Source organism: Phenylobacterium sp. T106 (assembly GCF_057219735.1).
Genome location: NZ_JBXVWA010000013.1, coordinates 1 through 55,421 on the forward strand (window position 1 = coordinate 1; position 55,421 = coordinate 55,421).

The following is a 55,421-nucleotide window of genomic DNA, read 5'->3' on the forward strand; positions in this document are numbered from 1 at the left end:
GGCTCGATCTTCGCCCACTGCTCGTCGCTGAACCAGAATTCGTTGCTCATGATCCACCTCCGCAGAGCTTGAATCACGATTTGGCAAACACCATCAACAAGCTGATCGAGTTTTCACCCTAGGGGCACGAGGATGGCGGAGAGGGCTCCGGCGTCCCGACCTGGAGACCGGCATGGAGAACTTCTTCTACAGCTTCTGGTGGCTGATCTTCCCGATCGGCTTCTTCATCTTCGGGGCCTGGGACAGGTGGCTGGCCTACAAGCGCAGCCAGGCGCGACTGGACCTCATCCGCAGCTACGCAAGCCAGGGCCGGGACCCGCCGCCGGAACTCCTGCGGGCCCTGCACGACGAGGAGGCGCTCGACGACGAGGATTCCGCCTATGGTCCGTACGACCGCTACGGCCGTCCTCGTCACCGCGCGCTGCGCCGCTACTGGCGGCACCGTCCTTACTGGCAGTGGCGGACAGCCATCATCACGGGCGCGGTGGCCGCCGGCTTCTGGATCGCGTCCGAGTACGCCGAACTTCCGGGCCTGGACTGGCCCTTCCAGCTCGTGGCGATCATCATGACGTGTGTCGCCATCGGGCACGCCGCGGCGGCGATACTGTCGATGGTGTTCCGCGGGCGATGAGCCCAGGCGACATCGATCGCGCGCTCGTCGAGGCGGCCCAGGCCGGCTCCACCGCCGCCTTCTCGCGACTGGTGGATCGCCATCAGAAGGCGGTCCGCGCGTTCCTGCGCCGGACGTGCGGCGACTGGGCGACGGCCGACGACCTGGCGCAGGAGACGTTCCTGGCGGCGTGGTCGCGGATGGACCGTCTCGAGGCCGGCGCCTCGGTCTGCGCATGGTTCTGCGGCATCGGCTACAACAAACACCTGACCGCGCTGCGCAGCCGTGGCCGGGAACGCGCCCGCGAAAACGCCTACGAGGCCGACCGCCCCGCCGCCGTCGCGTCGATGAGTGAGGAACGGGTGGCGGCGGAGCGGGCGCTAGCGACCTTGCCGGCCGACCAGCGCGCCTGCGTCGCGCTGTGCCTGGCCGCCGACTTCAGCCACGCGGAAGCGGCCGAGGCGTTGAACCTGCCGCTCGGGACGGTGAAGTCGCATGTCGCCCGAGGCCGCGCGCGGCTCCTCGAAGTGCTAGGAGAGTCAGAATGACCGACGATCGCCTGAGAGCCCTCTTCGCCGCCGACGAGCCGCCGGCCTTCGACCCGGCCTTCTCTGCCGCCGTGATCGAGAAGCTCGCGCGCCGCCGCTTCCTTGTCGACCTGGCGAGACTGTCCGGCGCGGCCGCGCTGGGAGGGCTCATCCTCTGGGCGGTCTGGCCGAGCCTGGAGCCCCTTGTGTCCCATCTGGGAGAGGGCATGGCCCCTGTGGCGGCCTGCGCGACGCTCGCGGCTGCGGTGATCCTCAGCCTCGAAGGACGCGTAACACCCCGTCTGCGTTGAAACATGACCAACGTTTCATGTGGCCTTCTGCATCCAGGCGGCCGGGTCTAGGTCTCTCACCATCAGAAGGGGACGCTTCCCCCGCATCGAGATTTGGAGAGGACAAGACCTGAGATGGAAATCCTGATCCCCCTGACGTTCTTCGCCATGATCGCCGCGCTCGTCATCGCGCCGCGCTACTTCAAGAGTGTCGAGCGCCAGAAGATGGCCGACACGCTTCGGGTCGCCATCGAGAAGGGCCAGCCGCTGCCCACCGAAGTGATCGACGCGATGTCCAACAATGTCAGCGCGCCGCAGCTGCCGTCGGCGGCCCGGGACCTGCGCACCGGCATCATCTGGATGGGGGTCGGCGTGGGCTTCGCCGCCCTGGGCGCGGCCGTCAGCTTCGAAGAGCCCGACGCGCTCTATCCGCTGTTGGGCATCTCCGCGTTTCCCACCTTCATCGGCCTCGCCTTCATCGTGCTCGGCTTGCTGAACCGGCCGAAGTCCTGACGCGACGCATCGGGAGATCACGCCCATGCCGGGCACGAGCACCAGTTTCGCCAGCCTGCATGACGTGGAGCTCTGCTCCTACGCCGCGGCCGGCGAGCGGCGCGCCTTCGGAGAGCTGGTGCGTCGACACGGCTCCGCCGTGCGGCAACTGCTGCGCCGGATGGGGGCGCAGGCCGCCGAGGCGGACGACGTGGCGCAGGACGCTTTTCTGGCCGCCTTCGAGCGGATCGCCGAATTCCGGGGAGAGGGCACATTCGCGGGCTGGGTGAAGCGGATCGCAGCCCGGCAGTACCTGCGCCGCCTCCAGCGCGAGAAGCGGCTCGCCGCCATTGCGGCGGAGGAAGGCGGCGAGGACGCGGAGACGCCCGGCCGGCTCGGCGGGACCGACGCCGACCATCGCATGGACCTCGAGGAGGCCCTGAAGGGTCTCGCGCCCGCGGAGCGCCTGTGCGTCTCCATGTGTTACGGGGCCGGCCTGAGCCACGGGGAAGCCGCGGAGGCCTTGAACCTGCCCTTGGGAACGGTCAAATCGCATGTCAAACGTGGTCTGGATAAGCTCCGGGCGCGGCTTACGCCGGTCCCGGGCGTTGAGTTGGAGGGGAGGCGGAGCAATGGCTGAGCTCGACTTCGAACGCCGCCTCGAACGGCTGTTCTCGCAGAGTCCCGAGATGCCGGACGCGGCCGCGTTCGCCGAGCGGATCGAGCGGAAGCTGGACCGCGGGTGGAACCTGCGCCGGTGGATGATCGGGGCCGCGGGCCTCTCCGGCGGCGTGGTGGGCGCCAGCCAGCTCGTGATGTCCAACCTCTTCCAGCGCGTCGAGAGCGCCGAGGAATCGGCCCGGGTCCTCTCGCAGGGCCTTGCGCGCGTCACGCCGACCACCGACATGGTGTCCGCGCTCTCGGGCGGCTATGGCGTGTGGATCGCGGTCGGTCTTGCGGTCCTGACCATGGGCGTCTTCGCCGCGAGGTTGGTCGAGGAGTTCTAGTTTTGTCGTCCCATCGTGAGTCGTCCGTCCGGCGCCTGTCCGCGCCGGATATCGCCGCCCGCAAGGGCGGTCTCCCGATCGTATGTCTGACGGCCTACACGGCCCCGATGGCCGAGATCCTCGATCCCCATTGCGATCTCCTGCTGGTGGGCGACAGCGTCGGCATGGTGGTCCACGGGCTGCCGAACACCGTGGGCGTGACGCTGGAGATGATGAGCCTGCACGGAAAGGCCGTGATGCGCGGCTCCCGTCGCGCCATGGTCGTCGTCGACATGCCGTTCGGCAGCTACGAGGGCAGCGCCGAGGAGGCCTTCGCCAACGCCTCGCGCCTGATGAAGGAGACGGGCGCGTCGGCGGTGAAGGTCGAGGCGGGCGAGACGATCGTCCAGAACATCGAGTACCTGGTGAAGCGCGGCGTGCCGGTCATGGGCCATGTGGGCCTGCGCCCCCAGGCCGTGCTGGTGGACGGCGGCTTCAAGGCCAAGGGCAAGCTGGACCACGAGCGCCGTCGGATCCTGGACGAGGCGCGCGCCACCGCCGAGGCGGGGGCGTTCGCGGTTGTGGTCGAGGGCGTCGCCGAGGGCCTCGCCCGGGAGATCACCGAGGCGATCAGCGTCCCCACCATCGGGATCGGCGCCTCGGCCGGCTGCGATGGCCAGATCCTGGTCACCGACGACATGCTGGGCCTCTTCGACTGGACGCCGAAGTTCGTGCGCCGCTACGGCGACCTGCGCGGGCAGATCGACAAGGCCGTCGCGGCCTACGCGGAGGACGTGCGCCAGCGCCGCTTCCCCGGGCCCGCCGAGATCTACTTCGCCAAGGCGGGATAGCCGCAGGCCGCGCCCCATGGCCGCAGACTCCTCCCGGGCGGGCCTTGAGGCGCAGGGCGCAGCGCTATAGGTTCCGCGCTCGTTTCAGCGACAGGCGTACGCCGCGGAGCCCCCTTAGGTGACGGATCTATTCGAAGAGGTCGAAGAGCAGCTTCGCTCCGACCGCTACAAGCAGCTCGCGCGCAAGCTGCTGCCATGGATGCTCGGGATCGCCGCCGCCGCCCTGATCGCCGTGCTCGGCTACTGGGGCTGGGACACCTGGCGCACGCGCCAGACCGACCAGGCGTCGGAACAGTACGCCAAGGCCATGGACGCCTACGTCGGCGGCGACCGCGAGGGCGCCAAGCGGATCTGGACCGAGGTCTCGAAGTCGAACGCCGCCGGCTACAAGGCCATGGCGCTCATGCACCTGGCGGCGGAAGCGCAGCGCGCCAACGACGACGCCGCAGCCGTGCGGCTCCTCGACCAGGCCGCGGAAGCCGCGCCCGACGCCGTTCTGGCCGACGCGGCCCGCCTCAAATCCGCCTTCGCTTTGCTCGACACCGCCCCGCTGAAGGACTTGGAGGGGCGCTTGAAGCCGCTGATGGAAGACGGACGTCCGTATCGGACCCAGGCGCGCGAGGCCCTGGCCTTCGCCAAGCTCAAGGCCGGCGACACCGCCGGCGCGCGCGGGGACTTCCTCCTGATCTCCCAGTCCCTGGACGCCGGTCAGGGCGCTCAGGCCCGCGCCTCGGCCGCCATCGGCCTGATCGACGCGGGTTCGGCCAAGGCGGTGCCGTCGGTGGTCCGCGCCGCCCAGGCCTTGCCGCCGCCCATGATGGTGCAGCCCGGCGCGGTCGTGCCGCCGCCCGGCGGCGTCCCCGTTCCGCAAGACCAAGGTCCCGCCCCGCAATGAAGCGCCGCAGTCCCTTCCTGGCCGCCGTCCTGGTCGCGGCGCTCGGCGCGTCCGCCTGCTCGACGGTCAGCCGGCTGAACCCGTTCGACAACGACGACGACAAGCCGACCGAGACGGCGAGCGAAGGGCAGCGCATCTCGATCATCCCCGCCGACCAGCGGCTGGAGCCGGCCGAGGCCCTCAAGGGCGTCGACTTCCTGCTGCCCACGCCGGTGCGGATGGAGTCCTGGCCGGTGCCCGGCGGCAACCTCGAGCAGGCGGTGGGCGCGGTGGACGCGGCCGCGAACCTGTCGGTCGCCTGGCGTCGGAGCTTCGGGCAGGGGACGAAGCGCGGCCGGTACGTCACGGCGCCTCCGGTCGCCGCCGACGGCAAGGTGTTCGTCATGGACGCCGAGGGCCGCGTGGCCGCGGTGGACGCGAGGTCCGGCTCGACCCTCTGGCGCACGGGCACGAACCCCGGCGACAACAAGCGCGACAAGCTCGCGTTCGGCGGCGGCATGGCCTACGCGGACGGCAAGCTCTACGTGGCCTCGGGCTACCGCGAGGTGCTGCAGATGGACGCCCAGACCGGCGCCATCGGCTGGCGCACCCGGACGAGCGAGTCGATCCACGGCGCGCCGACCGTGGCGGGCGGCCGCGTCTTCGCCATCGCCCTGGACAACACGCTCCTGACCTTCGACGCGGCCACCGGGGCGGCGTCGTGGACCTATCAGGCGCTGTCGGAGTCCGCGCGCATCCTCTCGGCCTCCAGCCCGGCCGTATCCGGCGACACGGTCGTGGCGGCCTTCGGGTCGGGTGAACTGGTCGCGCTGCGCGCGTCCAACGGCAACGACCTCTGGAACGAGGCGCTCAGCCGCGCCAGCCGGACGAGCGCCTTGTCCGAGATTCGCGACATCCCGGGCCGGCCCGCGATCTACCAGGGCGACGTCTTCGCCGTGAGCCACTCGGGCGTGTTCGCCGCCACCGATCTGCGCACCGGTCAGGCCCGCTGGAGCCTGCCCGTGGTGGGCGTGACCGCGCCATGGCCGGCCGGCGACGTGGTCTATGTGGTCTCGAAGAACGGCGAGGTGATCTGCGCGGCCCGCGAGACGGGACAGATCTACTGGATCCGCCCGCTCAACGAGGGCTTCAAGGCCAAGAAGAAGGGCGGCGTCTTCGGCATCGGCGGCCAGCGCACCACGCGGCCCATCTGGTCCGGCCCGTTGCTCGCGGGCGACCGGCTGCTGATCGTGGGCCAGACCGGCGAGCTGGTGGCGCTGAACGCCAAGACCGGCGAGATCGTGAAGCGCCTGGACATGAAGGGCGCCTCCTATCTCAGCCCGATCGCCATGGGCGACACCGTTTATGTGGTCACCCAGGAGGCGGACCTGATCGCGATCCGCTGATCAGGTAAGCTCGCGGCCATGGCGCTGAAACTCGCGATCGTCGGCCGCCCGAATGTGGGCAAGTCCACGCTGTTCAACCGGCTGGCGGGCAAGAAGCTCGCCATCGTCGACGACCGGCCGGGGGTCACCCGCGACCGGCGTTTCGGCACCGGCCGGCTGGGCGACCTCGACCTCGAGCTGATCGACACCGCGGGCTTCGAGGACGTCACGGACGAGAGCCTGGAAGCGCGCATGCGCGCCCAGACCGAGCGGGCCGTGGACGAGGCCGACCTCGCGCTGTTCGTCATCGACGCCCGTGAGGGCGTGACGCCGGGCGACGAGATCTTCGCCGAGGTCCTGCGGCGCAAGGGCAAGCCGGTCGTGCTGGCCGCCAACAAGTCCGAGAGCAAGGCTTCCGAAGCGGGCGTGCTCGAAGCCTTCGGCCTCGGCTTCGGCGAGCCGGTGCCGATCTCGGCCGAGCATGGCGAAGGCATGGCCGACCTGTTCGCCGCCGTCGCCGCGCATGCCCCGGACGAGGACGCGGACGAGGCCGACGGCCCGGGCAAGCCCATCAACATCGCCATCGTCGGCCGCCCGAACGCCGGCAAGTCGACGCTGGTCAATGCTCTCATTGGCGAGGACCGGCTGCTGACCGGCCCCGAAGCCGGCATCACCCGGGACGCCATCCCCGTCGACTGGGACTGGGACGGCCGGGCGATCAGGCTGGTGGATACGGCCGGCCTGCGGCGCAAGGCCAAGGTCCAGGAGCGGCTCGAGAAGCTGTCCACCGGCGATTCCATCCGCGCGATCACCTTCGCCGAGGTCGTGATCCTGGTGATGGACGCCACCCATCCGCTCGAGATCCAGGACCTCCAGATCGCGGACCTGGTCGAGCGCGAGGGCCGGGCGCTGGTGTTTGTCCTCGCCAAATGGGACCTGATCGAGGACCCGGCGGCGCGGCTCGCCTATCTCCAGGAGGAGGTGGCCCGGCTGCTGCCCCAGGTGCGCGGCTCGCCCATGGTGGCGCTGTCGGCGGAAACCGGGCGCGGCCTGGACCGGCTGATGCCGGCGGTGTTCAAGGCGCATGCCGACTGGTCGACCAAGGTGAAGACCCGCGACCTCAACGACTGGCTGCAGATGGCGATCAGCCGCCACCCGCCGCCCGCCGTGAACGGCAGGCGGGTCAAGCCGAAGTACATGGCCCAGACCAAGGCCCGGCCGCCGACCTTCGTCATGTTCGCGAGCCGGGCCGACCAGCTTCCGGACCACTATCGGCGCTATCTCATCAACAGCCTGCGCGAGAGTTTCGACCTGCCCGGCGTCCCGCTCAGGCTGACGGTGCGTTCGAACAAGAACCCCTACGCGGAGGGCGAGGCGAAGGGCGGTCCGGGCCCCGCCAAGACCGCGCCGACGTCGGCGAAGTCGGGCCTGGTGGCGAAGCGTCGCAAGGAAGCCGCCGACAAGGCGCGGGAGGGCGCCGCCGCGGGGCCGTCGGCGCGTCCCAAGAAGGTGAAGAAGCCCAAGACCGGAACGCCCGCCGGCCGGGCGGCCAAGCTCGCGCGGCCCGGCGTCAAGCCGAAGCGAGCGTCCCGGCCCGCTTCCAGTCCGCGAAAGAAACGCTAGCCGTCGGAAGGCCCAGGTCCGCCTGGGCCAGTTCGACGATGAGCGGGCCGATCTCGGCGGGGTCGGGCAGGCCGGCCGGATCCTCTCCGGGATAGGCCTCGGCCCGCATCCGGGTCCGCATCGCGCCGGGATCGAGCAGCACCGCCCGCACGGGCGTGTTCTCCAGTTCGTCCGCCCATGTCCGGACGAGGTTTTCCATGCCGGCCTTGGTGGCGCCGTAGGGCCCCCAGAACGCCTTCGGGTGGGACGCGCGGCTGGACGTCAGGAAGATGGCGCGGGGCGCGGCGGCGGCCCGCAGCAGCGGCTCGCATGACCGGATCAGCCGCGCCGGGGCCGTGAGGTTCACGGCGACCAGCCGCTCCCAGTGCTTCGGCTCGATGTGCGACACCGGCGTCAGCGACCCCAGGAGGGCTGCGGCGTGCACCAGGACGTCGAGCCGGCCGAAGCGCTGGTGGATCGCGAAGCCCAGCTGGTCGAGGCCGTCGGCCTCGCCGATGTCCATGGGGACCAGGGTCGCGCCTTGGCCGGTTGCGGTCCGGATCTCGTCGTCCAGCGTCTCCAGGGCGCCCTGCGTGCGGGCCACGGCGACCACATGGGCGCCGGCGGCCGCAAGGGCGAGCGCGGCGGCGCGGCCGATCCCGCGGCTGGCGCCGGTGACGAGGGCGACGCGATCGGTAAGCGGCAGATCAGTCATGGCGGCGGGTCTCTAGACGCTTTCGGCCGCCGTGTCAGGTCGCCGGGCATAACGCTGGGCGATCGCGGCGCAGGCCATGAGCTGGATCTGGTGGAAGACCAGCAGCGGGATCATCGCCACGCCCGCGGCGGCAGGCGTCAGCAGGGCGGCGGCGATCGGCGCGCCGCTGGCGAGCGACTTTTTCGATCCGCAGAAGACGATGGCGATCTCGTCCTCGGTCGAGAAGCCGAGCGCGCGGGCGGCGAACAGGGTCAGCGCCAGCGCCGCCGCGAGCAGGACCGTGCAGAGGACCACGAGCCGGGCGAGGTCCATCGCGCCGAGCCGCTCCCAGACGCCGCTCACCACCGCGCCGGAAAAGGCCACATAGACGATCAGGATGATGGTGCTGCGGTCGAGCTTGCCGAGCGTCGCGTTGTGACGGGCGACGAACCCCCCGATCCAGGGCCTCAGCAGCTGGCCGGCGACAAAGGGGGCCAGAAGCTGCAGGACGATGGCCCAGAAGGAGCCGGGATTGATGGCCCCGCCCGCGTGCAGCAGCAGGCTGGCGAGGAGGGGCGCGAGGAAGACGCCCAGCATGTTCGACGCGGAGGCGGCGGCCACGGCGGCCGGCACGTTGCCGCGCGCCACGCTCACGAACGCGATGGAGCTCTGGATCGTCGAGGGCAGGCAGCCCAGCAGGATCAGGCCAGTCGCGATCTCGGGCGGGGTGATCCAGGCGGGGAGGGCGGCCAGTCCCACGGTGAGCAGCGGGAAGAGGGCGAAGGTCGCCGCGAGGATGGTCAGGTGGAGCCGCCAGTGCGTCAGGCCGCGGATCACGGCCTCCCGCGACAGCCGGGCGCCATGGAGGAAGAACACCAGGGCGATCAGGATCTTGCTGACCCAGCTCAGACCGACCGCGAAGTCTCCCCGCGCGGGCAGGACGGACGCCACCACGGCGGCCAGCAGGATCAGGATGAGGTACCAGTCGGGCTTCAGGCGGGTGCGCCACCCGCCCGCGGCGGACGCCGTCACGCGTCGACCAGGAAGGAGAGCTGGCGCTCGACCAACTCGTTGCGGCCTTCCGCGATCTCCTTGTCGAGCAGCCGGGTGGGGTACTCGCCGGTGAAGTAGTGGTCGGTGAACTGCGGCTGGGCGTTGTTGCGGACCGTGTCCATGGCCCCGTACAGCCCCTCGACGGAGAGGTAGCCCATGGAGTCCACGCCCAGGATGCGGGCGATCTCGTCGACGCTGTGGTTGGCCGCCAGCAGCTTGCCGCGATCGGGCATGTCGATGCCGTAGTAGTCCGGCCACTTGATCGGCGGCGAGGCCGAGCGGAGGTGGACCTCCTTCGCGCCGGCTTCGCGCACCATGCGGACGACCCGCACGGAGTTCGTGCCGCGCACGATGGAATCGTCGACCAGCAGCACCTTCTTGCCGGCGAGCACGGCGCGATTGGGCGCCAGCTTCATGCGGACGCCGAGCTCGCGCTCGCCCTGGGTGGGCTGGATGAAGGTGCGGCCGACGTAGTGGTTGCGGATGATGCCCATCTCGAAGGGCTTGCCGGCTTCCTGCGCGAAGCCGAGCGCGGCGGGAACGCCGGAATCCGGCACCGGGACCACCACGTCGACGTCGATGCCGGCCAGGGTCTCCTGCGCCAGGCGGCGGCCCATGCGCTTGCGAACCTCGTAGATGGAGCGCCCGTTCACGACCGAGTCCGGCCGGGCGAAATAGACGTACTCGAAGATGCAGGGGCGGGCCTGCTGCGCCGGGAAGGGCCGGAAGCTGCGCAGGCCCTTCTCGTCGACCACCACCATCTCGCCGTGCTCGACGTCGCGGACAAAGCGCGCGCCGATCATGTCCAGGGCGCAGGTCTCGGAGGCGAACACCGCCTTGCCGTTGAGGTCGCCCAGCACGAGCGGGCGGATGCCCAGCGGGTCACGGACGCCGACGAGCTTCTTGTTGGTCATGGCCACGAGCGCGTAACCGCCCTCGAGCTGCTGCAGCGCCTCGGTGAAGCGGTCCAGGAACTTGGGCCGGCGGGAGCGCGCGATGAGGTGGAGGATCGCCTCCGAATCCGACGTGGACTGGAAGATCGAGCCTTCCGACACGAGCTGTTCGCGCAGGGTCAGGAAGTTCGTCAGGTTGCCGTTGTGCGCCAGGGCGATCCCGCCCGCCTCGAGATCGGCGAACATGGGCTGCACGTTGCGCAGGAAGCTGCCGCCCGCCGTGGAGTAGCGCGTGTGGCCGATGGCCTGGCGACCTGGGAGACGCCGGTCGAGGTCGCCGCCCCCGAAGGCGTCGCCGACGTAGCCCATGTGTCGCTCGGTGTGGAACCGGTGTCCGTCGAAGCTGGCGATGCCGCAGGCTTCCTGCCCCCGGTGCTGCAGGGCGTGGAGGCCCAGGGCGGTGATGCCGGACGCCTCGGCGGTGTCGTAGATGCCGAAGACGCCGCATTCCAGCCGCGGGGTGTCGTCGTCCGGGTCGCGCATCGGCGGTGACCAACGCTCATGCTGCTGGCTCATCGGGATCGCTCCGGGCGGTCGGGGACTGCGGGTTCGCGGGCCTCGTACCCCTCTGTCGTCGTATTGTCACCTGAGACCGCGCGGTCGAAGGCGGGTTTCAGGCGGCCTGCGACATCGAGCCCCTTCGGCGCCAGCTCGTCGAGCAGGCGGCCCATGTTGGCCGCAAGCGGCCAGGTCTGCGCCTGGGTGATCCAGCGCGGTCGCAGGTCCTCCGGGGTGGCGGCGTTGAACATCAGGTAGAGGGCGCCCAGGACGATGAGGCCGCGGCCGAGCCCGATGAGCAGGCCCAGCGAGCGGTCGAGGAAGCCGAGCATCTGGGTCTTCTGGACGCTCCGCGCGAGGCCCGCGCCGATCAGCCGCAGGGCGATGAAGGCGGCCGCGAAGACCAGCACCAGCGTGGCGATCGTCCCGAGCCAGTCCGGCTGAACCACCTCCCGGACCATGGGCCCGAAGGCCGGCAGCCCGAAGACCGCGAGCCCCGCGGCCAGCACCAACGCCAGCAGGGCGAACACCTCGCGCACCGCGCCGCGCACGAAGCCGACGGCCGCGGAGACGCCCAGGAGGGCCAGGACAAGGAGATCGAGCTGCGTCACGTGGGGTCCAGAGCGCCATCATGGATGCGCTGTATGGCGTCGGCGAGGCGCGAGGCGCCGGTGACGGGAATGCCGGGCTTGTCGAGGCCCGTCGGGCCAAGCGCCCGGCGGAAGCCCAGCTTGGCCGCCTCCTTCAGGCGCGCATCCATGCGGCTGACGGGGCGCACCTCGCCCGAGAGGCTGATCTCGCCGAAGACGACGCAGTCCTGGGGCAGGGCGACATCGAATGCGGACGATGCGAGCGCGGCAGCGGCGGCGAGGTCCGCCGCGGGCTCCGAGATGCGCAGGCCGCCGGCGACGTTCAGGTAGACGTCGCGGTCGCCGAACGAGAGCCCGCAGCGGGCCTCGAGAACCGCGAGGATCATGGCGAGGCGGCCGGAATCCCATCCCACGACGGCGCGCCGGGGCGTGCCGTACGCAGACGGCGCGACCAGCGCCTGGATCTCGACCAGCACGGGGCGCGAGCCTTCGATGCCCGCGAAGACCGCGGCGCCGGCGGCGCGCTCTCCTGAGGTGTCCAGGAACAGCGCCGAGGGGTTCTTGACCTCGGAGAGCCCGGCGTCGCCCATCTCGAAGACGCCGATCTCATCGGTCGCGCCGAAGCGGTTCTTGGCGCCGCGCAGGATGCGGAAGGGGTAGCCCCGCTCGCCTTCGAAGGCGAAGACGGCGTCGACCATGTGCTCGACCACGCGCGGCCCTGCGATGGCCCCCTCCTTGGTCACGTGGCCGACGAGAATGACGGCGAGCCCGCGCTTCTTGGCGAGGCGCACCAGTTCGCCGGCCGCCGCGCGCACCTGGGTGACCGAGCCTGGCCCCGCCTCGTGCGCGTCGCTCCACATGGTCTGGATGGAATCGATGACGACCAGGTCGAAGGGCTCGGACTTGAGCCCGTCCAGGATGCTGCGGAGCGCGGTTTCGGCCGCGAGCTTCACCGGGGCGTCGGCGAGGCCCATCCGCTGGGCGCGGCTGCGCACCTGCTCGATGGCCTCCTCGCCCGAGATATAGGCGCAGCGCGCGCCGCGTCGGGCGGCGCTGGCCGCCACCTGCAGCAGCAGGGTCGATTTGCCGACACCCGGATCGCCGCCCACCAGGATGGCTGAGCCCGGCACCACGCCGCCGCCACAGACGCGGTCCCACTCGTCGACCCCGGTCGCGATCCGCGGCGGGGCAGGGGTCTCGGCGTCCAGACCCTCGAAGGCGAGAGGCGCCTTGCGGGTGGCCTTGGTAGCCTTCAGCGCCCCGGGCGGACGGCTGGTGAGTTCCTCGACGAGGGTGTTCCAGGCGCCGCAGGCCGGGCACTGCCCGGTCCAGCGGGTCTGCACGGCCCCGCAGGACTGACAGGCGTAGACGGCGCCGTCGCGGGCCATGGAATCCCTTGGGCCTGATGCTGATTCGAATGTGCGAGTCTAACCGACCCTGGCCCAACGGTCTGTCGCGGGCGAAGGTTCGCGCCCGGGGCTCCTGGCGCCGCCGCCAGATGTGGTAGGCATCGCGCCGGTCCGGCGTTGGAGAGGCGTACATGACGCCGCGCGGTGCGGAGATGGTGGCGCGCGGGCTGGGCATCCTGGTCCGACCGGGGCGGACGTGGGCCAGGATCGCGGCCGACCCTTCTGCGCCGCGGGCCCTGCTGCTCGGCTATGCCGCGCCGCTTGCGCTCGTACCCGGCGCATGCGGAGTCGCGGGCGGCCTCATCTTCGGCTTCGGCATCGCCGACGTCGGCGTCCGTATGAGTCCGACGGGCATCGTTCTCAGCGCAGCGGCCGGCTACGTGGCCACGCTCGCCGCGGTCGTCATCCTTTCCGGGCTCGTTGCCCTGATCGCACCCCGCTTCGGCGGCGAGGGAGGCTGGCCGGAGGCGACGAACCTGGTCGTCTATGCCGCGACCGCGAGCTGGCTGGGAGGCCTCGCCCGGCTCGTCCCCGGCCTCGAGCTGCCGGTGGCCATCCTGGCGGGGCTCTACAGCCTGTATGCTCTCCATCTGGGCCTCCCCAGGCTGATGCGGATACCGCAGGACCGGGCGCTGACGGCCTTCGCGGTGATCCTGATCTTCACCCTGGCGCTGGCGTTCGCGAGGGCGATGCTGGCGGACTGGGCGGCGGAAGCCGGCGGCCCCCTCGCGGTCCCCTACGCGCCGCGGTAGATGCGCTCGGCGCGCGTGCTCAGCCGCACCAGGATCTCGTGCGCGACGGTGCCGGCGGCCTGGGCCAGGTCGTCGAGGCGCGCGTTCTCGCCGAGTATCTCGACCGGCTCTCCCGATGCAGGCGCGTCGTCCAGCTCGATGATCGAGAGATCCATGTTGACGGCGAGCAGGCGGCGCGGGCGGCCCCCAGCCCACACGTGGGCCTTGCCCGCCGCCGATCGCACGATGCCATCCGCATATCCGGCGCCCAGGATGCCGACCCGCATCGCCCGGTCGGCCGTGAACACCTCGCCGTAGCTGAGCCTGTCGCCCGCCTGGAGGCTCCGCACGTCGAGCAACGGCGCCGTGAGCGTGGCCACGGCCTTGACCCGGGGGTCCGGCCGTCCCTCGGGACCGCCGCCGTAGAGGCTGATCCCGCCGCGGACCACGTCGTACCGATAGTCGGGTCCCAGGAACGCGCCCGCAGACGCGCCGAGGCTCGCCTTGGCCGCCGGGAACAGGGCGCGCGCCGCCCGGAAGAGCTCGAGTTGGGCCGCGTTCCGGGCGTCGCGAGGCTCGCTGGCCGACCCCAGGTGGCTCATCACCAGGTCGACCTCGACCGCGCCCGCGAGCTTGCGGGCGTCGTCCAGGGTGAGCCCCTGTCGGTGCATGCCGGTATCGACCTGGATGGCGAGGGATCCCGCGAAGCCGGCCGCGGCGGCGACCTGGGCAGGCGTCGCGAGGACCGGCGTCAGGCCCGCGGCGCTCAAACGGCCGGCCGAGCCCGGCAGCAGGCCGTCGAGCACATAGATCGTGGCGTTGCGCCCCAGGGCTGAGCGCAGCGCCTCGCCTTCGGCGAGCCTGGCGACGAAGAAGCGCGTGACGCCCTCGGCCAGCAGGCGCCGTGCGATGGGCGTCGCGCCGAGGCCGTAGCCGTCCGCCTTCACCACGGCTGCGACCTCCGCGCCCGCGGCCTCGGCGGCCAGGACCGCGCGGTTGTGGGCGAGCGCGTCGAGGTCGATGACGAGCTGGGCGCGGTCCAGCGCGGTCATGAGCGGCTAGTGGGGGTCGTACCGGCTGGCGTCACGGGCGAGGTTGCCGAACTTGGTGAGGTCCTCGTTGAAGCTCAGCCGCACGGTGCCGATCGGGCCGTGGCGCTGTTTGCCGATGATGACTTCGGCAAGGCCCTTCACCTGATCCATCTGCTCCTGCCACTTGAAGTGCTCCTCGGTGCCTTCCCGCGGCTCCATGCGGCTGAGGTAGTAGCTCTCGCGGTAGATGAACATCACCATGTCGGCGTCCTGCTCGATCGAGCCGGATTCGCGCAGGTCCGAGAGCTGCGGTTTCTTGTCCTCGCGGTTCTCCACCTGGCGGCTGAGCTGCGAGAGCGCGATGACGGGGATCGCCAGCTCCTTGGCCAGCGCCTTCAGGCCCTGGGTGATCATCGAGATCTCCTGCACCCGGTTGTCGGGGCCGCCCGAGCCCGTGGTGATGAGCTGCAGGTAGTCGACGATCAGGAGATCCAGGCCGGTCATGCGCTTCAGCCGCCGGGCCCGCGCCGTCAGCTTGGCGAGCGTGATGCCGCCGGTGTCGTCGATGTAGAACGGGGCCTCCTGGATCTCCAGGGCGGCGTCGCGGACGCGGCCGAACTCCATGGCGTCGATCTCGCCCTTGCGGAGGCGGTCGCCCGACACGCCGGACACCTCGGCGAGTAGGCGCAGCGCCAGCTGCTCGGCCGACATTTCCAGCGAGAAGAAGGCGACGACGCCGCCGCGCACGGTCTTCTTCGACCCGTCCGGCTGCGGTTCCCAGGCGTAGTTGCGCGCGACGTCGAAGCCGATGTTGCAGGCCAGCGACGACTTTCCCATCGAGGGCCGCGCGGCCAGGATCACGAGGTCGGACGGGTGCAGGCCGCCGATCTTCTGGTCGAGGTCGATGAGGCCTGTCGAAAGCCCGGCCAGGCCGCCGTCGCGGCTGTGCGCCTCGGCGGCCATCGCCAGGGCGCCCTGCAGGGCGTCGGAGAAGTTGACGAACCCCGACGAGACGCCGCCGGTCTCGGCCAGCTGGTACAGCTGCTGCTCCGCCGCCTCGATCTGGTCCCGGGCGTCGAGCTCGGCGTCGCCCTGCTGGGCGGTGGTCGTGATCTCGCCCCCGATGCGGATCAGGTCGCGGCGCAGCGCCAGGTCGTAGATGGCGTTGGCGTAGTCGGGCGCGTTGGCGGCCGGTGGCGCGCGGTCCACGAGGTCCGCCAGGTACCGGACGCCGCCCAGCTCCTGGAACGCGGGGTCGGACGCGAACTGCTCGGCGAGCAGGATCGGCTCGGCCAGCGCGCCCTTGCGGATGTTGGTCTCGACCGCGGCGAACAGGCGCTGGTGGAAGGGTTCGTAGAAATGCCGGGCCTGCAGGTGGTCGCCCAGCCGCTCGAACGCGGCGTTGTCGTACAGGAGCGCGCCGAGCAAGGCCTGCTCGGCTTCCACGTTGGAGGGCGCCCGCGCCACGGCGACGTCGTTCGAAGGAGAGGGTGGGCGAAGGTCGAGCGCCGGGACGATGGCCATGCGTGACGGATACATGAAGGTCGCGCCTCCAGGGACTGCGGCAGGCGTCCGCTTCACCCTTCCTCCACACACATTTACGGCCTGTGGAAAAGCTGGGCTGTGACGTCCTGCCGCAGGTGCGGACGGGAACCGGCACCGTCCTGCGGCGCCGCGTCAGAATCGGACGTAGATCGGCCTCGGCGGGGGCGCACTCGCCGCTCGGCTCCGACGCCGGCGCCAAAGAAAAGCGGCGCGGGGCAGGCCCCGCGCCGCGATGTCTTCGACGATCCGAAGGGCTTTACCCCTCCGCGCCGGCGAACTCCTGGGCCAGCTGGCCCGCGCCGCCCTCGAGGAGGTCGGCCGCGGCCTGTTCGGCGGCGATGCGCTCTTCCTCGAACTGCGAGGAGATCACGTTCTCGCCGCGCGCCTGGCGCTCGGCTTCGTCCTGGCTGCGCGCGATGTTCAGGGTGACGGTGACCGTCACTTCCGAATGCAGGCGCACCTTCACCTCGTGCAGGCCGAGCGTCTTGATCGGCTTGTCCAGCACGACCATCGAGCGCTCGATCTTGCCGCCTTCGGCGTTGACCGCGTCGGCCACGTCGCGACCGGCGACCGAGCCGTACAGCTGGCCGCTTTCGCCCGCCTGGCGGATCATCACGTAGGACGTCCCGTCGAGCTTCTCACCGGCCTTGCCGGCGGCGTCCTTGGCCTTGGCGTTGCGGGCCTCGATCTCGGCGCGCTGGGCTTCGAAGACCTTCAGGTTCGCCGCATTGGCGCGAAGCGCCTTCTGGCGGGGCAGCAGGAAGTTGCGGGCGTAGCCGTCCTTGACGTTCACGACGTCGCCGAGCGTGCCCCAGCCTTCCAGCCGTTCGAGCAGAATGACTTTCATCTGTGCGGCTCCCTTACTTCACGACGTAGGGGAGCAGCGCCAGGAAGCGGGCGCGCTTGATGGCCTTGGCCAGCTCACGCTGCTTCTTGGCGGACACCGCGGTGATCCGCGACGGCACGATCTTGCCGCGCTCGGAAACGTAGCGCTGCAGGAGCTTGACGTCCTTGTAGTCGATCTTCGGGGCGTTGGCGCCGGAGAACGGGCACACCTTGCGGCGGCGGAAGAACGGGCGGCGCGCGCCGCCTGCGGAGGCGCCGGCGGCCGGGGCCGGGGCGGCGGAGGTTTCGTCAGTCATCCGAGATCCTCCCTTTCCTAGAATTGCGGGACGTCGTCGCGGCGTTCGCGGTCGCGATCGCGGCGGGCGAGGATCGGCGAGAGCTCCAGGTCGAGCTCTTCGACGCGCACGGTCATGTAGCGCAGCACGTCTTCGTTGATCGACAGCTGGCGTTCCATCTCCTTCACCACGTCGGCCGGAGCGTCGATGGCGAGCAGGGAATAGTGACCCTTGCGGTTCTTCTTGATCCGATAGGTGAGGTTGCGCAGGCCCCAGTACTCGATCTTGGCGACGTTGCCGCCGCCTTCCTCGATGAGGTGCTTCAGCTGATCGTTGAGGGCTTCGGCCTGCTGCGGCGAGATATCCTGCCGCGAAATGACGACGTGCTCGTAGAGCGCCATAGGTTCCTTCTTCCGCTATGGAAGGCGGCGCGGCCGGCGGCGGAAGCCCGCCGGTCACGATGGATCCTGGCCGCGAACGATTTCGCGAGGACCGCCCTCCGTGAAGGGCGCGCGATTACGTGAAATCCCTCACGAGGGCAAGGATTTTCCAGTCCGGCGGCCAGGCTCCGGCCGCGCGCCTACCTGCGCTTGGCGTTGAACGCCTTCACCGCGTTCAGCGTCTGGGTGACGTGCTCGGACGGGTCCAGCTTGGAGTAGGCGTGCAGCACCTGACCGTTCGGCGCGATCACATAGGATGTCCGGTCGGACCAGTCCGGCTTCATCGTCAGCACGGCGTCGTACTGCTTGGCGATCTTCGCGCCCGGATCGGCGGCGACGGCGAACTTGCCGCCGCAGGTCTCGGTGTCCTTGGAGAACTCCGCCAGGCGGTTCACCGCGCCTGCGGTGACGCCGATGACCGTCGCTCTCTGCGCCTTGAACTGGTCGGCGGCCTGCGAGAACAGGTGCGCCTCGAGATTGCAGCCCTTCGTGTACGCCGAGGGGAAGAAGTAGAGCACCACCGGTCCCTTCTTCAGCGCTTCGGCGAGCGAGAGCTGGATGGCGTCGCCCGCCAGGAACCCCGGAGCCGTGAACATTGGCGCCTTGTCGCCCGGCTTCAGAGCGGCGGCGGCGGGCGTCGCCAGCGCGGTGGCGACGGCGGCGGCGATGGCGATGCGCTTCATGGTGTCGGTCTACCTCGTCGGGGGGTGGGACGCTGGGAGTTGAATACCTGCGGTCGTCTGAACGCAAGGGGCCTCAATTGTAGTCGACGGTCACCGTCAACACTCCGGAATACGTGCCGACCGGCGTGGTTGGATTAAGCGTGAAGCTGCCGCCGACGGTGAAGCTGTATGTTCCCGCCGCGCCGAGCGCGCCGCTGAGGTTGCGCGTGGCGGGCGCGGTGTCCGTCAGCACGACGCCGAGGTCGGCCGGTCCCGAAAGGGTCAGGTTCGAGGGCACGGAGATCGAGACCTGCTGGCCTCCCTCGCCGGCGATGGTGAATGCGCCCCGCGTGGGGGCGGGCGTCGGATAGGCGAACGCGTTGCCCCCGCCGGTCATCGTCCGGGCGCCGGAGGTCGCGTTGAGGGTGATGGTGTTGGTTCCCGTCGTCGGGCGCTGGATGCGGCCGAATCCGAGATTGGATGTGCTGGACACCGAGACCGACCGGAGCGCGCGCACGCGGCCCTTGTCGGTATCGCCGGCGATCATCTGGTCGGTGGCGTTCACCACGTACACGTAGAAGGCGTTCTCGCCGTTGCCGCTCGGAAGACCCGACTCGTCGCCGGCGACGGGGAAGTCGGCCCCGACGAAGAAGTTGCGGGCGCTGTTGTTGCCGAGGGGCGCCAGTTCCAGGGTGATCGGCATCACGCCGCTCGGCGGCGCCACGATGCTGGCGGTCCCGTTGGCGACATAGAAGGTCGAGAAGGCGCGGGCGCGGCCCGTGAGGGCGCCGATCGTGCCGATGCGGATTCTAACGGTCCTGGTGGTGCAGTCGGTGTCGGCGGCGCGGGAGGGACGGCACGTGACGTTCACCTGGGCGCGCGCGCTCGCCGTGGAGATCCGCCGTCCGGCGCCGCTGGCGACGCTCACGGCGCCGCTGCCTGCGTCGATCCGGAACACCGTGTCGCCGGTCGCGGCGGCGGCGACCGTGCCGATGTCCATAGGGCCGGTGATGTTCAGCGTGTAGTTGGCCGCGACCGAGGCGGCAGGGCCTCCCAGGGCCATGATGACGGCCAGGCCCCCTGCGGCCGGCGCTCGCCGCCTCCGTCTCATTGCGCTGCCCCTGCCTTCGCCACGACGGTTTCTGCGGGGGCCGGATCGAAGCGCACCTGCACCGTGACGTCCGGGGCGTAGTCGCCATTGCCGGCGATCGTGACGTCAGGCTGTTCCAGCAGGCGCATCCGCAGCCTCCCGGCCTGGTTCGGATCGAGTTGCAGACGATAGGTCCCCACGGGCGCGGCGTCGAAGACGGCCGAGCCATCGAACTCCGTCACGGCCTCGACGATGTGACCGTCGGCGCGCACCAGCCGAAGGCGGACCGAGGCGAGGCCGACGCGCTGGCCGTCGTCGCGCAGCAGTTCCACCTTCACCGCCACGCCGCCGGTCGGGCGAAGCGGATAGTCCACGCGGGTCACGCCCCCGGGGCGCGGGCGAAGCATGATCTTCGTGGGCGGCGCCGCCACGGACGGGTTGTCGATTCCGTTGAGGTCGACGTCGAGCGAGGCGGTGGGTCCTCCACCCAGCCCGGTCACGAAGAGGCGGCCGTCCGCGCCGGTGACGAGGCCGCGCTGGCCCGCCCCGTCCAGCCCGACCTTGGGCGCGGGCGCCTCGCCGGCCTGGCGTATCCCGTCGCCGTTGTCGTCGATGAAGGCGTTGAAGAGCACCGAGCCGCCGGCGCCGGGTCCGCTGCGCATCAGTTCGTAGCTCCGCCGCGCCGGATCGTACCCGAGGCCGAAGTTCCACTGCCCGGCGAGCCGATAGTCGTGGTTGGCGTTGTCGTACTCTCCCGTGATGGCGAAGTCGCCGTAGCGGGTGGCGAAGATGGACGACAGCACCAGGTTCCACCGGTCAAGGTCGTCCAGGGGCTGTCCGAGACCGAACCGCACCGACCAGGCGTCGGTAAGCCGGCGGTCCACGGTGACCGCGAGGAAACGGGCCCGGAAGTCCGGCAGGACGTCGTAGTCGAACGTCGTGCGGATCTGCCACTTGTAGTTCCGGAACGTGGACGCGGCGATGTAGCCTCGCAGCGTCTCCGCCACCGGCGCGGGACGGTAGGCCTGGCGCGTGTACTCCAGGCCGGTCGACAGCAGGACCTGACCCACGCTGGAGGACGCGCGCGCCGCGGCCAGGAAGTCGTGAGAGCCGTCGGCGTAGGAGTTTCTCAGCGCCCGCATCGAGATGGGAACGATACGGCCGCGAAGGCCCAGGCTCGAGTCGAACGTCAGCTCTGTCCGCCGCCGCATCGCGAGCGTCGCGTTGAAGGCCAGGTTGTTCTCGTCGAGGAACCCGTCGCGGTACTCGGCGTGCCGCAGGACGCCCGAGACGCCGCCCCACATGCCGGCCGCGCCCAGCGACAGGGCGCGCCCGCCGCGGCTGTCCCACCCCGCGTCGACCTGGGTGGCCAGCCCCATGAACGAGGTGCGGGCGCCCAGGGTCAGCACGTCGGCGTCGCGGTCTCGGACGCCGGGCGTCCTCGCGACGCCGGCGCTGAGGGTCACGAGGTCGGTGAGGCCGTAGTTCAGCGATGCGACCGCGCGGGTCCCGCCCACGCGGAACACGTCGGTGTCTCCGATGATCGCCTGCCCGGTGCGGCGGGGTTCGAACACCGCGCGGCCCTGTTCGACGATGCCGAACGCCAGGTGGGCATCGCCGGTGCGCAGGAGGCCGGCGCCCACGTTGATGACCTGCACCTCCTCCTGCCGCTCGCCCCGCGGACCGTAGGTGACGACCCGCACCACATTGAGTCCTGGCGACAGGGGCACGTCGAGGAACTCGAACCGACCGTTCACGGCCTGGTTCGTGCTGCTCTTCAGGACGTCGTTGACGTACAGTTCCACGTCGAAGCCGGGCGGAAGTTCGCCCCGCAGGTCGATGCGGTTGAAGACGCTGCTCTGCTCGAGCGGCGCCGTCGAAAAGGAGAACCCGCGGCCGGCGATGCTCCGCGGGCCGATCGGGAGCCCGGGCGAATAGGTGTCGCCGAGGCTGGCCTCCCGCGCATGGATCGGCCCCAGCATGTCGCCCTCGATCGACCGGCGCTGGAGCAGGAAACGCGCGTTCGTCGCGCGTCCCTCCTCGTCGGACCCGAGGTAGGCCTGGACATTGCTCCAGAGGAAGTCGCCGGCGAGCCGGATGTCGTACCTGAACGTCCGGCCGCTCGAGCGGGATTGCACCCCCGTGTCGAGGATCACGTCGGCGCCGGGCGGCGTGAACAGGGCGTAGGGCTGGCTGACGCGCAGCGGCTCGGGTTCCGTCGCGACCCCACCGCCGTCCGGCCGGCTCGCGAGCCGGGTCAGGCGGGCCTGCACCGGGAACTTCTCCCGGGCCCGCAGGTGCAGGGCCAGGTCCTCGGGGGCCGCATCGATCGCGACATCGAGGAGCGCCCCCAGCACCGAGGCGCGCAGATACATCTCGGTCGGGGTGATCGCGACGTCGCCCGGGGCCAGCGGCAGGTCTCGACCTCCGGTCCGCGCCAGGGCCGCGGCGACGTCCACCACGAGCGAGCGGCGGGCCTGTCCCACGCGGCCGACGATCCTCCGCTCGGCGGGATAGACGTCGATGTCGGCCTCCAGGAGGCGCGCGATCTCCCCCACCGGAAGCAGCGGGTCGGAAGGGTCGCCATAGGCGCCGAGGCCTTCGGAGAGCGTCAGGCCGTCCAGGGAGACCGACACCAGGAGCAGGCTCGCGGGATCCGGGGCCGCTTCAGGCGCGGGAAGAGGCTCGGCTGCCCGCGCCGCCGCCCCATGCAGCAGGATGAGGAGCGCAGCGGCTACGGGTGCGGCCCGGCTAGAGCGCCGCTTTGGCAAGGACCGTCCCCGGTGACGTGTCGTCGTCCGTGAAGGTCAGTTCCAGCGCCTCGCCCGGCGCCGGGACGCGGGTCAGCGGAATCCTCACCGCACGACGGTCGACCTCGGGGTACACCCCGACGCCCCGGGCGATTCCCAGCGGCTCGGCATCTTTCTTCGCCCCCGCCACGCGGACTTCGAAGTTGCCGTAGACCGAACTCTTGCCGCGACGGACCAGGTCGAGAGCGACCACGGCCGTACGGCGCGGCGGCGCGCGGCCGTCGACCGAGACGTCCATGAACTCCAGGCGCACGCCTTCGAACGCGGCGGCCACGTCGGGCTCCGCATTCCGGACGATGACGGGGACGGAGAGCCCGAAGACCGTGCTGATGCGGAAGCTGAGTTCGTTGGCCGCCGGCCCCGCCGCCGCCTCGGCCGTTGCGCCGGTTTCCCGGGGTGGAAGCGTCGTCACGGTCAGATGGCTTCGGAACTCGCCGGCTTGGTCCGGAAGCGTCGCCAGACGAAGTCGCACCGTCTGCGGCCGTCCCGGCTGCAGGGTTGCGCGACGCGGCGAGACCTGAAGAAGGCCCCGGGCCGACGCGAGACGCGCGACAGCGGCCGGGCCGCCCTCCCGGGCAGCGGCGTCATCTGCGGCGAAGATCTGCCCGTCAGCGAGCATGACCCGGTCGACGAGCGCCACATCGACCGTGACCGGCTCGGAGCCCTGGTTCAGGAGGAAGACGCTGGCGATCCGGCGGGTCTTGTCGAGCGTGACGCGCTTGGGGGTGATGTTCAGGAACGCGTTGACGCTCGGGCGCCCCGCCTCGGGAGGCGCCGGCGCCGGCTGGGCCTGGGCAGGCAGTCCCGGCGCGAGGAGGGCCAGGACCAGGAGGAACGGACGGGTGTCCATCAGTTGTACTGCACCGTGACAAGCAGGGCTGCGGGCGTGCGCCGCGCCTCTGCTCCGGCGGATGCAAGGATCACGCCGCGGCTCACGTCGATGCTCGCCGCCATGCGTCCCTCGAGCGCGCCGCCCGCCACGAGATCCTCGTCCAAGGCGTCGGGGCCGGCCGCCACGCTGGTCCGCAGGATGACGGTCTCACCGGCTCCCGAGACGATCTCGAACGCGCCGGGCGCCGTCACCGGCTCGCCGGTTTCGTCCTCGCGCTGGATCATGAGGCGGGCGTTGGCCGGCATCATCATGCCCACGGACATCGACGGCATCCGGCCCGCGAACACCGCGCCCTCTGCGCCGGCGCGAACGCTCGGCATGGCCGTCGCCCACTGCATCCGGAGCACCATGGGCTCGATGATCGTCGCGCGCGCGGTCGCCTGCGCCGCCCGTTCGGCGCCATGCGCTGCGTTCGCCCCGAGGAGGACGACCAGGACGGCGGAGAGGTTGGCGGCGTGCGTCATGGCCGGCGAGTCGCTGAGCGGCGCCTCGAAAGGACAGCGCCGCTCGCCCTTTGCAGGGTCAGTTGAAGTTCACCGTCAGGCTCAGGGTGCCGGTGTAGGTCTGGAGCGCGGTTGTCGAAGTGATGTCGAAGCGGCCCCCGATGAACAGGTCGTCCTGCCCGCTGGAGGGGAGGGTGTTCAGGGTCCCGCTGGCGGCGACCGGGGTCTCGGACGCGACGTTGGTGAGGTTCCCGGACGCGCCGGTGAAGCTGAGCGAGTTCGTCGTGATCGAGTAGGTCTGGCCGTTCGTGCCGGTCAGCCGGAAGGTCGCCGCGCGCGCCTGGCCCGGCGTCGGAACGAACCCGTTGCTGCCGCTGACGCTGGGCGTGGCCGTGCCGGTCGCGGCCGAAGCCACGATGACGGTCGTCGCGCCGGCGTTCGTCGGGCGGGCGATCGAGCCGAACTCGAGCGAGCGCGTCGCGCTGACCTGGTTCGGCGCCACGATCGTGGCGTTCGCCGTGGCGTCGGCGGAGACCGGCGCGGCGTGGGCGGAGGTGGCGGCGCAGACGGCGGCGGCGACGGAAGCGAACGCAATGCGGTGGTTCATGATCGAATCCCTTGGGTGACTTACCTGCCAGCCATCGCGACTTGCCCGTGACTTGCCCATCCTGTCGCCACCCAAATATTCCCCCGTCAGGGGAAAGAAGAACTTGGAGGGCGCCTCCGGTTGTGGGCGCAAGTTTACCTTTGGTTAGCTGTGTCCGGTTTTGGAACCGCGTTCGGTCACTGTCAAGGCGACCCATCCTGTCGGTGAAACGCTACAACTTCCGATACTTGTTCGCCTGCCCACGGCCGCGCCAGGCCCGACTGGCCTCGCGGCGTTCGCCGAGTGCGGTCACCGCAAGGCTCCAATGGTGTACAACGCCGGCGCGGGAAGACGGGGCGCAGGCTTGGCCGAAGGGGGCTTTTCGACAGAGGGGGAGGCGAGGCGGACCGAGGCGGCGCTTCGGCAGCTGCGGGAGGTCCTTGCCGACGTGGAAGCGCGCCTGGGCTCGGAAGGCGCGCGGCCGCTGGCGTCGGAGGCCGCCTCGGACCTGCTCAGGTCGCTTGAGGCGCTCGGGCGGCGACTGTCCGAACGGTCCGATAGCCGCGGTGCGGCGGATGCCGACCTCGCCGCTGCGCTGGAGCGGGTCGGCCGGCGTCTTCAGGCGCGAACCGCGCTGCCCGTCCCGATTTCGGACGCGACCTCGGGAGCCTCCAAGGCCTTTCGAGGCGAAAGCGACCGCGCGGAGACGTTTCCGACGGGCGAGCCTTCCGGGCTGCGGCTCGTTCTCGCGGTGGCCGGCGTCGCGTCGGTCGTGAGTGTCGCGGGCGCGGGGCTTCTCGTCGCCACCCGCGCCGAGCTGATCCCGCAGGTCATGGCCGTGGTCCTCGATGACCTGCCGTTCCGGCCGGCTTTGCGGCCGCCGCCTGTCGCCAGGCGGGATGCGCCCGCTGGGGCGGCGACGGCCGGACCCGGCAGCCAGGGGCCGGACGCCGAAACCTACGAAGACGTCGCGACCGCGCTCGCGAGCCGCAACCTGGCGGCGCTGCCCCGCCTGACCGCGCTCGCCGAGCGGGGCGACGCGCAAGCCCAGATGCACCTGGCGAGCCTGTACGAGACGGGGGGGCCTGGCGTTCCAAAGGACAAGGCGGCGGCGCGGTCCTGGATGCGGCGCGCGGCGGACGGCGGAGACCGCCTCGCCATGCACAACCTGGCCCTGCAGCTCATGGCCGGCGATGGCGGACCGCGCGATCCGGAAGGGGCCGCGGCCTGGTTCCTCCGCGCGGCCGAGCGCGGGGTGGTCGATTCGCAGTACAATCTCGGGCTTCTCTACGAGGCCGGCCGGGGCGTCGATCGCAACCTCCGCGAGGCCTATCGCTGGTTCTCGATCGCCGCGAACGCCGGAGACCTGGCGGCTCGGGAGAAGCAGGTGGACCTTGAGGCGAGGCTGCGGCCCGCCGAGCGCGCCGGGCTGGATCGCGAGGTCCAGGCGTTCCGGCCCGGGACGGACCCTGCAGCTGACGCCGCGCCGGTGATCGCGCCGGCGACCACGGTCGCGGAAACGCAGGCCCTGCTGGCGCGGCAGGGCTACTACCTGGGCCCGGTGGACGGCGTGGCCTCTCCGGCGTTCCGCGCCGCATCAGCCGCCTATCTGCGGGACCGCGCCCGCCGCTGAGCCGCCGGCCGGCCTGGCGTGATGCACGCCGGATCCGGAAAGCCCTAGCCGTTCGGCAGCACCAGGATCTTCACGTGCGCCTCCGGATCGCCGAGGTCGGTGAAGGCCTGCGCCACCCCGTCGAGGCCGACGCGGCCGGTCACCAGCCCCGAGACATCGATCACGCCCTCCGCGAGCTGGCGCAGCGTGCCGGCAAACTCCTCGGGCGTGTAGCCCAGGACGAAGGTGAGCTCGATCTCCTTCGTGATGGCGATGGAGGGCTCGATCCGGTCGGTCTCCATGCAGACCCCGGCGACGACGATCTGCGCGCCGGCCGGCGCCGCCTCGATCAGCGACTGCAGGACGCCCGGCGAACCGACGCACTCGAACACCACGGGACGCGCGACCGGATTGCCCATCATGGCCATCATCGACTGCGCCGCCCGCGCCCGCGGCACGCCCAGGGCCTCCCAGCGGTCGTGCGGGTTCTCCACGGCCGGATCGATGACGATATCGGCGCCGAGGGCTTCCGCAGCCTTGCGCCTGCGCGGCGAGAAGTCGGCGGCGATGACGGGGCCATGGCCGTTGGCCTTGAGCGCCGCGATGACGGCGAGGCCCACCGGCCCGCATCCGACCACCAGAGCGACGGACCGGGGCTCCAGGCGGGCCTTGGCGACGGCGTGCGCGCCGACCGCGAACGGTTCCGTCAGGGCCGCCTTCTCGGTCGGCAGGCCGTTGGGCACCTCGAGCACCATGGCTTCGGTCAGCAGCATGCGCTCCGAGAAGCCGCCGGGAAGGCGGTTCGAGAAGCCCAGAGCCTCCATGCCGCCGCCGTGCATGGTGAGCGGCATGGACACGACCCGCGTCCCCGCCTTCAGCGTCTTGGCGCTGCCCGGCCCGTGATCCAGGATCTCGGCGCAGAACTCGTGCCCGAACACCGTGTCCTGTGTGGGGTCGAACCCGCCGTCCATCGCGCCCCCGGCGCGACGCGAAAGCTCGATCATGTGTTCCATGTAGTGCAGCGCATGGAGATCGGACCCGCAGATGCCGCAGGCGAGGGTCTTCACCAGCACCTGCCCCTCTGCGGGCTCCAGTTCGCCGATCTCGTCGCAGACCAGCTTCTTGTTCCGCCGGATCACCGCCCGCATGCGTCCCCCCCTTGTCGTGTCATTCTTGTGCCTGGCTGTTCTATCCCCTAACCCTCGCGCCTCGGAATCACCAGGAAACGGATCGCCATGACGCTCGCATTCCTCTTCCCGGGGCAGGGGAGCCAGGCCGTGGGCATGGGCCAGGAACTGGCCGACGCGTTCGGGGCGGCGCGCGAGGTCTTCCAGGAGGTCGACGACGCCCTCGGCCAGAAGCTCTTCGCCCTGATGAGGGAAGGTCCCGAGGACCAGCTGACGCTGACCGAGAACGCCCAGCCGGCGCTGATGGCGGTCTCGGTCGCCGTCATGCGCACGCTCGAGCGCGAATTCGGCGTCTCGGTCGACAAGGCCGCCTTCGTCGCCGGCCACAGTCTCGGCGAGTACTCGGCCCTGGCCGCCGCCGGCGCGATCAGCCTCTCCGACACCGCGCGCCTCCTCAAGCGCCGGGGCCAGGCCATGCAGCGGGCCGTCCCGGTGGGGCAGGGCGCGATGGCGTCGCTCATCGGACCGAAGAGCGACATCGCCCTCGCCGAGGAGGCCGCCAGGGCCGGCTCGGAGGCCGGGGTTTGCGTCGTCGCGAACGACAACAACCAGGGCAATGTGGTCATTTCCGGCGACAAGGCCGCGGTCGATCGCGCCATCGAGAAGGCCAAGGAACTGGGCGCCCGCGCCATTCCTCTCAATGTCTCCGCCCCCTTTCATTGTCCGCTGATGCGGCCAGCCGCCGACGAGATGTCCGAGGCGCTCGCCGGCGCCACGATCGTCGCCCCGCGCGCGCCTCTGGTGGCGAACGTCACCGCACGCCCGACGAACGACCCGGAGGCGATCCGGAGCATGCTGGTGGAGCAGGTGACCGGCCGGGTTCGCTGGCGCGAGAGCGTGGCCTGGATGGCCGAAAACGGCGTCACGCGCTTCGCGGAGGCCGGAGCGGGCAAGGTGCTCTCGGGGATGGCCAAGCGCATCGCGCCTGACGCCGAGGCGACGCCGCTGAACACCCCTGCCGACCTCGAAGCCTTCGCCGGGAGCCTCTGACATGTTCGACCTGACCGGCAAGACGGCGCTCGTCACGGGCGCGACGGGCGGCATCGGCGCCGAGATCGCCAGGACGCTCCACGCTCAGGGCGCGCACGTGGTGCTGTCGGGCACCCGCGAGGCCGTCTTGCAGGACCTGGCGAAGCAACTCGGGGAGCGCGTCGCTGTGGCGCCGGCGAATCTGTCCGATCCCGCGGCCGTGGATGGCCTGGTCGAGGCGGCGGAGGCCGCTGCCGGCGCGCCCGTGGACATCCTGGTGGCCAACGCCGGGATCACCCGCGACGGCCTGCTGATGCGCATGAAGGACGAGGACTGGGAGACGGTCCTCAAGGTGAACCTGGAGAGCTACTTCCGCCTCGCCCGCTCGGCCATGCGGGGCATGATGAAGCGGCGGCACGGCCGCATCATTGGCATCACCTCGGTGGTCGGCGTGATGGGCAACCCGGGGCAGGCCAACTACGCCGCCTCGAAGGCCGGCATGATCGGCTTCTCCAAGGCGTTGGCGCAGGAAGTCGCCAGCCGCAACATCACCGTCAACTGCGTGGCGCCGGGCTTCATCGAGAGCCCGATGACCGACTCGCTGAACGACCAGCAGAAGGACGCCATCCTCGGCCGGATCCCGTCCGGCAAGCTGGGCGCCGGTCGCGACGTGGCGGCGGCGGTGGCCTATCTCGCCTCCGACGAGGCGGGCTACGTCACGGGGCAGACGCTGCACGTCAACGGCGGCATGGTGATGATCTGACTATCGCCACCCCGGTGGGAACATGCTACGCGGCCCCCGATTTGATCACCACGGTCGGCAGTTGACTTCGATCTCACCGTCGTCGATGCAGTGACCTGACTAACCCCTGAGGGATCTACCGAATGTCCGACGTCCTGGAACGCGTCCGCAAGATCGTCATCGAGCACCTCGATGCGGACCCTGAGAAGGTGACCGAAAAGGCCAGCTTCATCGACGACCTGGGCGCCGACAGCCTGGACAACGTCGAGCTCGTGATGGCCTTCGAGGAGGAGTTCGATATCGAGATCCCCGACGACGCCGCCGAGCACATCCAGACCGTCGGCGACGCGGTGAAGTTCATCCAGGAGCGTCTGGGCGGTTAAGGCCGCAACTTCACGTAACGGATCAAGAGCCGCCGCGTCCCTGGGCACCAGCGCCCGATGGCGCGGCGGTTTCGTTTTTGAGGGCATGCCATGCGTCGAGTCGTCGTCACCGGCATCGGGCTCCTCACCCCGCTGGGGCAGGGGACCGAGCTCACCTGGAAGCGCCTGCTGGCGGGCGAATCGGGCGCGGGCCGCATCAGCGCGTTCGACATCTCGGACTACGCCTGCCAGGTGGCCTGCGAGGTCCCGCGCGTCGACGGACGCGGCGGCGGCGGGCCCGACGTCGAGGGCAGCTTCGACCCCGACCAGACCATGTCGGCCAAGGACCGCCGCCGGGTCGACGACTTCATCCTCTACGCCGTCGCCGCCGCCGACGAGGCCGTCCGCGACGCCGGCTGGACCCCCGAGGACGAGGAGAGCCGCCAGCGCACCGGCGTGATGATCGGCTCGGGCATCGGCGGCCTGGGCACCATCGCCGACACCGCCATCGAGCTGCACGAGAAGGGCCCCCGCCGGGTCAGCCCGTTCTTCATCCCCTCGGCCCTGATCAACCTCGCCAGCGGCCAGGTCTCGATCCGCTACGGCTTCAAGGGCCCCAACCACAGCGTCGTCACCGCCTGCGCCACCGGCGCCCACGCCGTCGGCGACGCGGCCCGGCTGATCATGTTCGGCGACGCCGACGTGATGGTGGCCGGCGGCGCCGAGGCCAGCGTGGTCCCCGTGGGCATCGCCGGCTTCATCGCCTGCCGCGCCATGTCCACCGGCTTCAACGACAACCCCAAGGCCGCCAGCCGCCCCTACGACAAGGACCGCGACGGCTTCGTCATGGGCGAGGGCGCCGGCGTCCTGGTCCTGGAGGAGCTGGAGCACGCCAAGGCCCGCGGCGCGAAGATCTACGCCGAGGTCATCGGCTACGGCCTGGCCGGCGACGCCTACCACATCACCGCCCCGGCCGAGGACGGCGACGGCGGCTTCCGGGCCATGCAGGCGGCGATCCGCAACGCCGGGATCCAGGCCAGCGACATCGACTACATCAACGCCCACGGCACCTCGACGCCCCTGGGCGACGAGATCGAGCTGGGCGCCGTCGAGCGCCTGCTGGGCAACGCCGCCGGCAAGGCCACCATGAGCTCGACCAAGTCGGCCACCGGCCACCTGCTGGGCGCCGCCGGCGCCATCGAGGCGGCCTTCACGTGCCTCGCCATCCGCGACCAGATCGCGCCGCCCACCATCAACCTCGACAACCCCTCGGTCGAGACGCCGATCGACCTGGTGGCCCACAAGGCCAAGCCGATGAAGATCGACGTGGCGCTGTCCAACAGCTTCGGCTTCGGCGGCACCAACGCCTCGGTGGTCTTCAAGAAGTACGCGTGAGCGGGCGCGGCGTGGCGGCTGCCAGCGGCGGCGCTAGCGGCGCGGTCGGAAGGAGCGCCTGCGGCGCGTCCACGGAAAACACGGAAGACACGGAAGGCGGGGGACCGATCCTCTCCCCCCGGGCGCAGCCCGGAGAGGGAGAGGGCAGGGAGAGGGCGGCGCAGGCGTTGGTCGTGCGCCGGGGGCGAAGCGAGCGTCCCCGACACCCGCGCCTACGCCCGTCCGCTCGACCGGCCTGCCCGCCCCACCTCGGCGCCGCCCTCTCCCGACCCTCTCCCTCTCCGCTTCGCGGGGGGAGAGGAGGGGGCGCCTGCCGCGCGGTGACGCCCTGATGGCGCGCAGGCGGATCAGCCGGCGGGCGGCGGCGGGGGGCGGGCTGATCGCGGCCGGGCTGGCGATCCTCGTGGCGCTGGCCGCCGTGTGGAGCTTCGTGGGCCCCGGCCCGAAGGCGGCCTCGGGCGAGGTCACCTATGTGGTGCTGGAGCGCGGCGCCGGCGTGAACCGCATCGCCGCGGCGCTGGACGAGGCCGGGGTCGTCTCCTCGGCGGGCCTCTTCGCCCTGGGCGCCCGGCTCACCGGGGCCGCGGGCGACCTGAAGGCCGGCGAGTACGAGGTGAAGTCCGGCGCCTCCATGGCCTCGCTGCTGGCCGACATCCGCGCCGGCCGCGTCGTGCGCCGCCGCATCACCATCCCCGAGGGCTGGACCAGCGGCATGGCGGCCGAGGCGGTGAACGCCTATCCGGCCCTGACCGGCCGCGCCGACGAGCCGCCCGAGGGCGCCCTGATGCCCGACACCTACGACGTGCGCCGCGGCGAGGACCGCGCCGCCGTGATCGCCCGCATGCGCGCCGCCCGCGACAAGGCGCTGGCCGAGCTGTGGGCCGCCCGCGCACCCGACCTGCCCCTGCGCACCCCCGACGAGGCGGTGATCCTGGCCTCCATCGTCGAGAAGGAGACGGGCGTGGCGGCCGAACGGCCGCGCGTGGCGGCGGTGTTCACCAACCGCCTGCGGATGGGCATGCCGCTGCAGAGCGACCCCACCATCATCTACGGCCTCACCAGGGGCCGCCCCCTGGGCCGCGGCATCCGCGCCTCGGAGCTGGCGGGCGACACCGGCTACAACACCTACCGGTTCATCGGCCTGCCCCCGACCCCCATCGCCAACCCCGGCCGCGAGGCCCTGGCCGCCGTGCTGAACCCGCCGAAGACCGACGAGCTGTTCTTCGTGGCCGACGGCACGGGCGGGCACGCGTTCGCGAAGACGTACGCGGAGCACCAGCGCAACGTGGCGCGGTGGCGGGAGATCGAACGGGCGCGGGGGGCAGCTGGGAGGTAGGGGGGTGGGGCTGGGGGTGACTCAACAGAGACGTTGGGAAGGTCCGCTTCTTGGGGGACGTGCACGCCGCGCTGCCGTCACCGTTGACAACGGTTTCGCGGCTCGCCCAAGTTGTCACGAAGTCTGGGGTTAGGCGGCTCAAGGCTCCTTGCGGCCTGCGCCAGCCGGGCATCTGACAGGGCGACCGACATACAAGTCATACCCATCCACTTCGACGTGCCGGGTCACGCGATTCCCCTCGACACATTTCTGCGTACTTCCGCGCAGACCGAAGAAGTCATCCGAAGCCTAAATCGAGAGCTGTTCGACGGGCAGCTGACAATCGAACTGTTGGTGCTGCCCCCTGAGGAAGGCACGTTCTTGGCACGGCTCGGCGTGATGCTCGCTGCCGGCGCGGCTGCCGTCGGCTGGTTCATCGAGAGCGACATAGGGAAAGGATTTCTCAAAGGGCTCACTGAACATGAACCCGCTTACTGGGCCGAGCAGCTGGGCAAGGGCGCCAGGGCCTCCGCCGAGACCCTCCTGGCGGATGATGATGATGAACCGCCCACGCGAGAGGAGGAGTATGGAGCGCTCATCCTGGGTGAGATGGCGAAGTCATTCCTGGGCAGGGACAACCACGAATTGATCCGTGCGGGTATCAGCCCCGTCCAGTTTCGCGACGCCTTCGAAGCGAAGAATGAGTTCTACCAAGCCTGCGCCGACACCCCCGAGTTACAAGGTATCGGGTTCACTGAGGAGTCTCGGTTTCCCATTCAGCGGCCGGACTTCGTCCGCCTTCAGACGATGCTCCCACTGAGGGAAGAGGTCGAGCATCCTTGGTTAGTCGGGATAGCGGTGCTCAAAGTGACATCGCCAAACTGGGATCGTGACGACCGCAGTAGACGGTGGAAGGGACGGGATCAACAAGGGCGTGATCGATACTTCCGCATCGACGACGATGAATTCTGGCGCCGTGTCGCGGCTGACACGATCAGCACCCATATCATTGATGTAATAAGAGTTCAGTGGATCTTTCAAGGAAGATCAGATCAGCCTAAGAATTGCAAAGTGCTACGAGTTCTCGAATTCAATGGTGTTCCATTGTCAGAACCAATGTCTGACAATGAAATTGGCGTCACCATTGAATGGCTCGCGACGCACGAAGACGACCAAGGGGACCTCTTCGATTAGTCGATTTCCACTGAGAATGAGTTTGGCGATAGACGCGCGGATCGCACCGGGAGGTATGGCTGGGGTGAGTCGCCAACCAAGGACCGCACCCGCCGACATGCCTCTTCGTCCATAAGCGGCCCGAGCACTATTGACACCAGCCCAGTTCGACTAAACCGCAACCCCTTCTGAGAGTTCGAGTTATATACGCCGCGGATTTCCGTCTCGTACGACCAGTCACTGGCTTTATTGAAGAACAGCAGGAAGTCACTCTCGGCCTTGCTGGTATCACCGCCGCTAAATCCCGAGCCATTGGAAAGTTGATATGCGAGACTCAATGGATATATTGGTCTGTGACTGGAGTACTTGACGTATCCGACCTTCTCTCCGCTTGAAAAAGCGCGACCGGCGAAATGCAAGCATGCGCCTTTGTAGCTGGCGGCGTAGTGCGACCATAGCAGGGGAGAATCCGAACGCTCGCAAAACGCGACAATTCGCCAGTACCTCCTAACTCGATCAATATAGGCTTCCGCTTGTTCTTTGAGTTTCCCGAAATCCGGACTTGATTCGAATTGGTCCTGAAATCCTAGTGTAGTTTTCCGCCTAGGTATCCAACTTGCTTGCAGGTCGTCGAATATCTTTGGTGAGAGTTCAAAAGGGTCGTTGAGGCTGTTCCACGTGGCCCCCACAAGCTCCGCGTCTCGAAGAGTGCGCTCTAGGTGACCCCAAGAAGTTTCATTCTGTAGGCTAACGTATTTGAAAAGAGATTGATTGGGACTCGGGGGCCTCAGGCCCACGCCGCTCCGAAGGGCGAGCAGTTCTCCTTCTGCCCAATCTTCAAAAGACATGGCTCTGGCGCCCCGAAGCAAATGCCGCAGGTAAGGCTAAGCTAAGCTTCCCTTGATGGGAAAGCTCATAATCAATGTGCTTGCTCTCAAGGTTCGCTCTTGGCGGCGGGTTGACGCCGGAGCGGCGCGCCGGAGGTTGAAGACCTGGGAGAGGGTCTACCTAGAGGGCGGTGGCCATGCGCCAACCCGACCTGTTTTGGGTCGCGCAGAAACCCTGGAAGGCGCCACAGCCGAAGCACATTTGGCGATCCGGCAACCGCTGAAGACAAGCGCGCTTCGAAAACCGGACAGACTCGCATTCTTCACGCGGGAATGTCGGGGATCGTCGGAGCCATCGTCGATGATTTGCGGACGCAATCCTCAGCCAAGTGCCCCACACCGCGCCCTTCATGCCATGGACAGAGTTTGCCTGGGGGCTGAGCCGTCTCAAGGACGGGCCCGCAGGGCCCGCCGCGGCGCGGTCGCGCCAGAGGCGCGATCCCTGACACGGCTCAGCCCCCAGGCTCGCAATCAACCATGAGATCGAAGGACGCCTCCCTGTCCGGTGGGGCAGCGGGGCGGGAAACCGGCCAGTCTGCCCGGACACGCCCAGCATCTCGTTCGGCCTCTCTGTTGAAGCCCGTAGCGCCTTTGGCCGGACGGCTCGGCTCAGGGCGGCGGCCTTCTTCGAGGTCTATGTGGCGAAAGAGGCCCGGCGCACGCTCCTACGCGCGGCAATGACCGGCCGTCCGCTCGGCGCGGCCGCTTGGGTCAGGGCGCTGGAGGCCGCGGCTGGCCGCACATTGACCGATCCGCCCCGCGGCCGGCCACCAGGGCCGCGTGGGGATGCGCGGCAGAACCAGCTGCTTTGAGCGAAGGCGTGTGTGTCCCGGTTTTCAAGGCGGAGCGGGTCGATAGATCAGCGAGCCCAGAATGACTGAGGGACCTTCGACATCCCAATGCCGCCCAACGGATCTTCACCCTGCTTGCAGGCAGTGTTCTGGCCTTCTTTACCACAAACTCGGAGATGTGAGCGCTTGCCACACCACGGCCGCCCGATCTCCTGGAGGAAGTCCTTCCAGCCGACTCCCTCATCGGAAAGCATCGCTCTGACACAACGGCAGTTAAAATCGCTCGCGCCGACGACTCTGCTAATCGTCGCCCGATATCCTTCTTGGTCCCTTGCGTACCTCTGAACGTCTGCTAACCGCTCAGTGCAACGGTCAAGGCTGTTGCATGCTCCCCGGCCGAGATATTTTGCCACGCACCGCGCTCGTTCATCTATAGGCTCTTTGAACTTCTCATAAATGGCAGCACCGGCTTGGCTAGCGCTCTGGGAAAACGCGGCGCCTGGGATCAACGCGAGCGTTGTGAGAACAATGGCTAAGCGCGAAATCGTCCTATTGCGTGGCATTGAGCGGCTCCCACAAGTCCGGCGCTATGCCGCCTTCCGAATTCGTCCCTAAGTTGAGAGACATTCGCCCTGCTCGGCCTGGACGTCAATAACGACGTTCTTTAGTGTCTGCGCGGAGTGGAAGTTGTCCTCGCAACGGTTAGATTGCGGGCGAAATCGGGGACGCTGGCGAAGGTCCGCTTCCCGCACACATTCAAGTATCGGCTTCCGGCGCTCAGCCGCCGATGCGAGCCTCAACGTCGTCCAACCGGTCGCTCGCCTCTTCCGCTTGCGAGGATGCCTGGTCCGCTGTGGACTGGGCGGCGTCGGCCGCGTCAGCGACGTCGCTGACGGCCTGGAGGATCGCGGCGGCTCCGAGAAAGAGTGCCGTAGCGGCCACCACCAACAATCCAGCAACCCTGCGGTTAGACCGGGCCATCAGAGGCCTCAGAGCGATCTGGCCGAGTCGCGCGAACACCGATGGCGGCAAGTGCAGCGATGCCAGAGAAGGTGATCTGAGCGCTGTTGCTCCCGGATAAACCGGATAGGCCCGAAAGGAGAAACAGGACCCAGAGCGTGGCCTCGCCCCAGGTGAAGGCCTTCATGCGCCCCCACAGTGTTGTCTTTCTCACGTCGCTCATTTCCACCCCCGTCTCCCGACCCGCTGAAAGATGCGCCAAATGTCCCTCGCCTGGGCCTTACCGACCACGACATGGATAGGCCTCCGCGAGTGCCATCAGTACTATCTGCCGCGTACTTCCTTCGGCGTCGTCAGGATGAAGGCGGAGGTAGCTCACGAAGACCTCAAGCGCTCTCGCTATGGGTATACCTTCCTTCGGTCCACAGTAGGCAGGTCGCGCCCCGTTGAAGCCGACCATCAACGTGTGAGTGGACATCACGCCGTCGAGGAAGCCGGTGCACGCCGCCAAGCCCAACATCGCTAAGGCGGGATCAATTTGCTTCTGGCACTGCGCAGCCATCTGCTTCGCTGGGGATTGGCCACTGGCTGGCGTCTGCGCAACTGCCACAACGCCTGTCGACACGGCGATCACCAGTCCAACCAACATGGGCCGCAGCCGCACTGCGCCGGTAAGCCATATCCGCATCGCTATCCCCCTCCGTCTCGCGCGCCCATACGCCACCGTAGCGTAGCCATGCGATGCGTCGCAGTCGCTCGCGCACTCCAGCGGCACGGGGCCTTGAGCGTCCGCTTTCCGGCCAAATGTCAGTGTCTCCTTCTGGCGCACAGCCGCCTCCTGCGCCCTTCAACCCGCCCCGGAGCCCGCCTGCGGGGTCAGGCGCGAGCCCTGGTGGGCTCGCCGGGGGGGCGGGGGCGCTGGGGCGCGCGCTTTGACCCGCCTGGCCCCGTAGGCTCGCAGGCGGCCGTGGGTTTGAAGGGGCGGCGTATCCCCGCTGGGATGGGGACCTGGAGACGTTGCCGTCGCGGCGCGGCGGCGCGGCTATTCGACGTCGAAGGCGGGGTGGAACCTCACCTGGCCTTGGGGCCTGGCGCCGGCGAGCGTCAGGCGCTGGAACGCGCCCTTGGGAACATCGACCATGTAGAGGTCCGGATCGGTCTCGAACCCGAATCTCCGGTAGTACCGGGGGTCGCCCAGCAGGACGCATCCGCCGGCGCCGTCCGCGCGCAGCCGCTCCAATCCGTGGCGGATCAGGGCCTGGCCCACGCCGGTGCGCTGCCGCGCCGGCCAGACCGAGACCGGACCCAGGCCGTACCAGCCCACGGCCTGTCCATCGACCGTGACGGGAGAGAAGGCGACGTGCCCGACGATCGCGTCGGCCTCCGTCGCCACCAACGAGAGCGTAAGCGCGCCGGCCGCCCTCAACCCCGCGATGACCCTGGCCTCGGTCTGCTGGCTGAAGGGCATGTTCTGGAAGGCCGCCTCGGTGAGGGCGTGGATGGCGGCGGCGTCCTGTGGACGCTCGGGTCGAATGTGCATGAGGAACTTGAACCTGAAGGACGTTGGGCGTGCAGCCTCGAGCCGCGCCTTCGCGGCGCGTCGCTCGGCACGGCGGGTCCCGCTCAGCGGGACGTCAGCGAATTCCCACAGTCTCTGGCATGCGCCGACCGTAGCGCGGGGCCCGAAAACCACAAGCGGTCCGGGCCGGGCCCGGCTTCAGGGATGGCGGCGGCCGGGTCCCGGGCCTTCGCGCCCTGGCGAGCGCAGCGCCCGGGATGACGGGGGTGGTCTTTGAGCTTGCCGCTGTCATCCCGGTTTCGCCGCAGGCGAACACCGGGACCCATACGCGCCAGTCTTTGGGGGATGGGGCGCGGTGGTGGCGGCGGGGGTGGTCCTGAGGCGCGGAGTCTATGGGTCCCGGTCTTGGGCTGCGCCCAAACCGGGATGACAGGGGGGGAGGGGGCGGCGGCGGCTCGATCATCCCGCCGCCGACGCACGGGGGCGCCGGCGCAGGGCGGCGCCGGCGAGGCCGAAGCCGGCGATCATCAGCGCCCACGACGCCGGCTCCGGCGTCGGTGAGCCTGGCGGGCGCTTGAGGAAGAACGGATCGCTCTGTTCGCTGCGCTGGCCGTCGATCGTCCAGTAGGCGTTGAGGATCGAGGTGTATTCCACGACGCCCAGCAGCCGTAAGTTCGTGAAGTCGAGGTCCATGCCGAACTTCAGCGCCTGGCCGCGCGGGATCACCGGTCCGGACCAGCTGTACAGCACGGACTCGCCCGAGCCCTGCTCGATCGTGGGCGCGCCCCAGGGATCCGTCATGATCCGATAGTCGCAGAAGGTGATGATGATGAGGCCGCAACGCACCTGAGGTTGTCGGGAAAAGAGGATGTGGAAGTCGTTGTTGTCGCCAAAGCTCTCCACCCACCGGGCGGCCTGCGCCGGCGCGGCCACGAGGCCCAGCGCGATCACCATCGCCGCAAGGCGCGCACCCAAGGTCTGAAGCATCGATCTGGCCTCCCGCCGCCCACCGCCGCCGACGCGGGGGCGTCGTTCAAGGCGGTGGGTGGAGTGGCGCAGGCTGCGGGAGACGCGGGCCGGCGGCGTTGATGTGGATCAAGGGCGGTCTTGGGGACACGGCCTTGGGCTCTTGGCCGGTGCTGCGCGTGGCGTCGGCGCCGGGGGCCTGCCTGAGGCGCGGAGTGTATGGGTCCCGGTTTTCGCCGGCGGCGAAACCGGGATGACAGGGCGGGGCCGTCAGGGGTCGTGGGCTTCGTGGGAACGGGCGAGGGCGCGCTGGTAGGCGTCGCGGGCGGTGGTGCGGGCGAGGTAGGCCTGTTCGGCGGGGTCGAGGGCGAAGCCGGCGTGGGCGGCGCCCAGGCGCAGGGCGTAGCTGACCGAGATGTCGGCGGCGGTGAAGCGGTCGCCGGCCATGTAGGGGGCGGCGGCGAGCTGGCGGCGCACGAGCAGCAGGCGGCGCTCGACGCACTCGCGGGCCCAGCGGGCGCCCCAGTTGTCGCGCTCGGCCTCAGGCGCGAGGAAGCCGCTGACCAGGGGGACCATCATGAGGGTGGCGAGGCCCGCCTCGCCCAGGTGGAGGAACTGCTGGTAGGCGGGGAAGGCCGGGTCGCCGGGCGCAGGCTGCAGCGGCGTGGGGCCGTAGCGGCCCATCAGGTACTCGAGGATCGCGATGGACTCGACCATGGCGACCTCGCCGTCCTGGATGGCGGGCAGGAAGTCGCCGGGGTTGACGGCGAGCCAGGCGGGGTCCTTCTCCGGGGCCAGCATGTCGACCTGCCGCACCTGGTAGGGCAGGCCCATCTCCTCCAGCAGCCAGGCGACGCGCAGGGACCGCGAGGTCTGTCCGCCCCATACCGTGATCATGGTGGTCGTCCTCCGTGGGGTGGTGTGTACAGGACGTGCGGGGGCGGGGGGATCCGACATCCTGGGGGCCTCACCGCTGTCATCCCGGTTTCGCCTTGGCGAAGACCGGGATCCATACGCGTCGGTGGTGGGGATTTCGGCGCGGCGTGGGCGGCGGGGGGTTTGCCTGAAGCGCGGAGTCTATGGGTCCCGGTCTTGGGCTGCGCCCAAACCGGGATGACAGGGGTTTATGGTTGTTGGCGCGACCTGCGGGAGGGGCGGGTGCGGCCCGAGGACCTGGCGCCGGCGCCGGCGTGGATGGGATCGCGGATCCAGGACGACGCGGCGCGGGTCAGGCTGTCGGGGCGCTGAGGGTCCGGCCTCCCGCTTGGCTTGGGCGGCTTGGCCGTGGCAGAAGGCGGGCGGCGGGCTTTGCGCCGCCGTTCCCCGGACCTTCAGCTGAGAGCATCACCCTCCATGGGCAACCGTCGCCTGGGCCGCAGCGCCATCGTGGTTTCCGACATCTGCATGGGCACCATGACCTTCGGGTCGGCGGTGGACGAACCCACGTCGCACCGGATCCTGGACCAGTGCTTCGACGCCGGGATCAACTTCTACGACACGGCCGAGAACTATCCCGTGCCGCCGGACCCCAAGTGGGCCGGGCAGTGCGAGGAGATCGTCGGGCGCTGGCTGAAGACCAAGGACCGCGACGCGGTCATCCTGGCGACCAAGGTGTGCGGGCCGAGCCACGGCTGGATCAAGGGCTCGATGCGGGCGGGGATGACGGCGCTGGACCGGCACAACATCACCCGCGCGCTGGAGGCCAGCCTGAAGCGGCTGGGGACCGACTACATCGACCTCTACCAGACCCACTGGCCGGACCACGGCGTGGCCTACGACGAGACCATGGAGACGCTGGACGAGCTGGTCCGCGCCGGGAAGGTGCGGATCGTGGGCTGCAGCAACGAGACGACCTGGGGGCTGATGAAGAGCCTGGCGGCGTCGGAGCGGCTGGGGACGGTTCGATACGAGACGATCCAGAACAACTTCAGCCTGAACAACCGGCGGTTCGAGGACGAACTGGCGGCGGCCTGCCGGCACGAGGGGGTGAGCCTGATCCCCTATTCGCCGCTGGCCGGCGGGGTGCTGTCGGGCAAGTACAACGGCGGCGCGCGGCCGGCGGGGGCGCGGTTCTCGCGCTACCTCGAGCTGGGCGGGCGGCAGGCGGCCATGGCCAACCGGTTCGTCAACGACAAGTCGCTGGCCTCGACCGAGCGGTTCATGGCGATCGCGGCGCAGGCCGGGATGAGCCCGGTGACGCTGGCCACCGCGTGGAGCAAGCAGCACGACTTCGTGGCCTCGACCATCGTGGGCGTGACGGCCGAGGCCCAGCTGCCCGACATCCTGGCCGCGATGGACCTGGTGCTGCCGCAGGACGTGATGAAGGCCATCGACGGGGTGACGAAGGAGATCCTCTACCCGATGGGGTAGGGCGTCACTCCAGGTTCTCTCGGGCGGCGACACGCTCTAAGAGGCGGCGGAACGCGGCGGAGGGCTGGGCATGCCGATCTCGGGGATGACGGGGTTCGGGCGCGCGGAGGGCGCGCTGGGGTCGTGGACCTGGGCGGTCGAGGCGCGCAGCGTGAACGGGCGGAACCTGGAGGTGCGGTTCCGCGGGCCGCCGGGGTTCGAGGGCCTGGAGCGGGCGGCGCGCGAGGGGGCGCAGGCGCGGTTCGCGCGCGGGCAGCTGACCGTGGGCGTCCAGGCCAAGCGCGCCGAGGGCGCGGCGGCCGTGCGCGTCAACCACGAGGTGCTGGACCGCTACCTGGCCCTGGGCGCGCCGCTGGTGGCGGCCGGGCGCGCCGCGGCGCCGTCGATGGACGGCCTGCTGGCGCTGCGCGGGGTGCTGGAAGGCGACGACGCCGGGCTGGACCCCGAGGCCCAGGCCGAGCTGGAGGCGGCGATGGCGGCCTCGATCGGGGCGGCCCTGGACGGCCTCCTGGCCGCGCGCCGGCAGGAGGGCGGCCAGCTCGCGCCCGTGCTGGGCGGCCAGGTGGACCGGATCGGCGCGCTGGCGGCGCAGGCCCGCGAGCTGGCGGCCGGGCAGCCGGCGCTGATCAAGGCCCGCTTCGAGGCGCGGCTGAAGGAGCTGGCGGGTGAGGCCGCCACCGAGGAGCGCATCGTGCAGGAGGCCGCCGCCATGGCGGTGAAGGCCGACGTGGCCGAGGAGCTGGACCGGCTGGCCGGCCACGTGGACGCCGCGCGCGGTCTGCTGGCCGCGGAGGGCGCGGTGGGCCGGCGGCTGGACTTCCTGACGCAGGAATTCATGCGCGAGGCCAACACCCTGTGCTCGAAGTCGGCCTCGGGCGCCTTGACCGCGGTGGGCCTGGACCTCAAAGCCGTCATCGAGCAGTTCCGCGAGCAGGTGCAGAATGTGGAGTGAACCGCGCGGAGCCGTCGTGGGGGGAGAGCGGGGTTGGTGAGCGTTCAGGATCCGGGCAAGCCCTGGGAGACGACGCGGCGGGGGATGCTGCTGCTGGTCTCGAGCCCGGCGGGCGCGGGCAAGACCTCGCTCACGCGCACCCTGGTGGCCGACCACGACAGCCTGATCCTGTCGATCTCGGCGACGACGCGCGACCCGCGGCCGGGCGAGGAGGAGGGGCGCGAGTACTACTTCAAGAGCCGGGACGAGTTCGAGGCGCTGGTCGCCGCGGGCGAGTTCCTGGAGCACGCCACGGTCAACGGGAACTACTACGGCACGCCCAAGGCGCCGGTGATGGCCGCGCTGGAGGCCGGGCACGACGTGATCTTCGACATCGACTGGCAGGGCGCGGCGCAGATCGCCGAAAAGGCGCCGGACGATTCCGTGCGGGTGTTCATCCTGCCGCCGGCCTGGGGCGACCTGGAGCGGCGCCTGAGGGCGCGGGCGCAGGACTCGGAGGCGATCATGGAGGCGCGCCTGCGGCTGGGGCAGGAAGAGATCCAGCACTGGCACCTCTACGACTACGTCATCGTCAACCAGAACTTCGACCGGGCCTACGCGGACCTGGGCCACATCTACCGCGCCGAGCGGATCAAGCCGCAGCGCAACACCTGGCTGCCGGGCTTCGTGGGCGGGCTGCTGGCGGAGGCCGCGGGGGGCGAGCCGTCCACGGCCGGGGCGCCGCCGCGCACCACGATGATGCGGCCGGTGCAGAAGTAGGCGACTGCTGTCGTCCCGGTTTCGCGGCAGCGAAGACCGGGATCCATGCGCGTCGGCGGTCGAGCGTGAGGCGCGGCGTGGACGGCCGGGGGTCTGCCTGGGGCGCGGAGTCTATGGGTCCCGGTCTTGAGCTGCGCTCAAACCGGGATGACAGATGGGGGATGGCGCCGGGCCTGGGGCGTGGTTAGCTCTGCGCGAGTGCAAGCGTAAGGAGCGGCCATGAGTTCGGTGACGCGTCGCGAAGGCCTGGGGTTGGCGCTGGGAGCCGCGGCGGCGATGGCCGCAGGCGGCGCGGGGGCCGCGCCGATGAAGCTGCTGACCCGGGCGATCCCCGGATCGGGCGAGCGGCTGCCGGTGATCGGGCTGGGCAGCTCGGCGACGTTCAGCCAGGTGGCGCGCTCCGAGGACGCCGCGGCCCTTCGCGAGGTGATGCGGACCATGTTCGAGGCGGGCGGGCGCGTGTTCGACACTGCCCCCAGCTACGGCGCCTCGGAGGAGGTGGCCGGGCGGATGGCGCGCGAGGCCGGCCTGGCGGACAGGCTGTTCTGGGCCACCAAGCTGAACGTGGCGCGTCCCGGCGGGACGGCCGACCCGGCGGCGGCGAAGGCGCAGGTCGAGCAGTCGTTCGCCCGCTGGGGCCGGCCCACGATCGACCTGATCCAGGTGCACAACGTCGGCGACCCGCCGACCCAGCTGGGCCTGCTGAAGCAGCTCAAGGCGCAGAAGCGGGTGCGCTACATCGGCGTCACCACGACGTTCGAGCCGCAGTACGAGACGCTGGTCTCGCTGATGAAGAACGAGCCCATCGACTTCATCGGCGTCGACTACGCTGTCGACAACCGCGAGGTGGAGACGACCATCCTGCCGCTGGCCGTCGAGCGGAAGATCGGCGTCCTGGTCTATGCCCCGTTCGGCCGGACGCGGCTGTTCCGGCGGGTGGGCGAGCGGCCGCTGCCGGACTGGGCGGCCGAGATCGACGCGAAGTCGTGGGCGCAGGTGTTCCTCAAGTGGGTGATCGGCCACCCGGCGGTGACGGTGGCGACGCCGGCCACGAGCCAGGTGAAGAACATGCTGGACAACCTGGGCGGCGGGGTCGGGCGGCTGCCGGACGCGGCGCTGCGCCAGCGGATCGCGACGTTCGTGGCGGAGCTGCCGCAGGCGGCGTAGCTGTCGGGAAGAGGGCGTCATGACCGCTGCACCAGGGTTCCCGCAGCGCCAGTTCGCGCGGCTCTCGAAGGTCGAGCCGGGCGAGGGCCGGGCGGTGCTGGCCGCCTTCTTCCTCTTCTTCTTCGTCCTGGGCAGCTACTTCGCGGTGCGGCCGGCGCGGGAGACGATCGCGACGCTGCTGGGCCGCGAGTACGTGGCGGACCTGTGGCTGTACACGGCGATCTTCTCGGTCGCGATCATCCCGCTCTACGGCTGGCTGGTGGCGCGGGTGCGGCGCAGCGTGCTGCTGCCGTGCATCTACGGCTCGGTCAGCCTGATGCTGGTGGGGCTCGGCCTGGCCATGGGCACGGGCGAGATCGGCCGCGGCGTGGGCTCGTTCTTCTACGTCTGGATCAGCGTGCTGAACGTGATGCTGGTCTCGGTGTTCTGGAGCTTCCTGCTGGAGCTGTTCTCGAGCGAGCAGACGCGCCGGCTGTTCGGCTTCATCGCGGCGGGCGGGACCTTCGGGGCCCTGGTCGGGCCGCTGCTCACGGCCCTGCTGGCCGATGTGCTGGGCGTGCCGGGGCTGCTCTACATGGCGGCCGTGGGGTTCGCGGGCGCGATCGGCTGCCAGCTGGTGCTGCTGGCGGTGTGGAAGGGCCGGACCGACGGCGCCCCGGCGGAGGGCGGCCTGGGCGGTAATCCGTTCGCCGGCTTCACCCAGGTGCTCTCGTCGCCCTACCTGCTGGGCATCGCGGCCTTCGTGTGCCTGCTCTCGGCGGCGAACACGATCCTCTACTTCGAGCAACTGCGGCTGGTGGAGGAGACCTTCGCCGACCCCGACCGGCGCACCCAGGTGTTCGCGACCCTGGACGTGGTGGTGCAGTCGCTGACGGTGGCGACGCAGCTGTTCCTGACCGGGCGCATCGCCACCCGGCTGGGCGTGAAGGCGCTCCTGACGCTGCTGCCGGTGCTGATGATCGGGGCCTTCCTGGCGCTGGCGGCGTTCAACGCCTTCGCCGTGCTGGCGGCGGCCATCGTCCTGCGGCGCTGGGGCGAGTACGCCCTGGTGCGGCCGGGGCGCGAGATGCTGTTCTCGAAGCTGGACACCGAGGCCAAGTACAAGGCCAAGAGCTTCATCGACGTGCCCGTGTACCGCCTGGCGGACTATGTGGGCGGCCAGGCCAAGACCGCCGTGGACGCGGTCACGGCCTCGCCGACGGTGAGCGTGCTGGTGGGGGCCGGGCTGGCGGGCGTATGGGCCCTGAACGGCCTGTGGCTGGGCCGCCGCCACGACGCCGCGCCCGGTAGGGCTGTTCCGCGGTCCTGACGCGATCCTCACGGCTGTTGGGGCAGATCGGCATCCTTGCGGCAGTCATCCCGGCCGGACCCGGCGCAGCCGGGGGAGAGCCGGGATCCATACGCGCCTGTGGTCGGGGGTGGGGTGCGGCGTTGGCGGCTGGGGGTTTGCCGGAAGCGAGGAGTCTATGGGTCCCGGTCTTGGGCTGCGCCCAAACCGGGATGACAGGGGTGAATCAGCATCCTTTCGGCTGTCGTCCCGGCCGGACCCGGCGGAGCCGGGGGCGAGCCGGGATCCATACGCGCCTGTGGTCGGGGGTGGGGTGCGGCGGTGGCGGCTGGGGGTTTGCCTGAGGCGCGGAGTCTATGGGTCCCGGTCTTGGGCTGCGCCCAAACCGGGATGACAGGTTTGAATCAGCATTCTTTCGGCTGTCGTCCCGGCCGGACCCGGCGGAGCCGGAGGAGAGCCGGGATCCATACGCGCCTGTGGTTGGGAGTGGGGCGCGGCGGTGGCGGCGGGGGGTTTGCCTGAGGCGCGGAGTCTATGGGTCCCGGTTTTCGCCTGCGGCGAAACCGGGATGTACAGGGGTGGGTCAGCATCCTTTCGGCTGTCATCCCGGCCGGACCCGGCGCAGCCGGGGGAGAGCCGGGATCCATACGCGCTGGTGGTCGGGGGTGGGTGGCGACGGGGGTTTGCCGGAAGCGCGGAGTCTATGGGTCCCGGTTTTCGCTGCGCGAAACCGGGATGACAAAGGGGGGGAACTCAGACGTCTTGCGGCTCGGCGTCAGGTGAAGTCGAAGCGGACCTGGGAGCGGCCGAAGTCGAGGGCCACCTGTTCGAACTGCTGAAGCAGGTCCATGCCGATGACGAGCGCGGGGCTGTCCTGGAGGTCCCAGATCCGGAAGACGTGCATGTCGGCGCAGGTCACCTGGACGTTGCCCAGGTGCAGGCCGCCCAGCCGCAGGAAGGGCAGGAACAGCGACTCGCCGGTGAAGCTCTCGCCCGCGAGGGTCTCCATCCGCACCAGCTGGGGCGCCGCCACACGGCCCTGGCGGCGCTCCTGCTCGAACAGCAGGTCGCGCAGCCTGCTGTTGCAGAGGCTGCCCTGGGCGCCGGAGTCGATGATGGCGCTGATGCGTTTGCCGGAGAGGTCGGCGTCGACGATGGTCAGCTGGCCCTTGCGCCGCCGCGCGGGGACCACGACCACCTTGCCCGGCTCGCTCTCGTCGTGGCGGGAGCGGGTGATCTCCATCCGCTGGCCCTTGAGGTCGAGGACGAGGCGCTGGCCCTTGAGCCAGTCGACGCCCAGCACGCCGTCGACGTCGGCGCCCTTGATCGGCAGCGCCGGGGCCCGGACGTTGCGGCGGTTGCGCGGTCCGACCTGGAGGTGATCCAGGGTGACGATCGGACGCTCGCGGACCCCCACCACCGTGTGGACCGGGGCCGAGCCGCCGGCCTTCAGCGCCAGCTTCTCCATCAGCCGGTTCGAGACGCAGCTGATGTTGGCGCCGGTGTCGAGGACGAAGCTGAACGGACCCTGGCCGTTGATGCTGACGGGTGCGAGGATGTGCTCGTTGCGGCTCTCGCGGGTGGCGAGCTCGGTGGGCGGAGCGTCCTCCTCCGGGTGCTCGGTCTGCGGGGTCTGGGCCAAGGCGCGGCCGGCCGGCAGCGCGGCGGCCGCCATGAGCCCCAGAGCGGCGCTGCGACGGGTCGCCTCCATGCGCGGTCTCCTCCCGGACAGGTGAGCGCCAGCGTAGCACCGTTCGCCCACCGCCGCCATTTGGTTGCGGCGGTTGGGGGGGGCCGGAAGCGCCTGCGGCGAAACCGGGATGACTGGGGTGGGTCAGCATCCTTTGGGCTGTCATCCCGGCCGGAGCCGGCGCAGCCGGGGGAGAGCCGGGACCCATACGCGCCTGTGGTCGGGCGGAGGGTGGCGGCGGTGGCGGCTGGGGGGTTTGCCGGAAGCGCGGAGTCTATGGGTCCCGGTTTTCGCCGGCGGCGAAACCGGGATGACAGGGGTGGGTCAGCGTTCTTGCGGCTGTCATCCCGGCCGGACCCGGCAGAGCCGGGACCCATACGCGCCTGTGGTCGGGCGGAGGGTGGCGGCGGTGGCGGCTGGGGGTTTGCCGGAAGCGGGGAGTCTATGGGTCCCGGTCTTCGCCTGCGGCGAAACCGGGATGACAGCGAGAGAACATTGGTAGAACATTCGCGGTCATGGAGAAGCTGCACAGCTACCGCGTCTACATTCTGGCCAGCGGCAAGCACGGCACACTCTATGTGGGAGTCACAGGCTCGCTGGAACGCCGCATGTCGCAGCACAGGGCTGGTCTCATCCCCGGCTTCACCCGCGACTACGGCATCGACCGCCTCGTCTGGTTCCGGGGCTTCGGCGACGTTCGCCAGGCCATCCGCTTCGAGAAGCAGCTCAAGCGCTGGCGCCGCGAATGGAAGATCGCGCTCATCGAGAAGGGCAACCCGCACTGGGAGGACCTCTACCTCTCCATGATGTCCCCGTACGCTCCCCCGGGATGACAGCTGAACTGTCAGCTACGTTTCCGAAAGGGATCTCTGGGAAGGTGGGGGGATGATGAGCCGTTTTCTTGCCGCCCTTCTGATCGCGTTCAGCGCCGGCGTGGCGCAGGCCGCCGATGCGCCGAAGAAGGGGGATGAGAAGGGCGATGTCGGGCAGTACGTCGAACTGCAGCCCGTGGGCCTGCCGATCGTCTCCAACGGGCGGCTGGTGAACTATGTGTTCGTCTATGTCCGCATCAACCTGACCAGCTCGGCGAACGTGGCGAAGCTGCGCGAGAAGGAGCCGTTCTTCCGCGACGCGCTGGTCCGCGCGGGGCATCGCACCCCCTTCAGCCACCCCAAGGACCTGAGCCAGGTGGACGTTCCGCGGCTGACCGCCGCCATGACCCGCAGCGCCGCGGCGATCGCGGGGCCGGGGCAGATCCGCAACGTCGTGGTGACCTCGCAGGCCCCGCGCCGCAGGATGGCGACGCCGCACGCCTGAGGCTTCCCCAGCGCCCCGGTTGCGCCGGCTTGTGAAACCCGAGTAGTTTCCGCCGTCTTTCGGGGCGCGATCCTCGCGTACCCGAGCTTGGGGAAACACTAGGGACGGGATCGATTCGGGCGGGACCGGCGGTTGCCGGACGTCCGAAGTCCCCCTCCGCGCAATCGCAAAGGGGTGCGCTACTCATGAGTTTTATGCTGACGCTGGCGATCGTCGCCGGGGTTGCGGCCGTCCTGTACGGCGTGCTCCAGACGATGTCGCTGATGCGCTCCTCTCCGGGCAACGCCCGGATGCAGGAGATCGCCGCCGCCATCCAGGAGGGGGCGCAGGCCTACCTCCGGAAGCAGTACACGGCCATCGCCATCGTGGGCGTGGTCATCCTCGTGGCCCTGTTCGCGCTGCTCGGGCCGTTGCCGGCCGTGGGCTTCCTGATCGGCGCCGTGCTGTCGGGGCTCGCGGGCTTCGCGGGCATGCTGATCTCGGTCCGCGCCAACGTGCGGACGGCGCAGGCGGCCTCCGAGGGGCTGGCCAAGGGCCTGTCGCTCGCGTTCCGCTCGGGCGCCATCACCGGCATGCTGGTGGCCGGCTTCGCCCTGCTGGGCGTGGCGGGCTACTACTACGTGCTGACCGGCCCGATGGCGCTGGCCCTCACCAGCCGCGAGGTCGTGGACAGCCTGGTCGCCCTGGGCTTCGGGGCGTCGCTGATCTCCATCTTCGCCCGTCTGGGCGGCGGCATCTTCACCAAGGGCGCCGACGTGGGCGGCGACATGGTGGGCAAGGTCGAGGCCGGCATCCCCGAGGATGACCCGCGCAACGCCGCCACCATCGCCGACAACGTGGGCGACAACGTCGGCGACTGCGCCGGCATGGCCGCCGACCTGTTCGAGACCTACGCGGTGACCACCGTCGCCACCATGGTGCTGGCGGCGATCTTCTTCCGCGACCTGCCCGACATGGTGGGCGCGATGATGCTGCTGCCGCTGGGCATCTGCGGCGTCTGCATCTTCACCTCGATCATCGGCACCTTCGGCGTGCGCCTGGGCAAGTCCCAGAACATCATGGGCGCGCTCTACCAGGGCCTGATCCTGACCGGCGTGCTGTCGATCCCGGCCATCTGGTGGGTGGTGAACACCCTCGTCACCGGCCCCGTCACCGTGGGCGACAAGACCTTCGGGGCGAACGAGCTGTTCTACTGCGGCGTCGCGGGCCTGGTGGTCACGGCGCTGATCGTGGTGATCACCGAGTACTACACGGGCACGGGCTTCCGGCCGGTGAAGTCGGTGGCCAAGGCCTCGGTCTCGGGTCACGGCACCAACGTGATCCAGGGCCTGGCCATGAGCCTGGAGTCGACCGCGGCCCCGGCGCTGGTGATCATCGCCGGCATCATCGTGACCTACGGCCTGGCGGGCCTGTTCGGCATCGCCATCGCCACCACGGCCATGCTGTCGCTGGCGGGCGTGATCGTCGCCCTGGACGCCTTCGGCCCCGTCACCGACAACGCCGGCGGCATCGCCGAGATGAGCGGCCTGCCGCCGGAGGTCCGCGTGACCACCGACGCGCTGGACGCCGTGGGCAACACCACCAAGGCCGTGACCAAGGGCTACGCCATCGGTTCGGCCGGCCTGGGCGCCCTGGTGCTCTTCGCCGCCTACACCGAGGACCTGAAGTACTTCTCGGCCAATGCGACGCCGGGCTCGTTCTTCGAGGGCATGGGCGCGGTGGCCTTCGACCTGTCGAACCCCTACGTGGTGGTCGGCCTGCTGTTCGGCGGCCTGCTGCCGTTCCTGTTCGGCGGCATGTCGATGACCGCCGTGGGCCGCGCCGCCGAGAGCGTCGTGGAGGAGGTCCGCCGGCAGTTCAAGGAGAACCCCGGGATCATGACGGGCGAGGTGAAGCCCGAGTACGGCCGCGCCGTCTCGATCCTCACCGGCGCGGCGATCCGGGAGATGATCGTCCCGTCGCTGCTGCCCGTGGCCTCGCCGGTCGTGCTGTTCTTCGTGATCAACGCGATCGCCGGCAAGGTGAACGGCTTCGCCGCCCTGGGCGCCATGCTGATGGGCGTGATCGTCACCGGCCTCTTCGTCGCGGTCTCCATGACCAGCGGCGGCGGCGCCTGGGACAACGCCAAGAAGCTGATCGAGGAAGGCCACCACGGCGGCAAGGGCTCCGAGGCCCACAAGGCCGCGGTGACCGGCGACACGGTCGGCGACCCCTACAAGGACACGGCGGGCCCCGCCGTGAACCCGATGATCAAGATCACCAACATCGTGGCCCTGCTGCTGCTGGCGATCCTGGCCCACGGCGCGATGGGCTAACGCCCGCCGGCCCAGGCCGAACATGCGAACGCCCCGGAGAGCGATCTCCGGGGCGTTTTGCTGTGGGGTCCGTCCGTCCCGCACCCTCACAGCTGTCATCCCGGTTTCGCGAAGCGAAGACCGGGATCCATATGCGCGGGTGGTCGGGCGGGAGGGTGCGGCGGTGGCGGCTGGTGGGATTGCCTGAAGCGCGGAGTCTATGGGTCCCGGTTTTCGCCTGGCGGCGAAACCGGGATGACAGGGGGTAGATGGTTCGGCAGTCGCCGCCCCGACACCCTCACAGCTGTCATCCCGGTTTCGCGAAGCGAAGACCGGGATCCATACGCGCGGGTGGTCGGGCGGGAGGGTGCGGCGGTGGCGGCTGGGGGGTTTGCCTGAGGCGCGGAGTCTATGGGTCCCGGTTTTCGCCTGGCGGCGAAACCGGGATGACAGGGGGGCGATGGTTCGGCAGTCGCCGCTCCAACACCCTCACAGCTGTCATCCCGGTTTCGCGAAGCGAAGACCGGGATCCATACGCGCGGGTGGTTGGGCGGGAGGGTGCGGCGGGGGGGGGTTGCCTGAGGCGCGGAGTCTATGGGTCCCGGTCTTGGGCTGCGCCCAAACCGGGATGACAGGAGCGTGCGTGGGGTACGCCTCGCGGCGAACCGGATGACCGTCAGCGCCGGTCGCCGGGGCGGCTGCCGGGGACGCCTTCGTCGTCCTGGGGGAGCAGGCCGCCGCGGCCGACGCTGCCGAGGAGCTGCTCGAGGACGGTCATCTCGCGGCCGCGCGTGGGCGTCTCGCGGTTGTTGAAGGCGATCACCTTGCCGTCCTTGAGGGTGTAGACGTTGACCGTCTCCACGAGCTCGGTGTCCTTGTTGAAGGCGATGGCGGTGACGTTGCGGGCCGTGACCCGGGGCCGCTGGAAGGCCACGCGCTCCTTGATCTGGTTCACGTAGAACCAGACGTTCGGGTCGAAGGTCGACTGCACCGACGGCGAGCCGAGCTTGGCGCGGACGGTCGACTTGGTGTCCGTGCCGATCTTCACGTCCTTCGGGTCGGAATCGATCGCCTGGAAGCCGGAGTAGCTGGTGATCGGGGAGCACGCGCTGACGCCGGCCGCCACGAGGGCGACGGCGGCGAAGGCGGCGCCGATGCGGGGAAGATGGGCGGCGTGGCGGGTCATCGGACTCGTTTTCTGATCGGCCGAAGCGGCAAGAGGCTTTGACCTATCGCCCGGCGGTCCCTAGTTCAATGCCGCCTTTAGACCCACCTCTGGGGCGAAATCGAGGCTCGCCATGCTCAAGGCCCTGTTCAAGCCCCGCGCCACGGTCGCCGCCGGCCGCGCGCTGTACGCCGCGACGGTGGTCCAGGCGCGGACGCCCGGGCTCTACGCGGCGCTGGGCGCGCCGGATACGCCGGAGGGCCGCTTCGAGGTCTACAGCTTCCACGTCTACCTGGTGCTGGCGCGGCTGAAGGGCCAGGGGCCGCAGGCGGCGGATACGGCCCAGGCCCTGTTCGACACCTACGTCAGCGCCCTGGACAATTCGCTGCGCGAGATGGGCGTGGGCGACCTGTCGGTGGGCAAGAAGATGCGCAAGCTGGGCGAGGCGTTCTACGGGCGCGTGAATTCGTTCGAGAAGGCGCTGGCGGCGCTGCCCGACCGGACCGAGCTGGAGGCGCTGCTGGGGCGCACGGTCTATGCCGGGGCCGACGACGGCCGCGCCGCGGCGCTGGCGGATTATGTGGTCGGCCAGCGGGACGCGCTAGCGGCGCAGCCGCTGGACGAGCTGCTGGCCGGGCGGGTCGCGTGGAGGCCCGCGTGAGCTGGTCGCGCATCGTGAAGCTGCACGAGGCCGGCCGCGGGCCGGTGCGGCTGTCGCTGGAGCCTGACGAGGCGCAGCGCGCGGCGCTGGCGCGGCAGCTGGGGCTGGTGAGCCTGCCGAGCCTGGCGGCGCAGGTGACGGTGAAGCCGTGGCTGGACGGGGTAGAGGTGACCGGCCGGTTCGACGCCGTGGTCGAGCAGGTCTGCGGCGTGTCGCTGGACGCCTTCGAACAGCCGGTGGACGGCGAGATCGACCTGCGCGCAGTGCCGGCGGGCAGCCCGAACGCGGCGGCGCCCGAGGGCGGCGAGCTGGAACTGGATCCCGACGCGCCGGACGCCCCGGACATCCTGGACGGCGACGCGGTGGACGTGGCGGCGATCGTCGTCGAGCACCTGGCGCTGGAGCTGGACCCGTTCCCGCGCAAGCCCGGCGCGACCTTCGAGTACCAGGCGCCGGCCGAGGAAACCTCGCCCTTCGCGGCGCTGAAGGCGTTGAAGGACCGGAAGGGGTAGGGCGCCGGCGCAAGCCTGGGCTGACGGACTCTGACCCCCGGCCATCCCGGCGAATGCCGGGATCCAGATTGCGAGCGCCAGAGGCGAGGCCGAGCCGCCCCAGGGGCGCACGCCCCCGCTCGGAGCCATTCGATCTGGGTCCCGGCATTCGCCGGGACGGTCGGGAGTGGACCGGGAAAGTGCGAGAACATAAGTAGAACTATGTTCTACACCTATATGCTCGCCAGCCGCCGCAACGGTACGCTCTACGTGGGCTCGACCGACGGGCTGCAACGTCGGATCTGGGAGCATCGCGCCAAGGTCAGGCCGGGCTTCACGGCGCGGTACGGTGTGACGCTGCTGGTGTGGTTCGAACGGCACGAGACCCGCGCCGGCGCGGTCCAGCGAGAGCGGCGCATCAAGGCGTGGCGTCGGTCCTGGAAGATCATGCTGATCGAAGCGGACAACCCCACTTGGCGGGACCTCTACGGCGAGGAGTTTCCCGAGCCAGACGTGGCGGCCTGGTTGGCGGGCCTGCCTTACGATCGGCGTGCGTGAGCGAGGCGCCCGGGGTTCATCCGTCCGGCCCCGTTTCCGTTCTGCAAACCGGCGGGCTATGGTCGCCGGCGATTCCGCGCGTTGAGGGACGAGCGCTGACCCAGCCACTGGTGATTTCGATCGACGCCATGGGCGGCGACCATGGGCCGTCCGTGGTGATCCCCGCGTGCGCGCAGGCGCTCGCGGCCCTGCCGGCCGGGGCGCGCCTGTTGATCCACGGGGACGAGGCGGCGCTGCGGGCCGAGGCCCAGCGGGCGAAGCTGCCGCTGGACCGGGTGGAGTTGCGGCACGCCGAGAAGGTGATCGCCATGGACGAGAAGCCCGCCCAGGCCATGCGCCGGGGCAAGGGCTCGTCGATGTGGAACGCGGTGGAGGCGATCCGCGAGGGCCAGGCCGTGGCGGCGGTGTCGGCGGGCAACACCGGCGCGCTGATGGCCATCTCGAAGCTGATCCTGCGGATGAGCGCCGACCTGGACCGGCCGGCCCTGGTGGCGTCGATCCCGCACGCGAAGGGCGTGACGACCTTCCTGGACGTGGGCGCCAACGTCGACTGCGACGCCGGGCGGCTGGTGGAGTTCGCCATCATGGGCGAGGCCTACCACCGGGCGGCCCACGGCGTGGCCCGGCCCAGCGTGGGCCTGCTGAACGTGGGCTCGGAGGAGATGAAGGGCCACGAGGAGGTGCGCGAGGCCCACCGCATCCTGCGCGAGGGCGCCATCGACCTGGAGTACAAGGGCTTCGTCGAGGGCGACGACATCACCAAGGACTCGGTGGACGTGGTGGTCACCGACGGCTTCACCGGCAACGTCGCGCTGAAGGCGATGGAGGGCGCCGCGCGCTTCATGTACGCCGAGCTGCGCGAGGCCCTGACCCGCGATGTCTTCGCCAGCCTGGGGGCGATGCTGGCGCGGCCCTCGCTGATGACGTTCCGCGACAAGATCAGCCCGCCGCCGGCCGCGCCGCTGCTGGGCCTGAACGGTCTGGTGCTAAAGTGCCACGGCTCGGCGGAGACGCGCGACTTCGCCAAGGCGGTGAAGGCCGCGGCCGATCTGGCGCAAAGCGGGTTTGCCTCCGAGATCGAACGGAATATGAGGCGGCTTCCCGCTGCGCTCGCCGACGCGGGACCCGCAGCCGCGGACGGAGCCGCCTGAATTGCCCAAAGTCGTGCGTAGCGTCGTCACCGGGGTCGGCGGTTTCCTCCCGGACCGGATCGTGACGAACGAGGACCTGTCCAAGGTGGTGGACACGTCCGACGAATGGATTCGCGAGCGGACCGGAATCCGCCAGCGCCGGCAGGCCGACGACGGGACGCCGGTCTCGGACTTGGCGGTGGAGGCCGCGCGCCGCGCGCTGGCCGCGGCGGGCCGCACGCCGGCCGACGTGGACATGATCGTGGTGGCCACCACCACGCCGGACCTGACCTTCCCCGCCACGGCGACGATCGTGCAGCGCAAGCTGGGATGTCCCGTGGGCGTGGCCTTCGACGTGCAGGCCGTCTGCTCGGGCTTCGTCTACGCGCTGTCGGTGGCCGACGGCTTCGTGGCGCGCAACCGCAGCAAGGTGGCCCTGGTCATCGGCGCCGAGACCATGACGCGTCTGATGGACTGGACCGACCGTGGCACCTGCGTGCTGTTCGGCGACGGCGCCGGCGCCGTGGTGCTGGAACCGCAGGAGGGCGAGGGGACCACGGCCGACCGCGGGCTGCTGGGCTTCGCGCTCCGCGCCGACGGGACCAAGCAGGACCTGCTCTACGTGGACGGGGGCGTTTCGACCAACCGGCAGACCGGCTACCTGCGCATGCAGGGCAACCAGGTGTTCCGCCATGCGGTCGTGAACATCTCGGAAGCCGTGGTGGCGGCCGCCGCGGACGCGGGGATCGACGTGCCGAGCGTGGACTGGTTCATCCCGCACCAGGCCAACCAGCGCATCCTGGAGGGCGTCGCGCGCCGGCTGGGCATCGACGAGACCAAGGTCATCTCGACCGTGGCCGAGCACGCCAACACCTCGGCCGCCTCGATTCCGCTTGCACTGGACGAGGGGCTGAACGACGGTCGCATCAAGCCCGGGCAACTGCTGCTGCTGGAGGCCATGGGCGGCGGACTGACCTGGGGCGCGTGCGTTCTTCGCCTTTGAGTCCGCTTGCGCTTATGCTGTAAAGTGTGACTTGAAGTCTCTGTGCCGATAGGACAATCAAGCGCAATGAACGACGTGGCTGCGGGGACCCGAGCGATCATGAAAGGGGCGACGGTGACGCGGGCCGACCTCTGCGAGGCGGTCCATGAGCAGGTCGGCCTGACGCGCCAGGACTGCTCCGAGCTCGTGGAGCGGGTGCTGGAGCTGATGTGCGTGGCCCTGGAGAAGGGCGAGCAGGTCAAGCTCAGCGGCTTCGGCGTCTTCCAGGTGCGCGCCAAGCGGGCGCGCATGGGGCGCAATCCCAAGACCGGCGAGCCTGCCGCGATCGACCCGCGCCGCGTGATCGGGTTCCGCGCGAGCCAGGTGATGAAGGCCCGCGTCGACCGCGCGCTGTCCCGATGAGGACGCCGCGGTGAGGACCGCGTAACCGCGGTGGCCAAGGGGCCCGACGCCTTCCGGACGATCTCCGAAGCGGCGGATGAACTCAACGTGCCCCAGCACGTGCTCCGGTTCTGGGAGACGCGGTTCAGCTT

Annotated in this window: 57 protein-coding genes (1 of these 57 running past the window's edge); 33 read left to right on the forward strand and 24 right to left on the reverse strand. The window is 70.1% G+C overall.

From position 1 onward, the window contains the following. Positions 1–172: 172 nt before the first annotated feature. The 10 genes from AC2D8W_RS20665 (at position 173) to der (ending at position 7,638) form a co-directional block, all read left to right on the forward strand. Positions 173–631: a hypothetical protein gene (locus AC2D8W_RS20665; protein WP_293482554.1), complete on the forward strand. Its 459-nt coding sequence runs from the start codon at positions 173–175 to the stop codon at positions 629–631. Further along, on the forward strand, positions 628–1,158 hold the full coding sequence (locus tag AC2D8W_RS20670) for an RNA polymerase sigma factor (protein WP_484673120.1): 531 nt from the start codon (positions 628–630) through the stop codon (positions 1,156–1,158). The genes AC2D8W_RS20665 and AC2D8W_RS20670 overlap by 4 nt, the downstream gene beginning before the upstream one ends. Continuing rightward, the gene (locus AC2D8W_RS20675; RefSeq protein WP_484673121.1) at positions 1,155–1,448 is read left to right on the forward strand and encodes a hypothetical protein; all 294 of its coding nucleotides are present in this window, start codon (positions 1,155–1,157) and stop codon (positions 1,446–1,448) included. Before AC2D8W_RS20670 ends, AC2D8W_RS20675 begins: the two co-directional genes overlap by 4 nt. A 114-nt stretch (positions 1,449–1,562) precedes the next feature. After that, entirely contained in the window at positions 1,563–1,940 is a 378-nt protein-coding gene (locus AC2D8W_RS20680) for a DUF6249 domain-containing protein (RefSeq protein WP_293482551.1), read from the forward strand. Positions 1,941–1,965: 25 nt separating this feature from the next. Next, positions 1,966–2,559: an RNA polymerase sigma factor gene (locus AC2D8W_RS20685; RefSeq protein ID WP_484673122.1), complete on the forward strand. Its 594-nt coding sequence runs from the start codon at positions 1,966–1,968 to the stop codon at positions 2,557–2,559. After that, a complete protein-coding gene (locus AC2D8W_RS20690; RefSeq protein WP_293482549.1) occupies positions 2,552–2,926 on the forward strand; it encodes a hypothetical protein in 375 nt (124 codons plus the stop codon). The genes AC2D8W_RS20685 and AC2D8W_RS20690 overlap by 8 nt, the downstream gene beginning before the upstream one ends. Positions 2,927–2,928: 2 nt before the next feature. Beyond that, complete coding sequence (gene panB, locus AC2D8W_RS20695) at positions 2,929–3,756, forward strand: 3-methyl-2-oxobutanoate hydroxymethyltransferase (RefSeq protein ID WP_484673123.1); 828 nt, start codon at positions 2,929–2,931, stop codon at positions 3,754–3,756. A 118-nt stretch (positions 3,757–3,874) separates the two neighbouring features. Next, positions 3,875–4,651, forward strand: a complete 777-nt coding sequence (locus AC2D8W_RS20700) for a tetratricopeptide repeat protein (RefSeq protein ID WP_484673124.1) — start codon at positions 3,875–3,877, stop codon at positions 4,649–4,651. Continuing rightward, the gene (locus AC2D8W_RS20705; protein WP_484673125.1) at positions 4,648–6,036 is read left to right on the forward strand and encodes a PQQ-like beta-propeller repeat protein; all 1,389 of its coding nucleotides are present in this window, start codon (positions 4,648–4,650) and stop codon (positions 6,034–6,036) included. The genes AC2D8W_RS20700 and AC2D8W_RS20705 overlap by 4 nt, the downstream gene beginning before the upstream one ends. A gap of 18 nt (positions 6,037–6,054) precedes the next feature. Beyond that, on the forward strand, positions 6,055–7,638 hold the full coding sequence (der, locus tag AC2D8W_RS20710) for a ribosome biogenesis GTPase Der (RefSeq protein ID WP_484673126.1): 1,584 nt from the start codon (positions 6,055–6,057) through the stop codon (positions 7,636–7,638). Here the strand turns inward: der and AC2D8W_RS20715 are convergent. Genes AC2D8W_RS20715 through radA form a run of 5 tightly spaced genes read right to left on the reverse strand, consistent with a single transcriptional unit; the run spans position 7,586 to position 12,793 of the window. Next, positions 7,586–8,332 (reverse strand): SDR family NAD(P)-dependent oxidoreductase, encoded by a 747-nt coding sequence (locus tag AC2D8W_RS20715; RefSeq protein WP_484673127.1) that lies wholly within the window; start codon positions 8,330–8,332, stop codon positions 7,586–7,588. The two genes, der and AC2D8W_RS20715, sit on opposite strands and share 53 nt — an antisense overlap. A 12-nt stretch (positions 8,333–8,344) precedes the next feature. Further along, positions 8,345–9,343, reverse strand: coding sequence for a bile acid:sodium symporter family protein (locus AC2D8W_RS20720; RefSeq protein ID WP_484673128.1), 999 nt, complete (start codon positions 9,341–9,343; stop codon positions 8,345–8,347). Continuing rightward, entirely contained in the window at positions 9,340–10,833 is a 1,494-nt protein-coding gene (purF, locus tag AC2D8W_RS20725) for an amidophosphoribosyltransferase (protein WP_293484148.1), read from the reverse strand. Before purF ends, AC2D8W_RS20720 begins: the two co-directional genes overlap by 4 nt. Beyond that, entirely contained in the window at positions 10,830–11,426 is a 597-nt protein-coding gene (locus tag AC2D8W_RS20730) for a CvpA family protein (protein ID WP_293484150.1), read from the reverse strand. The genes purF and AC2D8W_RS20730 overlap by 4 nt, the downstream gene beginning before the upstream one ends. Further along, positions 11,423–12,793 (reverse strand): DNA repair protein RadA, encoded by a 1,371-nt coding sequence (gene radA, locus AC2D8W_RS20735; protein ID WP_484673129.1) that lies wholly within the window; start codon positions 12,791–12,793, stop codon positions 11,423–11,425. Before radA ends, AC2D8W_RS20730 begins: the two co-directional genes overlap by 4 nt. A 152-nt stretch (positions 12,794–12,945) precedes the next feature. Here radA and AC2D8W_RS20740 point away from each other — a divergent pair, with 152 nt between their 5' ends. Next, complete coding sequence (locus tag AC2D8W_RS20740) at positions 12,946–13,566, forward strand: Yip1 family protein (RefSeq protein WP_484673130.1); 621 nt, start codon at positions 12,946–12,948, stop codon at positions 13,564–13,566. Here AC2D8W_RS20740 and alr read toward each other — a convergent pair. The 11 genes from alr to AC2D8W_RS20795 form a co-directional block, all read right to left on the reverse strand. Then, entirely contained in the window at positions 13,551–14,597 is a 1,047-nt protein-coding gene (gene alr / locus AC2D8W_RS20745) for an alanine racemase (RefSeq protein WP_484673131.1), read from the reverse strand. The two genes, AC2D8W_RS20740 and alr, sit on opposite strands and share 16 nt — an antisense overlap. A 6-nt stretch (positions 14,598–14,603) precedes the next feature. Continuing rightward, the gene (locus tag AC2D8W_RS20750) at positions 14,604–16,100 is read right to left on the reverse strand and encodes a replicative DNA helicase (RefSeq protein WP_293484157.1); all 1,497 of its coding nucleotides are present in this window, start codon (positions 16,098–16,100) and stop codon (positions 14,604–14,606) included. Positions 16,101–16,377: 277 nt separating this feature from the next. Further along, a complete protein-coding gene (gene rplI, locus AC2D8W_RS20755) occupies positions 16,378–16,968 on the reverse strand; it encodes a 50S ribosomal protein L9 (RefSeq protein ID WP_293484159.1) in 591 nt (196 codons plus the stop codon). Between the two features lie 13 nt (positions 16,969–16,981). Continuing rightward, on the reverse strand, positions 16,982–17,263 hold the full coding sequence (gene rpsR, locus AC2D8W_RS20760) for a 30S ribosomal protein S18 (protein ID WP_111274513.1): 282 nt from the start codon (positions 17,261–17,263) through the stop codon (positions 16,982–16,984). A gap of 17 nt (positions 17,264–17,280) precedes the next feature. Then, positions 17,281–17,643, reverse strand: coding sequence for a 30S ribosomal protein S6 (rpsF, locus tag AC2D8W_RS20765; protein WP_293484162.1), 363 nt, complete (start codon positions 17,641–17,643; stop codon positions 17,281–17,283). Between the two features lie 179 nt (positions 17,644–17,822). Continuing rightward, positions 17,823–18,365, reverse strand: coding sequence for a peroxiredoxin (locus tag AC2D8W_RS20770; protein ID WP_484673132.1), 543 nt, complete (start codon positions 18,363–18,365; stop codon positions 17,823–17,825). A gap of 73 nt (positions 18,366–18,438) precedes the next feature. Next, entirely contained in the window at positions 18,439–19,407 is a 969-nt protein-coding gene (locus AC2D8W_RS20775; RefSeq protein WP_484673133.1) for a DUF4402 domain-containing protein, read from the reverse strand. A 44-nt stretch (positions 19,408–19,451) separates the two neighbouring features. Continuing rightward, a complete protein-coding gene (locus AC2D8W_RS20780; protein WP_484673134.1) occupies positions 19,452–22,070 on the reverse strand; it encodes a hypothetical protein in 2,619 nt (872 codons plus the stop codon). 115 nt (positions 22,071–22,185) lie between these two features. Then, positions 22,186–23,094, reverse strand: a complete 909-nt coding sequence (locus tag AC2D8W_RS20785) for a fimbrial biogenesis chaperone (RefSeq protein WP_484673135.1) — start codon at positions 23,092–23,094, stop codon at positions 22,186–22,188. Then, entirely contained in the window at positions 23,094–23,600 is a 507-nt protein-coding gene (locus tag AC2D8W_RS20790; protein ID WP_484673136.1) for a hypothetical protein, read from the reverse strand. Before AC2D8W_RS20790 ends, AC2D8W_RS20785 begins: the two co-directional genes overlap by 1 nt. Positions 23,601–23,658: 58 nt before the next feature. Next, positions 23,659–24,186 (reverse strand): DUF4402 domain-containing protein, encoded by a 528-nt coding sequence (locus AC2D8W_RS20795; protein ID WP_484673137.1) that lies wholly within the window; start codon positions 24,184–24,186, stop codon positions 23,659–23,661. A gap of 427 nt (positions 24,187–24,613) precedes the next feature. Here AC2D8W_RS20795 and AC2D8W_RS20800 point away from each other — a divergent pair, with 427 nt between their 5' ends. Next, entirely contained in the window at positions 24,614–25,798 is a 1,185-nt protein-coding gene (locus AC2D8W_RS20800; RefSeq protein ID WP_484673138.1) for a tetratricopeptide repeat protein, read from the forward strand. Positions 25,799–25,842: 44 nt separating this feature from the next. On the opposite strand, the gene AC2D8W_RS20805 is transcribed toward AC2D8W_RS20800, so the two are convergent. Continuing rightward, positions 25,843–26,925: a zinc-binding dehydrogenase gene (locus tag AC2D8W_RS20805; protein WP_293484174.1), complete on the reverse strand. Its 1,083-nt coding sequence runs from the start codon at positions 26,923–26,925 to the stop codon at positions 25,843–25,845. 87 nt (positions 26,926–27,012) lie between these two features. Here AC2D8W_RS20805 and fabD point away from each other — a divergent pair, with 87 nt between their 5' ends. The 6 genes from fabD to AC2D8W_RS20835 all read left to right on the forward strand — a co-directional run bounded on the left by fabD (position 27,013) and on the right by AC2D8W_RS20835 (position 32,941). Further along, entirely contained in the window at positions 27,013–27,954 is a 942-nt protein-coding gene (fabD, locus tag AC2D8W_RS20810) for an ACP S-malonyltransferase (protein ID WP_484673139.1), read from the forward strand. Position 27,955: 1 nt separating this feature from the next. Beyond that, positions 27,956–28,696 carry a 3-oxoacyl-[acyl-carrier-protein] reductase gene (gene fabG / locus AC2D8W_RS20815; protein ID WP_484673140.1) on the forward strand — a complete coding sequence of 247 codons (741 nt, stop codon included), beginning with the start codon at positions 27,956–27,958 and terminating at the stop codon, positions 28,694–28,696. Between the two features lie 122 nt (positions 28,697–28,818). Continuing rightward, positions 28,819–29,058, forward strand: coding sequence for an acyl carrier protein (locus AC2D8W_RS20820; RefSeq protein ID WP_068877152.1), 240 nt, complete (start codon positions 28,819–28,821; stop codon positions 29,056–29,058). A 90-nt stretch (positions 29,059–29,148) separates the two neighbouring features. Further along, positions 29,149–30,432, forward strand: a complete 1,284-nt coding sequence (gene fabF / locus AC2D8W_RS20825; protein WP_293484179.1) for a beta-ketoacyl-ACP synthase II — start codon at positions 29,149–29,151, stop codon at positions 30,430–30,432. A 331-nt stretch (positions 30,433–30,763) separates the two neighbouring features. Then, entirely contained in the window at positions 30,764–31,768 is a 1,005-nt protein-coding gene (mltG, locus tag AC2D8W_RS20830) for an endolytic transglycosylase MltG (RefSeq protein WP_484673141.1), read from the forward strand. A 216-nt stretch (positions 31,769–31,984) separates the two neighbouring features. Further along, a complete protein-coding gene (locus AC2D8W_RS20835) occupies positions 31,985–32,941 on the forward strand; it encodes a hypothetical protein (protein WP_484673142.1) in 957 nt (318 codons plus the stop codon). A 2,434-nt stretch (positions 32,942–35,375) separates the two neighbouring features. On the opposite strand, the gene AC2D8W_RS20840 is transcribed toward AC2D8W_RS20835, so the two are convergent. From AC2D8W_RS20840 to AC2D8W_RS20860, 5 genes are all read right to left on the reverse strand, one after another. Then, a complete protein-coding gene (locus AC2D8W_RS20840; RefSeq protein ID WP_484673143.1) occupies positions 35,376–35,579 on the reverse strand; it encodes a hypothetical protein in 204 nt (67 codons plus the stop codon). 259 nt (positions 35,580–35,838) lie between these two features. Beyond that, positions 35,839–36,246 (reverse strand): Rap1a/Tai family immunity protein, encoded by a 408-nt coding sequence (locus AC2D8W_RS20845; RefSeq protein WP_484673190.1) that lies wholly within the window; start codon positions 36,244–36,246, stop codon positions 35,839–35,841. Positions 36,247–36,600: 354 nt separating this feature from the next. Then, complete coding sequence (locus tag AC2D8W_RS20850; protein WP_484673144.1) at positions 36,601–37,098, reverse strand: GNAT family N-acetyltransferase; 498 nt, start codon at positions 37,096–37,098, stop codon at positions 36,601–36,603. Between the two features lie 438 nt (positions 37,099–37,536). Next, complete coding sequence (locus AC2D8W_RS20855) at positions 37,537–38,064, reverse strand: PEPxxWA-CTERM sorting domain-containing protein (protein ID WP_484673145.1); 528 nt, start codon at positions 38,062–38,064, stop codon at positions 37,537–37,539. A 249-nt stretch (positions 38,065–38,313) separates the two neighbouring features. After that, positions 38,314–38,940 carry a glutathione S-transferase family protein gene (locus AC2D8W_RS20860; protein WP_484673146.1) on the reverse strand — a complete coding sequence of 209 codons (627 nt, stop codon included), beginning with the start codon at positions 38,938–38,940 and terminating at the stop codon, positions 38,314–38,316. A gap of 456 nt (positions 38,941–39,396) precedes the next feature. Between AC2D8W_RS20860 and AC2D8W_RS20865 the strand changes: the two genes are divergently transcribed. From AC2D8W_RS20865 to AC2D8W_RS20885, 5 genes are all read left to right on the forward strand, one after another. Further along, the gene (locus AC2D8W_RS20865; protein WP_484673147.1) at positions 39,397–40,413 is read left to right on the forward strand and encodes an aldo/keto reductase; all 1,017 of its coding nucleotides are present in this window, start codon (positions 39,397–39,399) and stop codon (positions 40,411–40,413) included. A 70-nt stretch (positions 40,414–40,483) separates the two neighbouring features. Next, a complete protein-coding gene (locus AC2D8W_RS20870; RefSeq protein ID WP_293483406.1) occupies positions 40,484–41,365 on the forward strand; it encodes a YicC/YloC family endoribonuclease in 882 nt (293 codons plus the stop codon). 84 nt (positions 41,366–41,449) lie between these two features. Continuing rightward, a complete protein-coding gene (gene gmk / locus AC2D8W_RS20875) occupies positions 41,450–42,124 on the forward strand; it encodes a guanylate kinase (RefSeq protein ID WP_484673191.1) in 675 nt (224 codons plus the stop codon). Positions 42,125–42,343: 219 nt separating this feature from the next. Next, complete coding sequence (locus tag AC2D8W_RS20880) at positions 42,344–43,291, forward strand: aldo/keto reductase (protein WP_484673148.1); 948 nt, start codon at positions 42,344–42,346, stop codon at positions 43,289–43,291. Positions 43,292–43,310: 19 nt separating this feature from the next. Then, positions 43,311–44,600 carry an NTP/NDP exchange transporter gene (locus AC2D8W_RS20885; protein WP_293483402.1) on the forward strand — a complete coding sequence of 430 codons (1,290 nt, stop codon included), beginning with the start codon at positions 43,311–43,313 and terminating at the stop codon, positions 44,598–44,600. Between the two features lie 754 nt (positions 44,601–45,354). Here AC2D8W_RS20885 and AC2D8W_RS20890 read toward each other — a convergent pair. Beyond that, positions 45,355–46,290 carry a retroviral-like aspartic protease family protein gene (locus AC2D8W_RS20890; protein WP_484673149.1) on the reverse strand — a complete coding sequence of 312 codons (936 nt, stop codon included), beginning with the start codon at positions 46,288–46,290 and terminating at the stop codon, positions 45,355–45,357. A 494-nt stretch (positions 46,291–46,784) separates the two neighbouring features. On the opposite strand from AC2D8W_RS20890, the gene AC2D8W_RS20895 reads away from it, so the two are divergent. From AC2D8W_RS20895 to AC2D8W_RS20905, 3 genes are all read left to right on the forward strand, one after another. Then, on the forward strand, positions 46,785–47,102 hold the full coding sequence (locus tag AC2D8W_RS20895; protein ID WP_484673150.1) for a GIY-YIG nuclease family protein: 318 nt from the start codon (positions 46,785–46,787) through the stop codon (positions 47,100–47,102). 55 nt (positions 47,103–47,157) lie between these two features. Beyond that, positions 47,158–47,586, forward strand: coding sequence for a flagellar basal body-associated FliL family protein (locus tag AC2D8W_RS20900; RefSeq protein WP_484673151.1), 429 nt, complete (start codon positions 47,158–47,160; stop codon positions 47,584–47,586). A 185-nt stretch (positions 47,587–47,771) separates the two neighbouring features. After that, positions 47,772–49,901: a sodium-translocating pyrophosphatase gene (locus AC2D8W_RS20905; RefSeq protein WP_484673152.1), complete on the forward strand. Its 2,130-nt coding sequence runs from the start codon at positions 47,772–47,774 to the stop codon at positions 49,899–49,901. A gap of 655 nt (positions 49,902–50,556) precedes the next feature. Here the strand turns inward: AC2D8W_RS20905 and AC2D8W_RS20910 are convergent. Further along, positions 50,557–51,066, reverse strand: a complete 510-nt coding sequence (locus AC2D8W_RS20910; protein ID WP_484673153.1) for an outer membrane protein assembly factor BamE — start codon at positions 51,064–51,066, stop codon at positions 50,557–50,559. Positions 51,067–51,178: 112 nt separating this feature from the next. On the opposite strand from AC2D8W_RS20910, the gene AC2D8W_RS20915 reads away from it, so the two are divergent. The 7 genes from AC2D8W_RS20915 to AC2D8W_RS20945 form a co-directional block, all read left to right on the forward strand. Continuing rightward, complete coding sequence (locus tag AC2D8W_RS20915) at positions 51,179–51,706, forward strand: ubiquinol-cytochrome C chaperone family protein (protein WP_484673154.1); 528 nt, start codon at positions 51,179–51,181, stop codon at positions 51,704–51,706. Continuing rightward, on the forward strand, positions 51,703–52,218 hold the full coding sequence (locus tag AC2D8W_RS20920; RefSeq protein ID WP_484673155.1) for a YceD family protein: 516 nt from the start codon (positions 51,703–51,705) through the stop codon (positions 52,216–52,218). Before AC2D8W_RS20915 ends, AC2D8W_RS20920 begins: the two co-directional genes overlap by 4 nt. Positions 52,219–52,419: 201 nt before the next feature. Next, complete coding sequence (locus AC2D8W_RS20925) at positions 52,420–52,755, forward strand: GIY-YIG nuclease family protein (protein WP_484673156.1); 336 nt, start codon at positions 52,420–52,422, stop codon at positions 52,753–52,755. Between the two features lie 95 nt (positions 52,756–52,850). Further along, on the forward strand, positions 52,851–53,906 hold the full coding sequence (gene plsX / locus AC2D8W_RS20930; RefSeq protein ID WP_484673192.1) for a phosphate acyltransferase PlsX: 1,056 nt from the start codon (positions 52,851–52,853) through the stop codon (positions 53,904–53,906). Position 53,907: 1 nt separating this feature from the next. Further along, the gene (locus AC2D8W_RS20935; RefSeq protein ID WP_293480254.1) at positions 53,908–54,888 is read left to right on the forward strand and encodes a beta-ketoacyl-ACP synthase III; all 981 of its coding nucleotides are present in this window, start codon (positions 53,908–53,910) and stop codon (positions 54,886–54,888) included. Between the two features lie 99 nt (positions 54,889–54,987). Beyond that, the gene (locus AC2D8W_RS20940; RefSeq protein WP_293364679.1) at positions 54,988–55,290 is read left to right on the forward strand and encodes an integration host factor subunit alpha; all 303 of its coding nucleotides are present in this window, start codon (positions 54,988–54,990) and stop codon (positions 55,288–55,290) included. A gap of 30 nt (positions 55,291–55,320) precedes the next feature. Next, on the forward strand, positions 55,321–55,421 hold the 5' end (the start) of the coding sequence (locus AC2D8W_RS20945) for a MerR family transcriptional regulator (protein ID WP_484673157.1). 310 nt of this gene lie beyond the right edge of the window; only the first 101 of its 411 coding nucleotides appear in the window; the start codon lies at positions 55,321–55,323; its stop codon lies off the right edge, out of view.

Coding starts and splice junctions, on each gene's coding strand:
- AC2D8W_RS20665 (WP_293482554.1), top strand. CDS start 173: ATGGAGAACTTCTTCTACAGCTTCTGGTGGCTGATCTTCCCGATCGGC.
- AC2D8W_RS20670 (WP_484673120.1), top strand. CDS start 628: ATGAGCCCAGGCGACATCGATCGCGCGCTCGTCGAGGCGGCCCAGGCC.
- AC2D8W_RS20675 (WP_484673121.1), top strand. CDS start 1,155: ATGACCGACGATCGCCTGAGAGCCCTCTTCGCCGCCGACGAGCCGCCG.
- AC2D8W_RS20680 (WP_293482551.1), top strand. CDS start 1,563: ATGGAAATCCTGATCCCCCTGACGTTCTTCGCCATGATCGCCGCGCTC.
- AC2D8W_RS20685 (WP_484673122.1), top strand. CDS start 1,966: ATGCCGGGCACGAGCACCAGTTTCGCCAGCCTGCATGACGTGGAGCTC.
- AC2D8W_RS20690 (WP_293482549.1), top strand. CDS start 2,552: ATGGCTGAGCTCGACTTCGAACGCCGCCTCGAACGGCTGTTCTCGCAG.
- AC2D8W_RS20705 (WP_484673125.1), top strand. CDS start 4,648: ATGAAGCGCCGCAGTCCCTTCCTGGCCGCCGTCCTGGTCGCGGCGCTC.
- der (WP_484673126.1), top strand. CDS start 6,055: ATGGCGCTGAAACTCGCGATCGTCGGCCGCCCGAATGTGGGCAAGTCC.
- AC2D8W_RS20715 (WP_484673127.1), bottom strand. CDS start 8,332: ATGACTGATCTGCCGCTTACCGATCGCGTCGCCCTCGTCACCGGCGCC.
- purF (WP_293484148.1), bottom strand. CDS start 10,833: ATGAGCCAGCAGCATGAGCGTTGGTCACCGCCGATGCGCGACCCGGAC.
- radA (WP_484673129.1), bottom strand. CDS start 12,793: ATGGCCCGCGACGGCGCCGTCTACGCCTGTCAGTCCTGCGGGGCCGTG.
- AC2D8W_RS20740 (WP_484673130.1), top strand. CDS start 12,946: ATGACGCCGCGCGGTGCGGAGATGGTGGCGCGCGGGCTGGGCATCCTG.
- alr (WP_484673131.1), bottom strand. CDS start 14,597: ATGACCGCGCTGGACCGCGCCCAGCTCGTCATCGACCTCGACGCGCTC.
- AC2D8W_RS20750 (WP_293484157.1), bottom strand. CDS start 16,100: ATGGCCATCGTCCCGGCGCTCGACCTTCGCCCACCCTCTCCTTCGAAC.
- rplI (WP_293484159.1), bottom strand. CDS start 16,968: ATGAAAGTCATTCTGCTCGAACGGCTGGAAGGCTGGGGCACGCTCGGC.
- rpsR (WP_111274513.1), bottom strand. CDS start 17,263: ATGACTGACGAAACCTCCGCCGCCCCGGCCCCGGCCGCCGGCGCCTCC.
- rpsF (WP_293484162.1), bottom strand. CDS start 17,643: ATGGCGCTCTACGAGCACGTCGTCATTTCGCGGCAGGATATCTCGCCG.
- AC2D8W_RS20770 (WP_484673132.1), bottom strand. CDS start 18,365: ATGAAGCGCATCGCCATCGCCGCCGCCGTCGCCACCGCGCTGGCGACG.
- AC2D8W_RS20775 (WP_484673133.1), bottom strand. CDS start 19,407: ATGGCCCTGGGAGGCCCTGCCGCCTCGGTCGCGGCCAACTACACGCTG.
- AC2D8W_RS20785 (WP_484673135.1), bottom strand. CDS start 23,094: ATGGACACCCGTCCGTTCCTCCTGGTCCTGGCCCTCCTCGCGCCGGGA.
- AC2D8W_RS20790 (WP_484673136.1), bottom strand. CDS start 23,600: ATGACGCACGCCGCCAACCTCTCCGCCGTCCTGGTCGTCCTCCTCGGG.
- AC2D8W_RS20795 (WP_484673137.1), bottom strand. CDS start 24,186: ATGAACCACCGCATTGCGTTCGCTTCCGTCGCCGCCGCCGTCTGCGCC.
- AC2D8W_RS20805 (WP_293484174.1), bottom strand. CDS start 26,925: ATGCGGGCGGTGATCCGGCGGAACAAGAAGCTGGTCTGCGACGAGATC.
- fabD (WP_484673139.1), top strand. CDS start 27,013: ATGACGCTCGCATTCCTCTTCCCGGGGCAGGGGAGCCAGGCCGTGGGC.
- fabG (WP_484673140.1), top strand. CDS start 27,956: ATGTTCGACCTGACCGGCAAGACGGCGCTCGTCACGGGCGCGACGGGC.
- AC2D8W_RS20820 (WP_068877152.1), top strand. CDS start 28,819: ATGTCCGACGTCCTGGAACGCGTCCGCAAGATCGTCATCGAGCACCTC.
- fabF (WP_293484179.1), top strand. CDS start 29,149: ATGCGTCGAGTCGTCGTCACCGGCATCGGGCTCCTCACCCCGCTGGGG.
- mltG (WP_484673141.1), top strand. CDS start 30,764: ATGGCGCGCAGGCGGATCAGCCGGCGGGCGGCGGCGGGGGGCGGGCTG.
- AC2D8W_RS20840 (WP_484673143.1), bottom strand. CDS start 35,579: ATGGCCCGGTCTAACCGCAGGGTTGCTGGATTGTTGGTGGTGGCCGCT.
- AC2D8W_RS20845 (WP_484673190.1), bottom strand. CDS start 36,246: ATGCGGATATGGCTTACCGGCGCAGTGCGGCTGCGGCCCATGTTGGTT.
- AC2D8W_RS20850 (WP_484673144.1), bottom strand. CDS start 37,098: ATGCACATTCGACCCGAGCGTCCACAGGACGCCGCCGCCATCCACGCC.
- AC2D8W_RS20855 (WP_484673145.1), bottom strand. CDS start 38,064: ATGCTTCAGACCTTGGGTGCGCGCCTTGCGGCGATGGTGATCGCGCTG.
- AC2D8W_RS20860 (WP_484673146.1), bottom strand. CDS start 38,940: ATGATCACGGTATGGGGCGGACAGACCTCGCGGTCCCTGCGCGTCGCC.
- AC2D8W_RS20865 (WP_484673147.1), top strand. CDS start 39,397: ATGGGCAACCGTCGCCTGGGCCGCAGCGCCATCGTGGTTTCCGACATC.
- AC2D8W_RS20870 (WP_293483406.1), top strand. CDS start 40,484: ATGCCGATCTCGGGGATGACGGGGTTCGGGCGCGCGGAGGGCGCGCTG.
- gmk (WP_484673191.1), top strand. CDS start 41,450: ATGCTGCTGCTGGTCTCGAGCCCGGCGGGCGCGGGCAAGACCTCGCTC.
- AC2D8W_RS20880 (WP_484673148.1), top strand. CDS start 42,344: ATGAGTTCGGTGACGCGTCGCGAAGGCCTGGGGTTGGCGCTGGGAGCC.
- AC2D8W_RS20885 (WP_293483402.1), top strand. CDS start 43,311: ATGACCGCTGCACCAGGGTTCCCGCAGCGCCAGTTCGCGCGGCTCTCG.
- AC2D8W_RS20890 (WP_484673149.1), bottom strand. CDS start 46,290: ATGGAGGCGACCCGTCGCAGCGCCGCTCTGGGGCTCATGGCGGCCGCC.
- AC2D8W_RS20895 (WP_484673150.1), top strand. CDS start 46,785: ATGGAGAAGCTGCACAGCTACCGCGTCTACATTCTGGCCAGCGGCAAG.
- AC2D8W_RS20900 (WP_484673151.1), top strand. CDS start 47,158: ATGAGCCGTTTTCTTGCCGCCCTTCTGATCGCGTTCAGCGCCGGCGTG.
- AC2D8W_RS20905 (WP_484673152.1), top strand. CDS start 47,772: ATGAGTTTTATGCTGACGCTGGCGATCGTCGCCGGGGTTGCGGCCGTC.
- AC2D8W_RS20910 (WP_484673153.1), bottom strand. CDS start 51,066: ATGACCCGCCACGCCGCCCATCTTCCCCGCATCGGCGCCGCCTTCGCC.
- AC2D8W_RS20915 (WP_484673154.1), top strand. CDS start 51,179: ATGCTCAAGGCCCTGTTCAAGCCCCGCGCCACGGTCGCCGCCGGCCGC.
- AC2D8W_RS20925 (WP_484673156.1), top strand. CDS start 52,420: ATGTTCTACACCTATATGCTCGCCAGCCGCCGCAACGGTACGCTCTAC.
- AC2D8W_RS20940 (WP_293364679.1), top strand. CDS start 54,988: ATGAAAGGGGCGACGGTGACGCGGGCCGACCTCTGCGAGGCGGTCCAT.